34 protein-coding genes and 2 pseudogenes (1 of these 36 cut by a window edge) are annotated in these 43700 nt (G+C 71.0%); 23 read left to right on the top strand and 13 right to left on the bottom strand.

What is annotated here, in order from left to right:
• The 4 genes and pseudogenes from PPSIR1_RS47925 to PPSIR1_RS16560 all read left to right on the top strand — a co-directional run.
• A pseudogene (locus tag PPSIR1_RS47925) lies at nucleotides 1-522 on the top strand (hypothetical protein); the annotation flags it as partial.
• A complete protein-coding gene (locus PPSIR1_RS16570) occupies nucleotides 519-1274 on the top strand; it encodes a hypothetical protein (RefSeq protein WP_006972247.1) in 756 nt (251 codons plus the stop codon). The pseudogene PPSIR1_RS47925 and the gene PPSIR1_RS16570, both read left to right, overlap by 4 nt.
• 240 nt (nucleotides 1275-1514) lie before the next feature.
• Entirely contained in the window at nucleotides 1515-3203 is a 1689-nt protein-coding gene (gene gpmI / locus PPSIR1_RS16565; RefSeq protein ID WP_086001395.1) for a 2,3-bisphosphoglycerate-independent phosphoglycerate mutase, read from the top strand.
• Between the two features lie 79 nt (nucleotides 3204-3282).
• Nucleotides 3283-4020, top strand: coding sequence for a hypothetical protein (locus tag PPSIR1_RS16560; protein ID WP_006972245.1), 738 nt, complete (start codon nucleotides 3283-3285; stop codon nucleotides 4018-4020).
• 55 nt (nucleotides 4021-4075) lie between these two features.
• On the opposite strand, the gene PPSIR1_RS16555 is transcribed toward PPSIR1_RS16560, so the two are convergent.
• Nucleotides 4076-5773: a FecR domain-containing protein gene (locus PPSIR1_RS16555; RefSeq protein ID WP_006972244.1), complete on the bottom strand. Its 1698-nt coding sequence runs from the start codon at nucleotides 5771-5773 to the stop codon at nucleotides 4076-4078.
• Nucleotides 5760-6422, bottom strand: a complete 663-nt coding sequence (locus tag PPSIR1_RS42940) for an RNA polymerase sigma factor (RefSeq protein ID WP_006972243.1) — start codon at nucleotides 6420-6422, stop codon at nucleotides 5760-5762. Before PPSIR1_RS42940 ends, PPSIR1_RS16555 begins: the two co-directional genes overlap by 14 nt.
• A 240-nt stretch (nucleotides 6423-6662) precedes the next feature.
• Here PPSIR1_RS42940 and PPSIR1_RS16545 point away from each other — a divergent pair, with 240 nt between their 5' ends.
• The 4 genes from PPSIR1_RS16545 (at nucleotide 6663) to PPSIR1_RS16530 (ending at nucleotide 9621) form a co-directional block, all read left to right on the top strand.
• Nucleotides 6663-7325, top strand: a complete 663-nt coding sequence (locus tag PPSIR1_RS16545; RefSeq protein WP_006972242.1) for a hypothetical protein — start codon at nucleotides 6663-6665, stop codon at nucleotides 7323-7325.
• A 26-nt stretch (nucleotides 7326-7351) separates the two neighbouring features.
• The gene (locus tag PPSIR1_RS16540) at nucleotides 7352-8263 is read left to right on the top strand and encodes a hypothetical protein (protein WP_006972241.1); all 912 of its coding nucleotides are present in this window, start codon (nucleotides 7352-7354) and stop codon (nucleotides 8261-8263) included.
• Nucleotides 8264-8350: 87 nt separating this feature from the next.
• On the top strand, nucleotides 8351-8956 hold the full coding sequence (locus PPSIR1_RS16535; protein ID WP_157595630.1) for a hypothetical protein: 606 nt from the start codon (nucleotides 8351-8353) through the stop codon (nucleotides 8954-8956).
• Between the two features lie 47 nt (nucleotides 8957-9003).
• Nucleotides 9004-9621 carry a hypothetical protein gene (locus PPSIR1_RS16530; RefSeq protein WP_157595629.1) on the top strand — a complete coding sequence of 206 codons (618 nt, stop codon included), beginning with the start codon at nucleotides 9004-9006 and terminating at the stop codon, nucleotides 9619-9621.
• An 18-nt stretch (nucleotides 9622-9639) separates the two neighbouring features.
• Here PPSIR1_RS16530 and glpK read toward each other — a convergent pair whose 3' ends face one another.
• Nucleotides 9640-11151, bottom strand: a complete 1512-nt coding sequence (glpK, locus tag PPSIR1_RS16525; protein ID WP_006972238.1) for a glycerol kinase GlpK — start codon at nucleotides 11149-11151, stop codon at nucleotides 9640-9642.
• Nucleotides 11152-11309: 158 nt separating this feature from the next.
• Between glpK and PPSIR1_RS16520 the strand changes: the two genes are divergently transcribed.
• From PPSIR1_RS16520 to PPSIR1_RS42935, 5 genes are all read left to right on the top strand, one after another.
• A complete protein-coding gene (locus tag PPSIR1_RS16520; RefSeq protein WP_006972237.1) occupies nucleotides 11310-13538 on the top strand; it encodes a sensor histidine kinase in 2229 nt (742 codons plus the stop codon).
• Nucleotides 13535-15076 carry a sigma-54-dependent transcriptional regulator gene (locus PPSIR1_RS16515; protein WP_006972236.1) on the top strand — a complete coding sequence of 514 codons (1542 nt, stop codon included), beginning with the start codon at nucleotides 13535-13537 and terminating at the stop codon, nucleotides 15074-15076. The genes PPSIR1_RS16520 and PPSIR1_RS16515 overlap by 4 nt, the downstream gene beginning before the upstream one ends.
• A 440-nt stretch (nucleotides 15077-15516) precedes the next feature.
• Entirely contained in the window at nucleotides 15517-16977 is a 1461-nt protein-coding gene (locus PPSIR1_RS16510) for a hypothetical protein (RefSeq protein WP_157595628.1), read from the top strand.
• 161 nt (nucleotides 16978-17138) lie between these two features.
• Nucleotides 17139-17498: a BlaI/MecI/CopY family transcriptional regulator gene (locus PPSIR1_RS16505; protein WP_006972234.1), complete on the top strand. Its 360-nt coding sequence runs from the start codon at nucleotides 17139-17141 to the stop codon at nucleotides 17496-17498.
• Nucleotides 17495-19054, top strand: coding sequence for a M56 family metallopeptidase (locus PPSIR1_RS42935; protein WP_006972233.1), 1560 nt, complete (start codon nucleotides 17495-17497; stop codon nucleotides 19052-19054). Before PPSIR1_RS16505 ends, PPSIR1_RS42935 begins: the two co-directional genes overlap by 4 nt.
• 83 nt (nucleotides 19055-19137) lie before the next feature.
• On the opposite strand, the gene PPSIR1_RS16495 is transcribed toward PPSIR1_RS42935, so the two are convergent.
• Complete coding sequence (locus PPSIR1_RS16495; protein WP_045116138.1) at nucleotides 19138-21675, bottom strand: AAA family ATPase; 2538 nt, start codon at nucleotides 21673-21675, stop codon at nucleotides 19138-19140.
• A complete protein-coding gene (gene clpS / locus PPSIR1_RS16490; RefSeq protein WP_006972230.1) occupies nucleotides 21662-22003 on the bottom strand; it encodes an ATP-dependent Clp protease adapter ClpS in 342 nt (113 codons plus the stop codon). The genes PPSIR1_RS16495 and clpS overlap by 14 nt, the downstream gene beginning before the upstream one ends.
• 154 nt (nucleotides 22004-22157) lie before the next feature.
• Between clpS and PPSIR1_RS16485 the strand changes: the two genes are divergently transcribed.
• The 3 genes and pseudogenes from PPSIR1_RS16485 to PPSIR1_RS50180 all read left to right on the top strand — a co-directional run bounded on the left by PPSIR1_RS16485 (nucleotide 22158) and on the right by PPSIR1_RS50180 (nucleotide 26636).
• On the top strand, nucleotides 22158-23495 hold the full coding sequence (locus PPSIR1_RS16485) for a GNAT family N-acetyltransferase (RefSeq protein ID WP_086001392.1): 1338 nt from the start codon (nucleotides 22158-22160) through the stop codon (nucleotides 23493-23495).
• A 310-nt stretch (nucleotides 23496-23805) separates the two neighbouring features.
• Nucleotides 23806-24198 (top strand): annotated as a pseudogene (locus PPSIR1_RS51250) (protein kinase domain-containing protein); the annotation flags it as partial.
• A 110-nt stretch (nucleotides 24199-24308) separates the two neighbouring features.
• Nucleotides 24309-26636 carry a tetratricopeptide repeat-containing protein kinase family protein gene (locus PPSIR1_RS50180; protein WP_006972227.1) on the top strand — a complete coding sequence of 776 codons (2328 nt, stop codon included), beginning with the start codon at nucleotides 24309-24311 and terminating at the stop codon, nucleotides 26634-26636.
• Between the two features lies 1 nt (nucleotide 26637).
• Here PPSIR1_RS50180 and PPSIR1_RS16470 read toward each other — a convergent pair whose 3' ends face one another.
• Both PPSIR1_RS16470 and PPSIR1_RS16465 read right to left on the bottom strand, forming a co-directional pair.
• Entirely contained in the window at nucleotides 26638-27135 is a 498-nt protein-coding gene (locus PPSIR1_RS16470) for a YybH family protein (protein ID WP_006972226.1), read from the bottom strand.
• A gap of 9 nt (nucleotides 27136-27144) precedes the next feature.
• Nucleotides 27145-28392 carry a C45 family peptidase gene (locus tag PPSIR1_RS16465; protein ID WP_006972225.1) on the bottom strand — a complete coding sequence of 416 codons (1248 nt, stop codon included), beginning with the start codon at nucleotides 28390-28392 and terminating at the stop codon, nucleotides 27145-27147.
• Between the two features lie 152 nt (nucleotides 28393-28544).
• Between PPSIR1_RS16465 and PPSIR1_RS16460 the strand changes: the two genes are divergently transcribed.
• Nucleotides 28545-29879, top strand: coding sequence for a TolB-like translocation protein (locus PPSIR1_RS16460; RefSeq protein ID WP_006972224.1), 1335 nt, complete (start codon nucleotides 28545-28547; stop codon nucleotides 29877-29879).
• Between the two features lie 6 nt (nucleotides 29880-29885).
• Here the strand turns inward: PPSIR1_RS16460 and PPSIR1_RS16455 are convergent, their stop codons facing one another.
• A complete protein-coding gene (locus PPSIR1_RS16455; protein WP_006972223.1) occupies nucleotides 29886-31625 on the bottom strand; it encodes a GDSL-type esterase/lipase family protein in 1740 nt (579 codons plus the stop codon).
• A complete protein-coding gene (locus PPSIR1_RS42930) occupies nucleotides 31622-33433 on the bottom strand; it encodes an MBOAT family O-acyltransferase (protein ID WP_006972222.1) in 1812 nt (603 codons plus the stop codon). The genes PPSIR1_RS16455 and PPSIR1_RS42930 overlap by 4 nt, the downstream gene beginning before the upstream one ends.
• Nucleotides 33434-33652: 219 nt before the next feature.
• Between PPSIR1_RS42930 and PPSIR1_RS42925 the strand changes: the two genes are divergently transcribed.
• The gene (locus tag PPSIR1_RS42925) at nucleotides 33653-34285 is read left to right on the top strand and encodes a TetR/AcrR family transcriptional regulator (RefSeq protein WP_006972221.1); all 633 of its coding nucleotides are present in this window, start codon (nucleotides 33653-33655) and stop codon (nucleotides 34283-34285) included.
• Between the two features lie 233 nt (nucleotides 34286-34518).
• Here the strand turns inward: PPSIR1_RS42925 and PPSIR1_RS16440 are convergent, their stop codons facing one another.
• The gene (locus PPSIR1_RS16440; RefSeq protein ID WP_006972220.1) at nucleotides 34519-35415 is read right to left on the bottom strand and encodes a dienelactone hydrolase family protein; all 897 of its coding nucleotides are present in this window, start codon (nucleotides 35413-35415) and stop codon (nucleotides 34519-34521) included.
• Between the two features lie 191 nt (nucleotides 35416-35606).
• Between PPSIR1_RS16440 and PPSIR1_RS16435 the strand changes: the two genes are divergently transcribed.
• The 3 genes from PPSIR1_RS16435 (at nucleotide 35607) to PPSIR1_RS16425 (ending at nucleotide 39284) form a co-directional block, all read left to right on the top strand.
• Nucleotides 35607-36230 carry a hypothetical protein gene (locus PPSIR1_RS16435; RefSeq protein ID WP_006972219.1) on the top strand — a complete coding sequence of 208 codons (624 nt, stop codon included), beginning with the start codon at nucleotides 35607-35609 and terminating at the stop codon, nucleotides 36228-36230.
• Between the two features lie 88 nt (nucleotides 36231-36318).
• The gene (locus PPSIR1_RS16430) at nucleotides 36319-37230 is read left to right on the top strand and encodes a hypothetical protein (RefSeq protein ID WP_006972218.1); all 912 of its coding nucleotides are present in this window, start codon (nucleotides 36319-36321) and stop codon (nucleotides 37228-37230) included.
• Between the two features lie 212 nt (nucleotides 37231-37442).
• Nucleotides 37443-39284 (top strand): ABC transporter ATP-binding protein, encoded by a 1842-nt coding sequence (locus tag PPSIR1_RS16425; protein ID WP_006972217.1) that lies wholly within the window; start codon nucleotides 37443-37445, stop codon nucleotides 39282-39284.
• Between the two features lie 15 nt (nucleotides 39285-39299).
• On the opposite strand, the gene PPSIR1_RS16420 is transcribed toward PPSIR1_RS16425, so the two are convergent.
• The 3 genes from PPSIR1_RS16420 to PPSIR1_RS16410 are packed head-to-tail and all read right to left on the bottom strand — an operon-like array spanning nucleotide 39300 to nucleotide 41587.
• On the bottom strand, nucleotides 39300-39863 hold the full coding sequence (locus PPSIR1_RS16420) for a TlpA family protein disulfide reductase (protein WP_086001390.1): 564 nt from the start codon (nucleotides 39861-39863) through the stop codon (nucleotides 39300-39302).
• Nucleotides 39856-40368: a hypothetical protein gene (locus PPSIR1_RS16415; RefSeq protein ID WP_006972215.1), complete on the bottom strand. Its 513-nt coding sequence runs from the start codon at nucleotides 40366-40368 to the stop codon at nucleotides 39856-39858. Before PPSIR1_RS16415 ends, PPSIR1_RS16420 begins: the two co-directional genes overlap by 8 nt.
• A 7-nt stretch (nucleotides 40369-40375) precedes the next feature.
• Complete coding sequence (locus PPSIR1_RS16410; RefSeq protein WP_006972214.1) at nucleotides 40376-41587, bottom strand: hypothetical protein; 1212 nt, start codon at nucleotides 41585-41587, stop codon at nucleotides 40376-40378.
• A 135-nt stretch (nucleotides 41588-41722) separates the two neighbouring features.
• Here PPSIR1_RS16410 and PPSIR1_RS16405 point away from each other — a divergent pair, with 135 nt between their 5' ends.
• Both PPSIR1_RS16405 and PPSIR1_RS16400 read left to right on the top strand, forming a co-directional pair.
• Complete coding sequence (locus PPSIR1_RS16405) at nucleotides 41723-43357, top strand: acyl-CoA carboxylase subunit beta (RefSeq protein ID WP_006972213.1); 1635 nt, start codon at nucleotides 41723-41725, stop codon at nucleotides 43355-43357.
• Between the two features lie 167 nt (nucleotides 43358-43524).
• Nucleotides 43525-43700, top strand: partial view of a hypothetical protein gene (locus PPSIR1_RS16400; RefSeq protein ID WP_045116135.1) — the 5' portion only. Its footprint extends 76 nt past the window's final position; 176 of the gene's 252 nt are visible here — the first part of the coding sequence; its start codon is at nucleotides 43525-43527; the stop codon falls past the right edge of the window.

The following is a 43700-nucleotide window of genomic DNA, read 5'->3' as shown; positions in this document are numbered from 1 at the left end:
CCGCCCAAGCCCGACGCGCGCCCGGGGGCGGTCCATGCCGCGGCCCCGGCACGGCTCGAAGGGGCGGACCGTCCCGCGCCCGCCGCAGCGCCGACGCCAGCCCCCGAGGCGGTCTCGCCCGCGCCGGCCGCAGCCGCGCCTGCGCCGACCTCAGCCGCGCCCTCGAAGCCTGCGTCGCGTCCGGCGGCCTCGGCTTCGCCCGAGCCTTCCCCCGCCTCGACCCTCGCCGCCGAGCTGGCGCTGATCCACGCGGCCCGCGACGCGACCCCCGAGCGGGCCCTCGAGCACCTCGACGCCCACGCCGAGCGCTTCCCCAAGGGCGAGCTGCTCGCCGAGCGCGAGGCCCTGCGCGCCCGCGCGTCGTGGAAGCTCGGTCGGGCCGAGGACGCCGAGGCGGCCGTCGAGCGCTTGCTCGCGGCCCGCCCCGATCCGCACGTGCTCGAGCGGGTCCGGGCTGCCTGCGCAACAATTCTCGACCCTTCAACCACGGGTCTCGGCGGACCCGGTGATGGCTCGCCATGAACACCATGAACGCCTACTCGTCTTTTCTAGTCCCCTCGCTATCAACCTTCCCAACCTCCGCGTGCGCCCTTTGCCTGGCAGCGCTCGCCTGCGCGACGGCTTGTGACCTCGGCGACGAGAACCTCGGCGAAAGCGGGGGGAGCGACGGCGACGCCCTCGTGTGCGAAATGCCCGATGATCCGCCGGCGCTCGAGCAGACCACCGTCCGGATCACCAACGCCACCGCGGGCCCGATTTGGCTCCCCGGAGCGATCTGCCCGGGCGTGACCCGACTGCGCTTGACCGTCGACGGCATCGACTATGTCGACGAGGCCGGAGATTACCAGCTGTGCAGCCTCAAGTACGACGCTGAAGACGACGATTACTGGTGCGTGTCGGGGTGCGAGGGCGACGACATGGTCCGCGGGACGGTGCGCATCGGCGCGGGCGAGAGCTTCGAGATGCCCTGGGCCAACTACGGCTTCACGCGGGTGCCCATCGAAGCGCCGTGCCAGTCGCCCGACGGCTTTTGTACCGAGAACTCGGGCTGCTACGTGGGCCGCGAGATCCCCCTGGGCAGCCAGGTCAGCATCCGCGTCGACGCCAGCGGCGAGTGCTTCGGCGGGACGCAGTGCGACTGCGCGGACCCCAACGACGAGACCTGCGGCGTGCCCACGGCGAGCCCGGGTTTTGGGCCCACGGACCTCTCGGGCACGGCCGACTTCGAGCTCACGCCAGGCTTTGGGACCGTCGAGGTCGTCATCTCGAGCTGAGGGAGCCCGCCGACGGGGTGGTCGAGGCCGCGATCACCGAGTGAGCGGGCTGGGGCAGGGCTCGTCGCCTCGAAGATGTTTTTTTCATCCATCGCGACGAGCTCGGATCCGGCGAGCTGAGCTCGCGCTGAAACTCGGGGGCCACGAGTAACGAGCGTTCGCGTCACGCTTCGAATTGACCAGGTCGCAGGACGAAAGGCGCCGACGCTGTGTCGGCGCCTTCGTGTACCCTGCGTGGCGATGAGCGACTCGCCCGCGACCTCCATCGCCCCGCTGCGTCCCCACGCCGAGCGCAAGGCTCCGGACGGCCCGGTGGTCTGCGTCGTCATGGACGGCGTGGGCATCGGCAAGCCCGACGCCGTCGACGGCGACGCGGTCGCCCTCGCGCGCACGCCGACCCTGGACTGGCTCCGCGGCTTGCCCTCGGGGACGAGCCTGCGCGCCCACGGCACGGCGGTCGGCATGCCCTCGGACAAGGACATGGGCAACAGCGAGGTCGGCCACAACGCCCTGGGCGCGGGCCGGGTGTTCGATCAGGGCGCGGCCCTGGTCGAGCGCGCCGTGAACTCGGGCTCGCTCTATGCGGGCGAGGTGTGGCGCTGGCTCCTCGACGGCGTGCGCGAGTCGGGGGAGGCGCTGCACTTCATGGGCCTGCTGTCCGACGGCAACATCCACTCGCACATCGACCACCTCCTGGCCATGCTCCGCCAGGCCGCGAGCGAGGGCGTGAAGCAGGCCCGGGTCCACGTGCTGACCGACGGCCGCGACGTGCCCGGGCGCTCGACCCTCGAGTACATCGATCGCCTCGAGGCGACCTTGGCCGAGCTCAACGCCGAAGCTGGCGTGGACTACCGCATCGCCAGCGGCGGCGGGCGCATGCTCATCACCATGGACCGCTACGAGGCCGAGTGGGCCATGGTCGAGCGGGGCTGGAAGACCCACGTGCGCGGCGAGGCGCGCAAGTTTGCGAGCGCCCGCCAGGCCGTGGAGACCCTCTACGCCGAGGACGAAAACGTCGACGACCAGTACCTGCCGGCCTTCGTGGTCGCCGACGAGGGCGGCGTGGGCGATCCGGTCGGGCCGATCCGCGACGGGGCCTCGGTGGTCTTCTTCAACTTCCGCGGCGACCGGGCCCTCGAGATCACCCGCGCCTTCGAGGAGGGCGAGGGCTTCGCGGGCTTCGAGCGCGGCCCCGTGCCCAAGGTCCGCTACGCCGGGATGATGCAGTACGACGGCGACCTGGCCCTGCCGACGCGCTTTTTGGTCGACCCGCCGGCCATCGCCTCGAGCATGGGCGAGCTGCTCGCGGCCGCGGGCAAGCGCCAGCTGGCCATCGCCGAGACCCACAAGTACGGCCACGTGACCTACTTTTGGAACGGCAACCGCAGCGAGCCCTTCGCCCCGGAGCTCGAGCGCTACGTCGAGATCCCCTCGCAGCTCGTGGGCCTCGACGAGCGCCCGTGGATGCGCGCCGCCGAGGTCACCGACCGGCTGATCACCGAGGTCGACGCGGCCGCCCGGGCCGGCGCGCCCCTCGACTTCGTGCGCATCAACTACGCCAACGGCGACATGATCGGCCACACCGGGGCCCTCGGACCGACGATCATGGCCGTCGAGGCCGTCGATCTGTGCCTGGGCCGGCTGGTCGCGGCGACGCGCCGGGTCGGCGGGGTGCTGGTCGTGACGGCGGACCACGGCAACGCCGATCAGATGTTCGACGGCGCCGGCGATGCCCGGCGGGTCCGCACCTCGCACACCCTCAACCCCGTGCCACTGGCCATCTTCGACCCCCGGGAGAGCACCGGAGGTCCCGTGCTGACCGGCCCCGGCAGCGCGGAGGCCGGCCTCGCCAACGTCGCCTCGACCTGCCTCGAGCTCCTCGGCTTCGCCGCCCCCGAGGGTTACGCGCCCAGCCTGCTGCGACGCTGAGCGCCGCTCAGGCGGCGGACCGATCCAGGGGTTTCCCGATCTGGCCCGGCTTTGCTAAGGTTCGCGCGCCTTGCGAGCCATGTTCGATCTCAAGCTGACCCGCGTCCTCGTCCCTGCTCTGTTCGCCGCCACGGCCCTGACCGCGACCGCCTGTGACAAGGGCGGAGGCGGCGGAGGTTCGAAGAAGGGCAAGTCCGAGCGCCTTCGCTGGGTGCAAAAGCCGACCACCGGCACCACCGAGAACGAGGGCAAGACCATCAAGATCCCGGGCCTGGGCGTCGACTTCTACACGCCCGACGTGCTCTACGTGTACAAGAACTGCGAGGAGCCCTCGCACACCCCCGACGGCGCGGACAAGAGCTGGATCCCGGTCATCACCTGCACCAGCCCCTTCGGCAGCGATGACGAGGAGGAGGACTGGGACTCGGACGAGGAGGAGGAGAGCGACAACGCTGGCGCGGAGCTCACCATCTACGTGACCGAGAAGGAAGGCATGCTCATCAACGAGCGCGCCAAGACCATGTACGAGACCGAGTACAAGCAGGCCGGCTTCGAGGTCGAGACCGTCGAGTACTTCGACGAGTACCTCGCCAAGCCCGGCCGCCGCGGCATCGAGATCCTCGCCCACACCCTCAACTCGGACACCGGCTACCCCGAGCGCGAGATCCACCGCTTCATGTTCCCCCGCGAGGACGTGCTGTTCATCGTCCACGTCGACTACCCCTACGGCAACGACCGCAGCGGCATCAACAGCGACTGGGAGCGGATCATCTGGAACTTCCAGTTCGTCGAGGACGGCCCGCTGTTCGGCGAGTAGACCAGCCAGCTCTTGCTGAAGCACAGGGCGCCCGCGTGGGCGCCCTTTTTCGTGCTCACAAGGCTGACTTGAGCTCGGGGAAGCGCTGGAGGATGCGGCCGACGTATTGGCCGTCCGGATACAGGCTCAGGTAGTGCCGCGAGCGGCTGATCGCGCGGTCGATGTAGCCTGCGTCGATCGCCGCGAGCACCAGCTGGTAGCGGGCGAGCTCGGCCTTGGGGTGGCTGGGCGCGCGGCGGAGGAACTCTTCGATGTTGCGCGTGGCCGACTGGTAGTCGTGGGCGAAGTCCATGCGCAGGGTCCCGAGCAAGAGCAGGCCCTCGACGGCCTCGGGCTCCCGGCCGTAGTCCTTCATGAAGTCGCTGAGGCAGCGGGCGGCGCGGAAGCGGGTCTCGCCGTCGGCGTAGAGATCGCGGCAGCGCTCGAGCTCGAGGTCGATCGACAAGCTGCGCTCGGCCTCGGCCTCGGCGAGCTCGTCGAGGACCCACTGGTCGGGGCCGCGGCGCTCTCGGGGCTCGGCGTTGCGGGCGTTGCGGGCCTTGTCCGGGCGCCGGCGGGTCGCGTTGGCGACGACCAGGGCGTCCGCGTCGACGTCGTCGCTGAACACCCGGTCGAGGGTGCGCTGGCCGGGGTCGTCGCTGAGGCCGGGGACGGTCCAGCTCTGGGGGATCTGGCCCGGGTCCATGCTGGCCTCGTCGATGATCAGGTCGCCGTCCTCGGCGATCGCGACCACGAGCTGGCTGCGCTCGGACAGGGGCAGGGCGGCGGCGACCTCTCGGCGGCCGACGTCGCGGTAGGTCGAGTGCTCCACGTCGAAGTCGAAGCCGGCCTCGACCTCGCCGAGGGAGCGGCCGTCGATGGGGTCGAGGACCTCGACCTTGCCGCGCAGCACGGCCACGGAGGTGTTGCCGAAGTCGTCGACGTGGACCGTGAACACCGTGCCGACCACGCGCACGAGCGCGGTGGGGGTGCGGACTTGCAAGATCGGATCGTCGGGCTGGCGGTCGTAGCGGATCGCCAGGGTGCCCGAGACGAGGCCGACCTCGACGAGGCTGGGCGAGGCGGCGTGCCAGCGCGCGGTCGTCTGGGGCTGGAAGTTGGCGAGCAAGCGGCCGAGCAGGGCGACCTGCAGCGAGGACTCGCCGGTGTTGATCTGCGTGCCCACGGTCAGGCTGTCGCCGGTGACGGCGTTGCCCTCGTCGTCGAAGAACTGGGCGTCGCCGCCGACGATGCGCCCGAAGCTCTGGGCCTGGTGGCCGATGCCGCTGCGCCGCGCGGGGATCTGGACGGCGTCGTCGAAGCGCGAGGCGAGCTCGTTGCTGAGCTCGACCTGGTGCGCGATGGGATCGCCGAACAGGTGATCGCCGACGCTCGGGATGGCCAGGGCGGCGACCAGCACCGTCGCGGCGACGCCCAGCATCCCGACGCTGGCCGAGTCGACGAAGCGCTGCACGCCGCGGCTCTGCTCGCCCTTGGCGGCGCGGGTGCGCTCGAGGATGCCGCGGAATTCTTTCTCCCGGGCGAAGCCCTCGACCTTGGGCACGCGCTGGGGTCGGCGATAGACCGCCTCGAGGCGGTGGTGGTAGCCCTGGCAGTCGCTACAAAACGCGAGGTGGCCGGCGTAGAGGCGCTCGAGCTCGGGGTGGGCCCGACCCGCGATCACCCGCTCGCTGTCGTCGCGGAACTCGTGGCAGCCGTAGTGGACCGGCCGCTCGAGCCCGGCTTCGACGGCCTCGATGTCATCCCAACCCATGGGGAGCCTCGCAGACGATCTTCCGCAATTTCTTGCGGGCGCGGGTCAAGCGGTCGCCGATGGTCGACACCGGGCGGCCGAGGATGGTCGAGATCTCCTGCAGGGTCAGGCCTTCGTAGTGGTAGAGCACGAAGGTCTGGCGCAGGTCGGGAGACAGCTGCTCGAGCAGTCGCTGGGCCTCGTCGCGGGCCTCGACCTTGCTCGGCTGCACGCGGTCCGCCTCGCGGCCGATGTTGAACGCGCGGACGGCCTGGCGCATGCGCTCGCGACGAAAGCGCTGGCGCAGCAGGTTGTGGGTGGTGTTGGCCGTGATGCGGTACAGCCAGGTCGAGATCGCGGCCTTGCCCTCGAAGCGATCGATGGCCGCGAAGGCCCGGGAGAAGACGATCTGCACGAGGTCGTCGAGCTCGCTGTCGGGGCCGAGGAGGCGAAAGAGGTGGCCACGGACCTGTCGCTCGTGGCGCTCGTAGATGACCCGGAGCGCGCGCTCGTCTCCGGCCTGGGCGCGGGCGACGAGCTGGGCCTGATCGTTCGTTCCCTGGTGGGTCTGGCTACGCGCGCCCACGCGCGCGCGGCCGACCTCTCGGCCGGGGAGCTCCAGAGGGAGCAGGCCAGAGTCGCTCGTCAGCAGATCAGCAGTGTCCAGCATGGGCGCGCGCGCAGACTCGTCGGGCGAGTCTGTGGGGATGATCGGTGTGACACCGCTCGTCATGACTTTTACGGCTGCGCGCGCGTGCGCCCTGAATCGTCAATGCCCCGGCGGACCCGAGACATCACTTTATTCTAGAAAATCCCAGGCACGCCGGCAATTCCTTCCAAAACGCTCGGCGGGGATCGGAGGAAACTGTGAAAGTTGATCTGGTTCCGGCTGTCCGCGAGAGTACGCGCCATGTCTCTGGCCATCGCGCCGCGTGCCCCGGGCGTCGACCCGGAGGGCTTTTGGGGAGCACCCTGGCCGCAGGCGCGGGTCGAGGAGGCCGGGCGCAAGTACGCGGCGCTGGCCGAGCTGGCGACCATGGACGAGGGGCCCGAGCGCAAGGCGGGGCTGGCCGCGATCGCGCGGCGCTGGCCTGGGGCCCTGCGCGAGGCGGAGCTCATCGGCCCCGAGCGGGTCGATCGGCGCGCGCGCGAGGTCGCCGAGGGCTCGGCGGCGGTCGGCGACGGGGGAGCGCGAACCCGGCGGTGGTGGCTCGAGCGCCCGGGCGTGGCTGCGCGCGAGGTCGCGGCGGTGCTGTGCTGGTCGGAGCTGCACGCGTCGCTCGGGGACCAGCTGCGCTTTCGGCAGGGGAGCCCAAAGGACTGGCCGGGCGGCTTGGTCGGCTTCGTGGCGTGGCTCGACGCTTGCCCCGATCCGAGCGCTCGCGCGCGATGGTTGCCCGAGCTCGACAACGACGCGGTGGCCGGGCTCTTGGGTCCGCGGCTGCGCGCGCGGGCGGCCTACCTGTGCCTCGCCGCCCGTGCGGGCCTGCCCCTGGCCGAGCTCAACGCCACGCTCTTCGCTCGCGCCGGGCACTGGGACGAGCGCCCAGGCGACCCCGACTGGGCCCGCTGAGGTGGATGGGTGGTAGGCTCGAAGCGATGGAGCTGACCATCCTTCGCTCGATCGCTGGGGGCTCCCTGGCCTTCGTCGTCGCCATCGGGGCCTGGACGGGTTCGCGCCTGACCCGGGACACGGCGATGGAGGTCGAGACGCTGCTGGCCACGGAGGTCGACGCCAAGACGGCGCAAAAGCAGGCGATGGCCAGCAAGGCTCAGTACAAAGAGAGCCCGGCCTACTACAAGACCCGCGTCGACGCGGCCGTCGAGGCCTTCGGCATCGAGCCGCCGAACATGGACCGGCTGCGCGCGCCCAACCCCTTCCACCACCCGATCAACATGAGCGACCCCAAGCGCATCGAGCCGGGGCAGGCGCGGCGCGAGGGGCCGCTGTCGATCGCGGTCCGGGCCGAGCAGCGGACCATCGAGCGGGGGGGCATGCGGACCAAGAACATGCACACCTACGCGCGGGTGCTCAACACCGCCAAGGTGCCCGTGGCCTACCGCCTGCTCATGCGCAAGGCCGAGGCCGGCGAGTGCCAGCTGCGCAACGTCAACCGCTACGACGCGGTGGTCCTCGACCCGGGCGAGCGCATCGACATCTCGATCTGCTCGGGCAAGCAGGCCGTCGAGGTCCTCGACCTGCGCATGCTCGAGATCACCGGCATCGGCGCGATCTGGGTCGACAAGATCCCGGCCCAGGCCCTCGCCCTCGACCCGACCTCGGTCAAGGCCCACGACCCCGGCGAGGACGTCCAGCCGTGCACCTCGCTGCCTGCGGCCGAGCTGGCCAAGTCCATCGAGCGCGGCGAGTTCGCGTGGGAGGACCTGGTCGACTACTACAGCCGCCACGACTGCGAGGAGTACCGCTTTTGGTCAGGCTACCGCCGGCTGGAGGCGCCGGCGGAGGGCCTGCCCCTGTTGGACCCCACGGGCGACCCGGACGCGGGCTGAGGCGCCCGTAAGCATTTACACGCGCGGCGTCGAAACTTTGGGGCGAGGCGGACGTCGCAGTTGCCGATGCGCTGTCCGCCTCGGCTCGTGAGTCTCGCTTGCGCCGCGCTGCTGCTCGGAGGTTGCGTCGTGTGCCCCATCGTCACCAAGCGGGGCCGTCGCCGGGCGGAGTTCCAGGACTCGCGCTTCACCCACGACGCCCGGCTGTCGTTGACCTTCGACCTCGAGGTGTTGCGGGCGAGGGAGCGCCTCGTGGCCCAGACCAAGGTCGAGTGCGTCTACGAGATCACCCAGCGGGTCGAGTGCCGAGCTCCGAGCTGGTATTGCAGCGTCGAGATCTTCGCCGAGGGCGACGAGGCGCGCAGCGAGCCCATCGCGACCCAGCACTTTCACCGCAGCACCGGCCTGGGCCTGGCGCGGGTCAAGCCCCTGGAGGGCTGCGACGACGTCTGGAGTCACTGCGCCGTCCGGCTCCGACGGGCCGAGGCCCGGGCGATCGCGCTGGAGCAGTGCCCGGCCGCCCGGGAGTCCGAGACCCTCGAGTTCATCCCGGCCTTTGTCGACCACGAGACCACGCGCTTCGAGTGGCGCTTTGGGCCCTCGAGCCGGGGCTTCGATCCGCCCTTCGTCGTGGCGATCGACGCGGGCACGGGGGAGGTGCTCGAGTGCAAGGCGCCGGGGGAGGAGGGCTGAGCGTGGGCGTGGGGCGGGGAGGGCGTGGCTGGTCCGCGAGCATCGAGGTGGCCCGACGCGTGCTCGGGTGCCTCGCCTTGGCTTCGCTGCTCTCGGGCTGCGTCGCCGGCTCGGTGGTTCAAAAGCAGGACGAAGACCTGGTCGAGCTCCGCGAGGCGAGCCACCTGCGCACCGCCGAGATCTCGATGAAGTTTGGCCTGCGCATTCAACAGCTCGAGGAGGGCCTCGAGGCCGAGCTGACCGTAGAGTGCGCGCGCCTGGACGACCCTGCCCGGACCGAGTGCATGGACTACCCGTGGCACTGCCGCGTGGCCGTGTACGCCGTGGGCGATGAGGCCCACGCCGAGCCCCTCGCGGCGCAGCACCTCCATCGCCTCACCGGTGGCCTGCTCGCGTGGTCGACCCCGCTCGAGGGGTGCACGCGCCGAGGGAGCCGGTGCGTGGCGCGGCTGTCTCGGGCCGAGGCCGAGGCCATCGCTCGGGCCGAGTGCCCGGCGGCGCAGGGGCTGGCGCTCGTGCCCATCGAGGGGGTGCTCTCGAACCAAACCCAGCGCTTCGAGTGGAGCTTTGGGCTCGCGGAGCCCGGTCGTGCGCCGCAGGTCCTCGCGGTCGTCGACGCGGGCACGGGCGAGGTGCTGCGCTGCGGGAGCTCGGCCGATGGGTGAGCCGAGCGTGCGCGAGCCCTAAGCGACGGCGACGGCGGCCTTCCAGGCCTCGCGCAGGGCCGCGAGCTTGTCCGCGTCGCCGGCGGGCACGAACTGCCGGTCCTGCTTCCACGCCGAGGCGACGTCGTCGGTGCTCGACCACAGCCCCGCGCCGAGGCCGGCGAGGAAGGTCGCGCCGAGGGCCGTGGACTCGAGGATGGTCGGGCGGGCCAGGGGCACGCCGAGCAGGTCGCACTGCATCTGCATGAGCAGGTCGTTGGCCGCGGCGCCCCCGTCGACGCGCAGGCTGTCGAGGGGCGCGCCCAGATCGGCGGCCATGGCCTCGAGCAGGTCGGTGACCTCGAGGGCGATGCCTTCGAGGGCGGCCCGGGCGATGTGGGCTCGGGTCGTGCCCCGGGTCAGGCCGCGGATCAGCCCGCGCGCGTCGGGGCGCCAGTGGGGCGCGCCCAGGCCCGCGTGGGCCGGGACGAGCACGACCCCGCCGGAGTCCGGGACGCCGTGGGCCATGTCCTCGATCTCGCTGGCCTTGGCGAAGAACTGCAGGCCGTCGCGGAGCCACTGGACCACGGCCCCGGCCATGAACGCGCTGCCCTCGAGGCAGTAGGTCAGCTCGTCGCCGATCTGCCAGCCCACGGTGGTCAGCAGCCCGTGCTCCGAGCCGACGATCGCCGAGCCGGTGTTGAGCATCACGAAGGCCCCGGTGCCGTAGGTGCACTTGGCCTGGCCGCGGCCAAAGCAGGCCTGGCCGAACAGCGCGGACTGCTGGACGCCGGCGATGCCGTGGATGGGGATGCCGTCGGGCAGGCCGGGGACGTCCTTGGTGGTGCCGAAGTGGGCGGTGCAGGCCCGGACCTCGGGGAGCACCGCCGCGGGCACCCGGAGCAGCTCGCACAGCTCGGCGTCCCACTCGCGGCTGCCCTCGCCCTCGCCAACCCCGGCCTTGCCGGTCAGCGGCCACAGCATCGTCCGCGAGGCGTTGCTGGGCTCGGTCGCGTGCACGGCCCCGCCGGTCATGCGCCACACCAGGTAGGTGTCGATGGTGCCCGCCGCGAGCGCGCCGGCCTCGGCCCGGGCCCGGGCGCCGTCGACGTTGTCGAGGGTCCAGGCCAGCTTGGTCGCCGAGAAGTAGGGGTCGAGGACCAGGCCCGTGCGCGCCTTGATCATCGCCCCGTGGCCGGCCTCGCGCAGCTGGGCGCAGACGTCCGCGGTGCGCCGATCTTGCCAGACCAGGGCGCGGTGGATGGCCTTGCCCGAGCCGCGCTCCCAGATCACCGAGGTCTCGCGCTGGTTGGTGATGCCGACGGCGGCGATGCGCGAGGCCTCGACGTTCGCGCGCCCGAGGGCCTCGACGATCGCGTCGCCCACGGACACCCAGATGTCCTCGGGCTCGTGCTCGACCCAGCCGGGCTTGGGGAAGTGCTGGGTGAACTCCCGGTAGCCGCGGGCCAGGACCGCCAGGGAGCGGTCGAGGATGAGCGCGGTGGTGCCCGTGGTGCCTTGGTCGATGGCGAGGATCAGATCGGCGGACATGGCGGGCGATGATAGCAGTCTCGGCCCGCGCTATGCTCCAGGGCCTCCGCCATGACGCGCCGCCAATTCAGCCTGCGATCTTCGACCGCGCTCGCGTGTCTGGTCCCGCCGATCGCTGTGCTCCGGCACCCCCCTCGCCCGCCCATCGAGCCCCCATCGTGAACGCCCTCTCGGGAAGCCTGCCCTCGCTGCTCGCGGCCGTCCTCGCCTTTGCGATCGGCTCGTCCGTGGCCCTGCGCGACCGCTCCCGCGACGACTTCGTGCTGTTCGCGGTGTTCTGCTTCAACCTCGGCCTGTTCCACCTGGCGAGCTTCTTCCACGGCTTCTCGGGCATCGCGCTGTTCGGCTGGGGCGCGCAGTCGATCTCCCTGGTCCTGCCGTGGACGGCCGACCGCTGCTTCTCGACGATCATCCCCGGCGACGAGCGCCCGCGGGTGCGCAGCCGGCTGCAGACGGCGATGCTGGTGTTCTTGCTCGGCGCCCACGCGACGGCGCTGTTCGTGCTGCTCAGCCGCTCCCCGGGCGAGGGCCTCGAGCTGGTCACCCGCGAGACCTTCTGGGACTTCTCGGCCTGGGGCCCCTGGGACCTGGTCAGCCTCGGCCTGACGATCTACGTGATCTTCGGCCTGGTGCTGGTCTCGGCCCGGGTGTGGCGGGCGGCCAACGCCGCCGAGGGCACGGCCGCCGGCCCGCGCCTGCGCTACCTGTTCTTCGCCAGCATCATCGCGGTGACCTTCGGCTCCCCGGCGATCACCGCCGTCGGCCCGGTGGTCACGGCGGTCTACCTCTACTTCGTGGCCCAGACCCTCCAGCGCGAGCGCCTGCTCGAGCTGCCCGAGCTCGCGGCGCGGATCTTGACCCTGAGCCTGCTGATCGGCGCGGTCACCGGGCTCATGGCCCTGCTGTTGCTGTGGGTCCCGCGCGACGACCAGGGCGGGGCCTTGCTGTTCATCTTCAACAGCGCGGTCACGGCCTTCGTGGTCATCGTGCTCCTCGACCCGGTCCGCCAGGAGCTCGAGTCCCGGGTCGAGGGCTGGCTGTTTTGGGACCGCGCCGAGCTGCGCGCGCTGCTGGTCCAGCTGCGCTTTCGCCTGTTCAACGTCATCGACCCCGACGACATGGTCCAGGTCGTGCTCGACGCGCTGCTGGCCTCGCACCGCGTGACCAAGGCCAGCGTGTTCCTGCTCGACAGCCGGGGCACCTCGCTGAACCTGACCCGCGAGCTCGGCGAGGCGCCCCTGGACCTGACCCGCCTCGACCTGGCCAAGCGCCGGCCGCTGCTCGAGCGCCTGCGCACCCAGGGGCCGCAGCTGCGCGACGTGCTCGAGCGCGAGCGCGTGCGGACCCCCCGGGAGGAGCAGGCCGAGCTGCAAGAGTGCCTCGACACCCTGGTCGAGCTCGGGGCGGCGCTGGCCGTGCCGATCTTGACGCCCAGCGAGCACGACGGCGGGGACAAGCGCGGGGAGCTCATCGGCGCGCTGTTCCTGAACGACGAGCGCCTCATCGAGCCGTTCTCGTCGGAGGAGGTCCAGCTCTTCGAGGCCCTCGCGGCCCAGGCGGCGATCACCTTGCAAAACTCGGCGGTCTACGAGCAGCGCCGGGAGCGGGAGCGGCTCGCGGCCCTGGGCGAGATGGCGGCGGGCCTGGCCCACGAGATCCGCAACCCCCTCGGGGCGATCAAGGGCGCGGTCCAGGTGGTCGAGCCGGGCATGGCCAACGCCGACGACCTGACCAAGGAGTTCCTCGGGGTCATCGTCGAGGAGGTGGATCGCCTCAACCGGGTGGTCCATCAATTTTTGAATTACTCGCGGCCCTTCTCCGGGGACATGGAGCGCGTCGACCTCCCGGAGGTCATCCAGGCGACCCTGCGCCTGGTGCCGGCGGAGTCCCTCGACCGGGTGGCCGTGAACTTCGGGGTGTTCGTCGAGGAGCGCGAGACCCTGCGGGCCGGGGACGCCATGGCCCAGGCCTCGAGCGCCCGCCTGCGCCTCGAGCCCCACGCCCCTGGGGTCCGCGGAGACGCCACGGCCCTGCGTCAGGTGCTCCACAACCTCGTTCTGAACGCCCTCGACGCCACCGCCGAGCAGCAGCCGCCGGGCCAGGTGTGGATCGAGCTCGAGCACCGCGTGCGCGGTCTGCCCGGTGCCGACGCCGTGGCGGTGACCGTGCGCGACGACGGCCCAGGCCTGTCCACGGCCACGATGTCGAACCTCTTCGTGCCCTTCCACACGACCAAGACAGGCGGTACGGGGCTGGGCTTGCCCATTAGCCAGCGCATCGTCGAAAATCACAACGGAGTGATCGCGGTCAGCAACAACCCCGATGGCGGGGCCTCGTTCACGGTGTTGCTGCCCGTCGACCTCGGAATCACGAGCACGAGCCAGTGACGGAGCCCAAGCCACGAGTCCTCGTCGTCGACGACGAACCCAACCTTCGCAAAGTCCTCGGAGCGCTGCTGATGCAGCTCGGCTATGAGGTCCTGACCGAGCCCGACGGGGCCTCGGCCCTCGCCCGGGTCAAGAGCGCGCCGCGGGGTACCTTCGACGTCGTCATCTCCGACCTGCGCATGCCGAACATGGACGGCATGGCGCTGCTCGAGGCGCTGACCGCCGAGGACTCCAGCTTGCCGGTGATCATCCTGACCGCCCACGGCACCGTCGACACCGCGGTCCAGGCCGTCAAGAAGGGCGCCTTCGACTTCCTCGAGAAGCCCTTCGAGCGCGATCAGATCGACCACCTCGTCAGCAAGGCGGTCAAGACCCGCCGGCTCGCGGGGCCGAGCGCCGAGCCCAGCTACGAGCTCGTCCCTGCAGCCGCGACGCCCGAGGCCAGCTCGGGCGAGGCGGCCCAACCCGAGGCGGGGGGCCAGTTCGGCATGGTCGGCCGCAGCCCGGCCATGGTCACGGTCAAGAGCATGATCGGGACCGTCGCCGCGAGCCCCTCGACGGTGCTGATCACCGGCGAGAGCGGCACGGGCAAGGAGCTCGTCGCCCGGGCGCTGCACATGGGCTCGGAGCGCAAGGACAAGCCCTTCATCCGGGTCAACTGCGCGGCCATCCCCGCGGGCCTGGTCGAGAGCGAGCTCTTTGGCCACGAGCGCGGCGCGTTCACGGGCGCCGTGTCCAGCCGCCAGGGTCGCTTCGAGCTCGCCGACGGCGGCACCTTGTTCCTCGACGAGGTCTCGGAGATCCCCCTCGAGATCCAGGTCAAGCTGCTGCGCGCCATCCAGGAGTCGGAGTTCGAGCGCGTCGGCGGGGTCAAGACCCTGCGCGTGGACGTGCGGCTGATCGCCGCGACCAACCGCAACCTCGAGGACGAGATCAAGGACAAGCGCTTCCGCGAGGACCTCTACTACCGCCTCAACGTCGTGCCGATCCACCTGCCGCCCCTGCGCGAGCGCCCCGAGGACGTCGAGCCCCTGCTGCAGCACTTCCTCGAGCGCTCCAACGAGCGCCTGGGCAAGGCCGTGACCGGCTTCACCCCCGAGGCCCTCGAGGCCCTCAAGGCCTACTCGTGGCCGGGCAACATCCGCGAGCTCGAGAACCTCGTCGAGCGCATGGTGCTGTTCGCCAGCGGCGACCGGGTCAGCGTCGACGAGCTGCCGGACTCGTTCACCGCCGACGGCGAGGACGAGGACGGCGACGACGCGGGCGCCGAGGGCGAGGTCGGGCTGCCCCGGGCGATCCGTCTGCCCCTCGACAGCCTGGGTCTGGATCTCAAGGAGGCGGTCAAGGCCGGCTCACGGCGCATCGAAGAGGCGCTGATCCGCGAGGCGCTGGCGCAGACCGACGCCAACGTGACCCGCTCCGCTCGCAAGCTCGGGATCTCCCGGCGCTCGCTCCAGTCGAAGATGAAGGAGCTCGGGCTGCGCGAGGAGATCGCCAAGCAAGGCGGCGTGTCGCCCACGCCTCCGACGGAGGAGTGAGCCCGGAGCCCGTCGGCGGGCCGCCCTGGCTCGGGGACCGGGAGATCTCTTCGGCCAACCCTCGCGATCCCGGGATCTTTGCTCCCGGAGCCGGCTCTCGCCGGCACTGTACACTCACACAGACGCGCGCTTGCGCGGCCTCCCGATCAGGGTCTCGCAGGGTGCTCTGTCCGGGACTCGATGTCGGCCCTCAGGCCCTCCGAGGGCGTCTGAGGCGCCTGTTGGGCCGGTCGCGGCCCGTGCTCACCCAGACGCGGCGAGGGCAGGACGGCCGACCCCGCGTGCACCCCGGGTTCGACAGAACTGCGTCCAGGTGCGCGAAGCGAGCCGAGATTCTTGACGTTCGGCTCGCTGCGCTGGTAGCGTGCGAGTGCTCTCGACCCCTGTCGGGGGCGTCTTCTCGCCCTTCCCGGATCCCCATGCGGAAGCTTCTCGGTTTCTTGCCTGCCTTCGCTGCCTTTGGCCTGGTGATGGGCCTGAGTCAGGTCGCCAATGCCGCCGAGGTCACGCGCGTAGCCTCGTCCTTTGACCAGGACTTCAACGGCAACACCTTCGACCTCCACTTCGGCGTCTCCTACGACTTCGACTTCAAGAAGGCCGCCATCATGCGGGAGTGGGGTGCTGGCGGACAAAACCGCCTCGCCCGCGACCTCATCTACAGGCAGTTTCGCCACACGGTCACGCCGATGCTCGAGATCGGGCTGTGGCATGACCTCTCGGTCTACGTGTCCCTGCCCGTCGTCGTTTCGGACAACCGAAACTACGAGTTCGACCAGGAGGAAGGCAGCGACTGCATCTTCCCCGAGGGTACGAACAGCAACTACACGCCGGGCACCGCGACCTGCGTCAACAAGTACAACTCGACGAGCATCCGCGACGGCATCATCCCGCGCGACGGCTTCGACGCCTTCGAGACTGGCAACCCCTACGGCCAGTTCACCGACGTCTCCCCGGATCGGATCTTCCGCGCGCCCACCCGCCGCGGCCTCGACCAGATCCACGTCGGCATGAAGATCGGCATCCTCAACCAGGAGCGGAAGTCGCACCTTCCCAACTGGTTGCTCGGCCTCGAGGGCCGCTTCGCCATCGGCAAGCCGATGACGATGAGCCGCGACATCCAGACCTCGGACCCCGCCGGCAACCACCGCGTGGGCCGGGGCATGCACGAGCTCGGCGTGTGGACGGCCCTGAGCCGCCGCTACCGCTTCCTCGATCCCTTCTTCGGGGCCCACTGGCGCTACGCCTTCCGGGCCGGCGACACCAACTTCGAGAACTACGGCGGCGCCCAAGGCAAGAGCGAGCCGCAGTCCGAGACCGGGGCCTACTTCGGCGCCGAGATCGTCCCCTGGGAGAACAAGGCCCAGAAGAAGAAGGTCTCGATCATCCTCCAGGGCTCCGCCGTGCTGCACTACAACGGCCGCGGCTACTCCGAGGTGTGGGAGCTCCTCGCCGACAGCCCCGCCCTCGTCGGCGACGTCAGCCCCGGCCAGGGCGCCGACTGTGCCCGCGGCGTGGCCATGGCCTACGCCTCGGCCAACCCCATGGACCCCTCCGGCTACCTCGACGCGGCCAACGACGCCAGCGGTGGCTGCGTGGCCTTCTCGGGCATCACGACCCTGCAGGACTACGGCACCTTCGGGCTCAACGCCTCGCTGAACTTCCACATGGGCCCCTACGCCCGGCTGAACTTCGGCGCCGACCTGAGCACGGACACCCGCCACTACCTGACCGCGGCCAGCCGCGGCGATGGGGACCGCGCGGGCGACCCGGAGATCGTCGACCCCGACACCGTCGACGTGAACCCCGTGCGCCGCGACGTGGTCGACAACGTGGGCCGCCGCTACGCCGTGGACGACGTGTTCAACGTCCAGGGCTACATGAACTTCGTGCTCACCTTCTGAGCGAGGCAGTTCAGCCACGACGCGCCGTCAAGGGTCTCCCTGGCGGCGTTTTGCGTGGTTCGGCGTTTAACTACGAAGATTTTCGTTGATTAATACGAAAAAGTTCGTAGGCTCACCGAGCCGTGGCCAAGCGACGCTCGAACACACCGACCCCAGCCGAGATGGAGATCCTCGAGGTCCTGTGGGCGCGCGGCCCCTCGACGGTCCGCGAGGTCCACGGCGCCCTCGAGGCCCGGGGCAAGAGCGCGGGCTATACGACCGCCCTCAAGCTCCTGCAGATCATGGCCAACAAGGGCACGGTGACCCGGGACGCGTCCGCGCGCAGCCACGTGTTCGCGCCGGCGAAGCCCCGCGAGGCGGTCCAGGGCTCGATGGTCGGGGAGCTCATCGACCGGGCCTTCTCGGGTTCGGCCTCGCAGCTGGTGATGCGGGCCTTGTCGACGCGGCGGGCTTCGGCGGAGGAGCTGGCCGAGATTCGCGGGCTGCTCGACGCCCTCGAAGATGACGGGGGTCCGGCGTGAGCGCGGCGATCCACGTGCTGGGCTGGACGCTGGTCCACCTGACCTGGGAGATCGTGGCGGTCGCTGGCGTGGTCCGCCTGGCGCTGATTTGGTCTCGTCGGCCCGAGCTGCGCTTTGCGTGGGCGGCGGTGGGCCTGCTGGCGCTGCCGCTGCTGGCGGTGGCGACGGGGCTGGGGGTCGCGTCGACGCTCTCGACGGCTCCGGCGAGCGCGGGCCCGATCGCGGCGACGCCCCTGGTCCTCGCGCTGCTGGGCGTCGAGGCGGCCCTGCCGGCGCTGGTGGCCGGCTGGAGCGTGGGCGCGGGCATCCACAGCGCGCGCCTGATCGCGGGCTGGCTGGGCGTGCGGCGGCTCCGGACTCAGGCGCAGAGCCTGGCGCCGGAGCTCGAGGCCCTCGGGCAGCGCGTGGCGAGCTCCATGGGCGTGCGCCGAGCGGTGCGTTTCGTGGCCTCGGCGCGGGCGACGGTGCCGATGACCGTGGGCTGGCTGCGCCCGGTGGTGTTGCTGCCCGCGAGCGTGGTGACGGGCCTGAGCGCCGACGAGCTCGAGGCCGCCCTGGCCCACGAGCTGGCCCACGTTCGCCGCCACGACTACCTGCTCAACCTCGGCTTCGCGCTGACCCGGGCCCTGTTCTTCCATCACCCCTGCGTGTGGTGGCTGGCGGGGGTGGTCGAGCGCGAGCGCGAGCTGGCCTGCGACGACCTGGCCGTGGCCCGGACCGCGCTGACGCCCCGGCGCTACGCCCAGGCCCTGCTGCGCCTCGAAGAATTCGCCCAGGCCCAAGTCGGCGCGGCTGCGCCGGGGTCGGGCCTCGCCCTCGCGGCGAGCGGAGCCGGCGGCCTGTCGCTGCGCGAGCGTATCGAACGACTCATTCACGACCACGACGGAGAACAACGCATGAACGAAGCAACGACGCCCACGCACACCCCTCGCCACTGGTTCCCGCCGCTGCTGGTCGCGGGCCTCGTCGCCCTGGCGATGCTCAGCCCGGCCTGCGCCGACGAGCTCGACGAGGGCGACGCGACGGCGCCCGAGGACGCGGCCGCGGTCGACGAGCTCGGCGCCCGCGCCCTCGAGGTCGCCTGGCTGCCCGAGCGGGTCCGCCTGCTGACCCCGCAGATCGAGGCCGCGGCCGCGCGCCACGGCGTCGACCCGGCCCTGCTGGCGATCGTGACCCTCGTCGAGTCCGGCGGCGATCCCCAGGCCGTGAGCTCCACCGGCGCGCGCGGCTTGATGCAGCTGATGCCGGCGACGGCCGAGCGCATCGTCGAGCTCCGGGCCCTCGAGGGCGAGCTCGACGGGCAGGCCCTCGACGAGCGCCTGATGGACCCGGAGTTCAACCTGGACCTGGGCGCGTGGTGGCTGGCCCGCCAGCTCGAGCGCTGGGGCGAGGTGGAGCTGGCGGCCGCGGCCTACAATGGCGGCGAGGGGGCGGTGACGGCCTGGCTCGCGGGCGAGGGGGAGCTGAGCGCCGAGACCCAGCGCTACAAGGAGATCGTCAGCACGCTGTGGAGCGAGCGCGGCGAGCCCAGCTCGTCGCTGCTCAAAGCAGACTGACAGCGCGGGCACAAACGAAGAGAGGGATCCCCGGGGGGATCCCTCTCACGCGTTGGTTGGGTCGAGCTCAGGCTCTCAGGCTCTCAGGCTTCGACGAGCTCGCGGGCCTCGTTTTTGGCCTTGGGCGCCTCGGCCTCGCCCTCGTCCTCGTCGCGGGCGGTGAAGCGGAACACCAGCTCGTCTTCGGCGCGGTCGCAGTCGACCTCGACGGAGCCGCCGCCCTCGAGGCGACCAAAGAGCAGCTCGTCCACGAGCGCGCCCTTGATGGCCTCGTCGATGACCCGCGCCATGGGCCGGGCGCCGAACTTCTTGTCGTAGCCCTTGCGCGAGACCCAGTCCCGCGCCGCGGGGGTCCAGGTCAGCCGCACGTCCCGCTCGCTCAGCTGGATCTCGAGCTCGCGCAGCATCTTGTCGGCGACCTTCTCGATGACCGGCTGGGGCAGCTGGCCGAAGGTGACGATCTTGTCGAGGCGGTTGCGGAACTCGGGGCTGAAGGTGCGCTCGAGGGCCTTGTTGGCCGCCGAGTCGACGTTGCCGTCGTCCGAGCCGAAGCCGACCTTGCGCTGGGTCATCTCGAAGGCGCCCGCGTTGCTGGTCATGATCAGGATGACGTTGCGGAAGTCGGTCTTCTTGCCCGTGGTGTCCGTCAGCGTCGCGCTGTCCATGACCTGCAAGAGCACGGAGAAGATGTCCGGGTGGGCCTTCTCGATCTCGTCGAGGAGCACGATGGAGTGCGGGTTCTTGGCGACCGAGTCGGTCAGCTGACCGCCCTGGTCGAAGCCGACGTAGCCTGGAGGGGCGCCGATCAGCCGGCTGACGCTGTGCTTCTCCATGTACTCGGACATGTCGAAGCGCAGGAAGGGCATGCCCAGCAAGCGGGCGAGCTGGCGGGCGAGCTCGGTCTTGCCGACGCCCGTGGGGCCCGTGAACAGGAAGCAGCCGATGGGCTTGTCCGGGCGGGCCAGGCCGGCGCGGGCGCGCTTGATGGCCTTGGTGGCCGTGGCCACGGCCTCGTCCTGACCAAACAGGACCTGGCGCAGGCCCTCGCCGAGGCCCTTGAGCACGGCGCGGTCGTCGGTCGACACGCTCTTGGGCGGGATCCGAGCCATGCGGGCGATGACGGTCTCGACCTGCGGGACGTCGATGATGATCGCCTCGCCGGCCTCGGCGGCCTCGCCGGCTCCGGGCGCGGCCTCGCGGGGCGCGGCCTCGCCGGTGTGGATCACCGGGCCGGGGTCGCGGCGCTCGAGGGCCGTGGTCTCGCCGACGGCGAGGGTCATCTCGTCCGCGGCTTCTTCGGCCTTGGGCTCCTTGGAGTCGGCGCCCTCGGGCGCGTCCTCGTCCCCGGCCGGCAACGCGCCGGCGGGCTTGGCCTTGCCGTAGTCGCCCAGGCGCGCGGCGGCCCCGGTCTCGTCCATGACGTCGATGGCCGAGTCGGGCAGGCGACGGTCGCGGAGGTACTTGTGGGCCAGGCGCACCGACTCCTCGATGGCGTCGGGGGTGTAGCTGACGTTGTGGTGGGCCTCGTAGGCGGGCTTGAGCCCCTGGAGGATCAAGATGGCTTCGTCGGTGGTCGGCTCGACGATCTCGATCTTCTGGAAGCGCCGGGCCAGGGCCGGGTCGCGGTCGAAGTTCTTGTACTCCTTGTAGGTCGTCGCCCCGATGCAGCGCACGCGCCCGGCGTTGAGGGCCGGCTTGAGCATGTTGCTCGCGTCCATGGACCCGCCCGAGGTCGCGCCCGCGCCGATCACCGTGTGGATCTCGTCGATGAACAAGATCGCGCCGGGCTGCTCCTCGATGGCCGCGACCACGGCCTTGAGGCGCTCTTCGAACTGGCCGCGGAACTTGGTGCCCGCGAGCAGGGAGCCCATGTCGAGGGCGTAGATGTGGGCGTCGGCGATGGGCTCGGGGACCTTTTGGTCGTGGACGGCGAGGGCCAGGCCCTCGACCACGGCGGTCTTGCCCACGCCGGGCTCACCGACGAGCACCGGGTTGTTCTTGCGTCGGCGGCACAGCACCTGGATCAGCCGGGTGAGCTCTTGCTCGCGGCCGACGAGGGGGTCGATGTCGCCGCTCGCGGCCCGGGCCGCCAGATCGACGGCGTAGGCCGTCAGCGGATCGTCGGCGACCGAATCCTCGTCCTCTCCGTCGGCGCCGGGGCCCGTGGGCCGCGAGCGCGGGGCGGAGCGGCTGTTGCCCTTGCCGATGCCGTGGGAGATGAACAGCGTCACGTCCCGGCGGCGCACGCCCTTTTGCTCGAGCAGGTACACGGCCATGGACTCGGGCTCGGCGAACAGGGCCACGAGCAAGTTGGCGCCGGTGACCTCGGCCTTGCCCGCGCCCTGGACGTGGAGCACGGCGCGCTGGAGCACCCGGCCCACGCCCACGGTCTGCTGGACCTCGCCCTCCTCGTCGAGCTTGGGCACGTTGCTCTCGATGAAGTCCTCGAGCTCCTGGCGCAGGGGCTCGATCTCCGCGTCGCAGCCGTCGAGGACCTCGCGCGCGGCGGGGTCGTCGATGAGCGCGAGCAGGAGGTGCTCGAGGGTGATGTATTCGTGTCGGCGTCGCCGCGTGTCTTTGATCGCGGCGTCTAGGGTCGCGCGTAGCTCAGGACTCAGCATCGTCGTCCTCCGGCTCCATGGATGCCATCAGTGGGCACTCGTTCTGACGGGCGAGCATGTGGGTCTGTGCGACCTTCGTCTCGGCGATCTCGTGGGTGAACACCCCCGCGACGCCGACGCCCTTGTTGTGCACGTGCAGCATGATCTCGGTCGCCCGGCCTTCCGAGTGGCGAAAGACCGTCTGCAGCAGGCGCACGACGAAGTCCATGGGGGTGTAGTCGTCGTTGTGCAGGAGCACGCGGTACATGCGTGGTCGTTTGGACTTGCGCTCGTCTCGGGTCTTGAGCGCGACGCCACGCTGGGGATCGTCTTTCCGCTTGTCGGACATGGTGGGCAGGGGCCGGCTGCGGGGGGATAGCCGGACTTTTGGGCAAGTGACATTGTAGCGCGAGGTCGGCAGATCCGGGGCCGATCCGGGGGCCGTCGCGCCTTTGCATGGGCGCGCGTGCGCTCGAACATTTGCGTTCGGCCGGCTGGGGGTAATGCTCGCCCCAGTGGACCTGGAACTCACCGAGCTCACCTCCCTCGAGGGCGTCGATAGCGCGAGTTGGAACGGCCTGGACCACGATCCCTCGCCCTTTTTGGAGTGGGGTTTTCTTCTTGCACTGGAGCGCTCGGGATCGACAACGGCCCAATCGGGGTGGGACCCCCTCTATGTCCTGGTCTACGGGCCCGCGCCGGGGGGCACCGAGCCCGCCGAGCGTGCGAGCAACGCATCCCCCGAACAGGGGGGCGACGCGAAGGGAGAGGCTGGAGGGGAAGCAACCAGGGACTCGCGCGGGGGGGGCCGTACCTTGCTCGGCGCGGTCGCGAGCTACGTCAAGACCCACAGCTACGGCGAGTACATCTTCGACTTTCAGTGGGCTCGGGCGGCCATGCACGCCGGCCTCGAGTACTACCCCAAGCTGGTCATCGCGGCCCCGGCCACGCCGGCCACGGGCAAGCGCCTGCTCTTGCACCCCGACCTCGACCCGGCCGCGCGCGAGGCCGTGGCGCTGCGCCTGATCGAGGGCGTGCGCGAGGTCGCCGAGGAGCGGCGCTGCTCTTCGATTCACTGGTTGTTTTGCACGGGCGAGGAGCAGGCGCTGCTGCAGCGCGAGGGCTTCGCGGCGCGCATGAGCTTCCAGTATCACTGGCAAAACCAGGGCTACGCCAGCTTCGACGACTTCCTGGGCACGCTGACCTCGCGCAAGCGCAAGCAGATCCGCAAGGAGCGTCGGCGGGCCCAGGCGGCCGTCGACGACATCACCTTCGTGCCGGGCACGGAGCTCAGCCGCGAGGGGCTCGCGGCCCTCGATCGCTTCTACCGGCGGACGACCAACCTCTACGGGGGGCGCCAGTATCTGCGGCCGGGCTTCTTCCACGCGCTGGTCGAGCTCGCGCCGGAGCGGGTGCGCTTTCTACAGGCGCGCCGCAAGGATCGGGCGGTCGCGGGGGCGCTGTTCTTCGAGACCGAGTCGGGGCTCTACGGGCGCTACTGGGGCTGCGATCAGGACATTGAATTCCTGCACTTCGAGGCGGCCTACTACGCGGGCATCGAGCGCTGCATCGAGCTCGGCTTGCCCTTGTTCGAGGCTGGGGCGCAGGGGGAGCACAAGCTGCTGCGGGGGTTCTTGCCGCGGATGTGCCACTCGGCGCACTGGTTTCGGCATCCGGGGTTGAACCGGGGGGTGCGGGAGTTCCTGCAAGAGGAGGCGCACGCGGTGCGGCACCACGTCGATCGGCTGGCGGAGTTTGGGCCTTACAAGCAGGACGAGGGCGGGATGGAGCTGCGCGCGGCGGGGTCGTCCGAGGGGGAGGCTGGGGATCTTTCTGGGTAGCGCGGGGGTTGTGTTGGGTTTTTCGGGGAGGGTCGTCTCCGATGGAGAGCGGGCACGGGTCGAGGGGGTCGGATCCCCCGCTGTCGCCTGACGGCAGGGGGTGTTCTGGTTTTGGGTGTTGAGGGTTGATGGAGGGCGTGGGTTTGTCGAGCTGGGGGTCGCCGGGCTTCACCGGTGACACGCATGAAGGTTTCGCAGCTCCTGGTGCCTTCTACAGGACGCGGGCGCTGTGTCAGTCACGCCTGGTGTCGGGGGTGCTCGAGCATCGAGACGAGCGAGGGGGCGCTGGGCTACCCTCGTGGTGTGGACGATGGTGGGTTCTACTGAGGAGTCGGCGGGGGAGTCGGGCGCTGTCGAAGGGGCTTCCTCGGCCGACACGGTGATGACGGCGCAGACCGTCGGTTGCGCGGCGCTGTCTGGGGGCCGCCTGGCGATGGGCACGAGCGTGGGCCGCTACACCGTGCTGGAGCCCGTGGGCTCGGGCACCATGGGTCACGTCTACGCGGCCTACGATCCTGATCTCGACCGCCGCGTGGCCCTCAAGCTGCTGCGCAGCGAGCTCGCCGGCGACTCCCGAGCGCTGATCCACGAGGCCCAGGCCATGGCCAAGCTCACCCACTCCAACGTGGTCGCGGTCCACGACGTGGGCCTGGTCGAGGGCAGCGAGCCGCCCCAGCTCTTCGTCGCCATGCAGTTCGTGCCCGGGGGGACCTTGCGGGAGTGGTCGGCGTCGAAAAAGCGCTCCCCCGAGGAGGTCATCGCGATCTTCTTGCAGGCAGGACGGGGCTCGCGGCGGCCCATCGCGCGGGCCTGGTGCACCGGGACTTCAAGCCCGACAACGTGCTCGTGGGCACCGACGGTCGGGTCCGGGTCTCCGACTTTGGACTCGCGCGTTCGTCCGCGGAGCTCGAGCGCTACCGCCAGGTCCTCGCCGAGCGCAGCGCGGGCGCCGACACCCTCGGCGACGTCCCGGTGGCGCGGGCGGGGGGCGAGAGCGGCTCGTTGCTGCGCCGCCTCGGCAGCCGGGGGTCACGGGCGAGCCAGGGCGCGGGCGGCTGCCTGGCTCCGCGCTCGAGGTGGCGGGGCTCGCCAGCCTACATGTCCCCAGAGCAATTTCGGGGCGAGCCCGCCGACAGGTTCAGCGACCAGTTCTCCTTCTTCGTCACCTTGTTCGAGGCGCTCCACGGCCGGCGACCCTTTCGGGGACGCACCCCCGAGGCGATCGGCGAGGCGGTGTGCGCGGGGCGGATCACCCCTGGGGAGTCCGAGCTCCCGCGGCGCCTCCAGGACGCGCTGGCCCGCGGCCTGTCCGTCGAGCCCAGCGCTCGCTTCCCGTCCATGGAGGCCGTGCTCGAGGCCCTCGACGATCGCCGCGGGGGGTCGTGGCAGCGCGCGCTCCCGTGGCTGGGGGCGGGGGCGGTCGCGGTGGTCGTCGGCATGTGGCAGCTCGACGCGGCCGAGACCCGCCGGAGCGAGCGCGAGGCGGCGCTGCGCTGCGCCGAGGCGGGGCGAGAGGTCGACGCGCTGTGGGGTCCGGTGCAGCGCGCGGAGCTCGGCGAGACCTTGATCGCGAGCGGCGTCCCTGGGGCCGACGACGTGCTCGTGCGCGTCGAGCAGCGGCTGGACGGCTACGCCGAAGATTGGGCCCAGGCCCGGCGGCACAGCTGCGAGGCGTACGTGCCCCAACGCGGCGGTGCTCTCGATGCACCCGATGAGCTCGAGGAGCTGCACCTGCGCCGCGAGGCCTGCCTCGCCGACGCGCTGCGAGCCTTCGGGGCCCAGGTCGAGGTCAGCGCCGAGCTCGAGGCGCAGGCGCTCGAGAGCGTGGTCCAGGCCGTCGCCAACTTGCCGAGCGTGGAGGCCTGCGGCGACCTCGGTGCCCTCAGCGCTCGCTCGCCGCCGCCCGAGCCAGACATGGTCGCGGGGGTCGAGGACTACGAGGTCCGCCTCGCCCGGGTCCGCGCGTTCGTGAATACGAGCGCCTTTGACCAGGCGGGGGTCGCCCTCGAGCCCTTGCTCGACCCCGTCCGCGAGCTCGGCTACGCGCCGATGACCCTCGAGGCGGAGCTCCTCGACGGGCAGATCCGGCGCATGCAGTCCGACGCCGAGGGCTCGCAGGCGGCCCTCGAGCGCGCCTGGCTCCTCGCCCTCGAGCACAACGAGCGCCGCCAGGGCGCCCGGGTGGCGGCGCAGCTCGTGTGGCTGTGGGTCTACAACCTCGGCGACGTGGACGCGGGCGCGCGCTGGGCCGCGGCGGCCCGGGCCTTGTCTGCGCCCCTGGGTCGGGACGGCGTCGAGACCGAGGTCCTCAACGCCGCGACGGTCGTCGCCTACCGCCAGGGCGACTACGACGAGGCCATCGAGCTCAGCCGCGAGCTCCTCGCCCTGCACACCGAGCTCCGCGGCCCGGACTCCGAGCTCGTCGGCACCACCTTGGCCAACCTCGGCGCGACCTTGATCGCGGCGCATCGCCACGAGGAGGCGCTGCCCCACCTCGAGCGCAGCATCGCCTTGCTCGAGCAGGGTCTGGGTCCCCTGCATCAGGACACGCTCTCGGCCCACCTCAACTACGGCCTGGCGCTGATGTACGTCGAGGGCCGCTCGGCGGACGCTCGACGCGAGCTCGAGGGCGCGATGGCGGGGCTCGAGACGCGCGGGGATCGGGCCGACGAGAGCGTCGTCGCGCTGGTCCACAACGGCCTCGGAGAGCTCGACGCGCGCGCCGAGCAGTGGGAGTCCGCGCGCGCCCACTTCCACGCCATGCACCAGATCTTCGCCAGGCTCTACGGCGACGACAACCCCTACACGGCCCTCGCGGCGGTCAGCCAGGCCTCCGCCTGGGTCCGCCTGGGCCGCGTCGACGAGGCCCTGCTCGCCCTCGAGGGGGCGCTCGGGGTGCTCGAGTCGCAGACGGTGCCGGGGGAGGAGCTGGCCGCGGTCAAGGCCGAGCTGGCCATCGCGCTGTGGACCAAGGCGGCCGCGGACGACGGGCGCTCGCCCGACGAGCGCGAGGCCCAGCGCGCGCGCGCGCGAGGGCTCATGGGCGAGGCCCTCGAGATCTACGCGGGCTTCATGGACGTCCCGCCGACGACGGCGGCCTGGCTCGCGGCGCACCCGAAGTTCGAGGCCAACTCGAACTAGCTCACTCGGCGGCCGCGCTGGTGTGGTCGTGGACGATGCGCCACGCGCCCTCGCGTCGCTCGAGGATGACCGAGAACACCCCGTGGCCGGCCTCGTCCGTGTCCGTCAGCCGCCACTCCCCGAGGACCACGGCCCCGTCCGAGCACGCGCCGATCAGGCGGACGTCGAGGAGCTCGAAGGCCAGCGTGCCCATCCCCTCTCGGCTCCCGCCGTAGCGCCCGCGGTAGCTGGTCTCGGTCTCCGTAAAGCCGCGGCGGATCTTGGCCCCGGAGGTGAACAGCAAGGCCTCCGAGGGCTCGTAGTCCGCCAAGAAGGCGTCGAGGTCTCCGCGGTTCCAGCCCTCGCGCTGGCGGGCGAACAGCGCCCGGACCTCGGCCTCGAGGGCGGCGGCGTCCTTGGAGTCGGCGGCGCAGGTGCGTCCGGCGTCTTGGCTGCACGCGCCGAGCACCCCCACGAGCAGGGCGGCGCCAGCCAAGATCATCCCCGAGCGCTTCGTCATGCCGAGCTCCTAGCGATCCAAGATCTTTGCGAGCAGCCGCGGCCGCTCGCGATCGAGGCGCTCGGCCTCCTCGAGCCAGACCAGCAGGGCCCGGCGGTGCTCGGCCCACAGCTGCAGGCCCTCGTCCTCCTGGGCCCGCATGAAGGCGCGGCGCTCGAGGACCGCCCGGTCGGGGCCCCCGAGCGTCGAGCGCCTCCGCCAGCCTCGCAGGACCGCCATGTGGAAGCGCTGGTGGAGGCGCCACAGGGTCTCGCTGTGGTCGGACCAGTCCTGCGACTCGAAGGCGACGGGCTTGAACACGGACAGGCAGGGCGCGGGCGTGCCGGTCATCCACACCCGCGAGGGGCGGCGCGGGCCGAGGTTGAGGTCGAGGTCGATGTCCTCGTCCTCGCCGAAGGTCCGCTGGTCCGGGCTCGGCAGCGCGGCGATCAGGCTCATCGTCGTCTGCTGGCGCCAGGCGAAGGGCACGCCCGGGGCGTTGGGCAGCAGCGAGGGGTGCGAGCAGGTCATGGGCGGGCGGAAGCGGGCGTCGGGCTCCCCCCCGGCGTGGTCGCGGAGCACCCGGGCCAGATCGGCCGCGTCGGCGCGCTCGCCCGCGCCGAGCAGGCGGTGCAGGGTGTTGGCGCGGCGCAGCTGGGAGCCCTCGACGAGCACCTGGCGCGGGGCGGCGAAGCAGCGGGCGAAGCCGAAGTCCAGCCCCGAGCGCGTCCAGCCCTCGCGCCGGGCGTCCTGGAGGGCCCGGGGGTGGATGCGGTCGAAGTCGTTTTGGATGGTCAGCGCGCCGGAGATCACCCGCCGGCCGCGGATGCGCACGGCGGCCCACAGCTCGCCGGCGAGCTCGAGCAGCCACGCGCTCTCGCCGTCGGCGATCAGGATGCACGCGCCCTCGGACAGGCTGCTGCGCTCTTGGCTGGAGTAGCGCTCGACGATGAGCTCGAGGGCCTCCTCGGCCTGGGTGCTGCGGGCCAGGACGTCGCGCAGCAAGGTCCGCCGGCCGCGGTCGTCGGCGCCGCTGACCAAGCTGGTGTAGCGGGTCGGCGCGCGCTGGTAGACGAGGGCCAGGCCGGCCTCGTTGACCCCGACGCTGTCGTAGGCGTGGACCGAGTTCGAGGCCGGGCGCTCGTGGATGACGGCCGACTCGGTGCCGGAGCTCGGCTCGAGCACCTCGATGACCCGGGGGAGGTCGGGGTCGCCGTCGACGTTGCAGCCGATCCACACCGGTCGGTGAGGGCGGATCAACACGAAGGCATCGCTCACCTGGTCATGGTCGCGCGACTCGCTGTCCTTGCCAACTCTCGGCGGCCCGAGGTGTGCGCTACTTGGCGTCGCCAAGACCCCACCAAACCAGGTTTGCGCGGTTGCCGAGTCTTTGCTGGACAACCCTGGCGGCCCTGGGGCATGCCGGTTGGGTGACACTCGAGGATCGCCCCTGGGCCCTGTTCGCGCTCTCTTGCCTCCTGGCTGGGTGTCCGGCGAGCTCGGGGCCGGCCCCCGATGGGGGGAGCGCGCCGGCGAAGCGGGGAGCCGCGGCGGGTGACGGGGAGGTCTCCAAGGCGCCGACCGAGGCTCCGCCGACGGCAGACCCCGCCGAGGGCGCGGCGGAGACGGGCGCGGCGGTTGAGACCGAGGGGAGCGGCGAGGAGACGGGCGGCTCCGAAGGCGGGGAGACAGACACGGGGGAGACCGGGGAGACCGGCACGGGGGAGACCGGGGAGACAGACACGGGCGAGACCGGAGGCGAGGACGCTGCCGCCGAGACCTCCGCGGCCACGCTCATCGTCGGCGGCAGCAAAGGCCTGGTCGAGTACGACCTCGACGGCAAGCAGCTGCGCACCCTGACGCCCATGGCCGCCGCCTGGCCGCGGATCCTGCCCGACGGCGAGATCCTCTTCCTCCACCCCAAGGCCCCCAACTACGAGCTCATGCGCGTGGCCAAGGCCGGCGGGGCCGTGACGGCCGTGGCGACCTTGCCCCGGAACTTCAACGCGAAGACCTGCAAGGTCGAGTTCTCCGAGGACTACCTCGACGTGCAGAGCGACTGGGGCTTCTCCGTCGACGTCGCCAACAAGCGCGCCTGCTTCAACCTCGCCGATCGCAACGAGAACATGGCCGAGCTGGAGATCGAGGTCCGCGTGGACCTCGACACGGGCAAGGTCCACAGCCGCCTCGAGGAGATGATGGACGGGGACTGCCCGCCGGACGCGGCCTTCGAGTGCGGGGGCAGCAGCGGCGGCGGGGGGAGCATGAACGCGTCGGAGCAGCCGACGGGTGAGGCCTTCGCGTGGCGCTGGGACCCCGACGCGTGGCTGATCTTCCCCAAGGGCACGGCCAACGCGCGGACCAACCCCAAGGCCGTGTCCGTGTGCTCGAACAGCGTCGACTTCAGCGACCCCGAGTCCATGGCCGCGCTGTGCGCGAGCGAGGAGGGCCGCTCACCCTCGGGGCGCTTCGTGCTGCTCAGCGGGATGCTGTCCATGGGCGACTACATCCACCGCGAGCTCTACTTCATCGACCTGAGCACCGGCGAGCTGCTCGGCATGCTCGGGGACGATCGGAAGTTCGAGGTGGTGACGCCGGACAACGTGATGACCGAGGTGTTCGGCAGCCTGGACGCCGTCGGCGAGAGCCTGATCCGCTGGGTCGGCGACGCCAAGCACGAGCGCCTGTGGGTCGACGGCTGGCTCATCGATCCGGCCGGGCGCAAGACGACCCGCGTGGGCGGCTTCTTGGCCAGTCAGCTCTAACTCACGCTAATCCATGGGCGGCATCGGCTCGCCGGCGACGCGCTCGCGGAAGGCGACGTAGTCGACCATCAGCGCCTGGACCACGAGGGAGGCGATCAGCTTGTGCCCGCGCGCGGTCGGGTGGGCCAGGTCGCCGCTGATCAGGCTGCGCTGCTTCCAGCGCGCGACCGAGCCGGGCCCGCCCATGGCCGCGAGGGTGTCGAAGAAGGCGCAGCCGTGGTCGCGGGCGACCTGGCGCTGGGCCTCGGTCATGCGCGGGCCCACGGGGCGGCTGACGATGCGGGCGTCGACGCGCTCGCCGTGGTCGACGGGGCCGATGATCAGGCACGCGGCCTCGGGCCGGGCGGCCTTGAAGCGCTCGATGACCTGGCCGTACTCCTCGACGTAGGGGTCCATGGTGTAGCGCAGGTCGCCCTTGTCGCGGGTCATGTCGTTGCCGCCGAAGGTGAACACCATCAGGTCGAGCTCGCGGTGCTGGAGCTGGACGCGCAGGTGCTCGGCCTCGGGCTCGAGCAGGCGCTTGGTGAACGCGCCGATCAGCGCCATGCCGTCCCAGACCACGCCCGGGCCCTCGCGCTCGAGGGTCACGCCGTAGGCCTGCACGGCCCCGCCCCCGGCGGCCCGGACCTCGAAGCGGTGCGGCCCGTCGGGGAGCTCGACGCGGGCCCAGGCGTCGACGATGCCCTCGGGCGCGCCTGCGCCGGTGCCCGTCTCGCCCTCGCCCGCGCCGCCGTCGAGGGCCGTGGACACCAGGCGGTCTTCGCCGCCGCGCTCGGGCCCGCCGTCGATGCGCACGCGGATGTTCCCGCCCTCGGGCTGGGCGCGGTACCACAGCTCGAACACGGACACGCTCGTGCCCACGGAGCCCTTGGCGGCGGTCTCGAACACGCTCGTGGGCCCCCCGCTCGAGCGCGCCGTCGCGCCGCCGTAGCCGTAGCTGCCGTCCTCCATGCACCGGCTGCGGACCATGCACGACTGCCAGCGGGTGTTGCCCTCCTCGGCGAAGACGATGCCCTGGTGGCGGTAGCTGGCGTCGTAGGGGCGGATCGCGTGGAAGCCGTGGCCGGCGTCGCCAAAGCGGGCCTGGAGGCGGCGGCGGATCGCCGAGGGGATACCGTCGGTGCCGAGGATGGAGTCGCCCCAGTGGCCCGCGCGGGTGACCGCCCCGGCGTAGCCCAGGTCCGTGCGCGCGAGCGCGGCGAAGAAGGGCTCGAGGGCCTCGGGGTTGGCGAGGCGGTGTTTGACCTCGTCGGCGGCAGGATCGAGCTCGTGGGCGACGTAGCTCGGGTAGCGCGCGACGCTGTCCGCTCCGTCGTCGGTGTCGGCGCTCGGCGGGGGCCGAAGGGGCTTGCGATCGGGCACCGGCGCGTCGCCGTCGACCTCCTCGGCCTCGGCGAGCTTGGCCAGCTCGTCGAGCGCGTCGGCCTTCTCGGCCTCGGCCTCGGCCGCGGCCTCCTGGCCCATGAACTCCCGACCGATGAGGTTCCAAAAGGGCACGTAGTCCTCGTCCGCGCGCCACGGCTGGGCCCAGCTCTGGTCGAAGGCATAGCTCGCGCCGATCAGCAGGCCGAGGGTGGCCGTCGCGCTGAGCAGCTTGCGCAGGGGCAGCCACTGCGAGTCGGTCTTGCCCGTTTTGGTGGTCGCGTCCTCGCTGCCGTCCTCGTCATCGAGCACGACGCGCTCGACCACCTCCTCGGCGTCGAGGAGGCCGTCGGCTTCGGCGGCGCTGTGGTCGGTCTCGGTCAAAAGTCGAAGTAGATGTTGGCCCGGGGGCCGTCGAGGAGGTGGAGGAGGAGCAGGGCCAAGGCGGCGTAGATCAGCCCGAGGGCGGGGCCGGGGAGGCGGGTGAACCACTTCTTGATGTGCACGTCGACCCACTCCCGCGGGGTGAAGTGGTAGGCGGTGCCGAACACCAGCAAGAGCAGCAGGCCGTACTCGGCGAGCCACACCCCGGGGGCCCACAGCGGCGTGAGCTGCGGGAGGGCCTCGGCCTGGGCGCCGAGCCAGTCGTGCAGGCCCTGGACCCGGAACAGCCCGGCCCGGACCCCGCGGGGCTCGAAGGCCAGCAGCTTGGCGATCATCAGCTTGGCCGTGTCGAGGTCTTCGGCGCGGAAGAACACCCGGGTCAGCGTGGAGAAGTGGAAGGTCAGGAACACGTGCACGGGCACGAGCCACCGGAGCCGGCGCTTGCGGGCCTCGTCGTCGTCGCGGCGGGCCAGGGGCAGGGCGACGATCAGCGCGAACGCGCCGGCGCAGATCCCCGCGAACACCCCCGCCCGATCCAGGGGCAGGTCGAGGACGCCCATGCCGAAGCCGTACATCGCCAGGGCGAACAGGGGCAGCGCGACGCCCCACAACATCATCGAGGCCCCGGGGCTGCGCTCGCGCAGGCGGTTCCAGCGGTTGAACAGCATCGCCCCGCCCTGGAGGTTGCTGTAGATGACGAAGTTCCAGCTCGCCCCGTGCCACATGCCGACCAGGAACATGGTCAGCCACAGGTTGAAGTAGGTGCGCGCGTTGCTGCCCCGGCTGCCGCCGAGGGGGAAGAACAGGTAGTCGCGCAGCCAGGTCGACAGCGTCATGTGCCAGCGCCGCCAGAACTCGCCGACGTTCTGGGCCTGGTAGGGGCGGTCGAAGTTCTCGGGGATCGAAAAGCCCAGCAGCTTGGCCACGCCGATGGCGATGTCCGAGTAGCCCGCGAAGTCCGCGTAGATCTGCAGGGTGAACGCGTAGAGCGCGAGCAGGCACTCGAGGGAGGTGAAGTCCCCCGGGGTCGCGAACACGATGTCCGTGAAGTAGACGGCGATGAAGTCGCCGAGCACGACCTTCTTGAGCAGGCCCTTGAAGATCCGGAACAGCGCGGCCTCGACCTGCGTGGCCGTGATCTTGGGCCGCCGGTGCAGCTGCGGCAGGAACTCGCTCGCGCGCACGATCGGCCCGGCGACGAGCTGGGGAAAGAACACCACGAACAGCGCGAAGCGGCCAAAGCGGGGCTCCGGGGTCAGCCGCCGCCGCCACACGTCGATGGTGTAGCTGAGGCTCTGGAAGGTGTAGAAGCTGATGCCGATGGGCAGCAGGGGGGCCAGCTGCGGCGCGACGGCCTCGCCGAACTCGCCGGGCAGCAGGAGCTGGAGGATGTCGACCGTCGCTTCGAGCAGGAAGTCGACGTACTTGAAGTAGGCGAGCAGGCCGAGGTTGCCGGCGAGGCTCAGGGTCAGCCAGGTGTTGCGCGCGCGCCGGGCCGAGGCCAGGGCGGGGTCGTCGGGGCGCTCGGAGGCCGGCAAGTCGAGCTGGCTCGGGTCGCGCAGGGCCTTGGCCCGCGCGTGGATGCGCATCGAGGCCACGTAGTCGAGGACCGTCGAGAACACCAGCAAGCCGGCGAAGGTCCACGGCGGCGAGAGCCTGCCCGCCGGCGGCTTCGCCCCGGCCATGTAGAAGAAGTAGGAGGCCCCGAGCAACAACACCACCCGCGCCGCCGGCCGGTCGCGCAGCGCCCAATAGGCGAGCAGGACCGGGACGATGAAGAGCAGGAAGTCGAAGCTGGCGAACAGCATCGTGGGGCGTCAGGGCGGGGAGGTCTCGGCGAAGAGTCTGGGGAAGCTACAACGACGATCCGGGCGAAGCGATGGCTGGGGCGTTGCGCGGGCGTGCGGGCGCCCCGGATGGGCCCTGGGCAGCCCGACGCGCGCGCCAGGCCGGACATTCCCGGGCAGGGCGCGGACACTTGGCGCATCAGCCGCGCCTGGCGGTGGGTCAGGTCTTACACTGGCTCCATGGCCAAGACCCAGCCGCGCAAGCGCCCGCGCCAAGCTCGCTCGCGCGTGACCGTCGACGCGATCGTCACGGCCACCACGCAGCTGCTCGTGTCCCGCGGCCTCGACGAGCTGACCACCGCCGCCGTCGCCGAGCGGGCCGGGGTCAGCGTCGGCACCCTCTACCAGTACTTCCCCAACAAGCAGTCCCTCGTCGCCGCCGTCATCCAGGCCGAGCTCGAGCGCGATCGCCAGCGGCTCTTCGCCGTGTTCGAGGGCGGCCTCGAGGCGCCCCTGGTCGAGAGCATCGACAGCCTCGGCCGGGTGCTCATCGAGGTCTACGGCCCCAAGCCCTTGCTCTACCGCCACATGGTCGCGGTCCTCGACGAGCTCGAGCTCGCCGAGGCGGTGCAGGCCGTCGTCGACGAGTGCATCACAGGCTTCGCCGATGTCCTGCGCGCCCGCGCCCACGAGCACCGCCGCCCCGACTTCGAGCGCGCCGCGTGGATCTGCGTGCAGCTCGGGGTCCAGCTCCTGCGCGCCGCGGCCCGCGAGCGCCCGGAGTGGATCGCCGACCAGAGCCTGTTCGAGGAGCTCAGGGCGATGATGCGCGGCTACTTGGGGCTGGCGCAGAGCGAGCGCGAAGCGGGCTAGCGATCTTCGCCCCACTCACTTCGTACGCGCAGCGAACCGTGTACACATGCGAGCGACGACCACGGCGTGGGTCTGTACGCGCCCTGCGTCGGCGTCTGCCATCCCTTCGGCGACAGCGTCGAGGAAACGCAGGTGCTCGGTATCTTTGTTCCTCGGCTCGGCAGAGCGATGGTCTGGTGCCTTGGGTTTTGCTCCGGACATCGAGAGCATTTTAGCCATCGGCGGGCTGAGAGCTACTCGCCCTCGCGCAGCTCCCGGGCCAGGAAGGCCCGCACGCGGGACCACGCGTCGGCGGCCGAGTCGTGGTCGTAGCGCGCGTTCGAGGGGTTGGCGAAGGCATGCTCGGCGTCGTAGCGGTGCAGCTCGATGGACTTGCCGGCGGACTCGAGGGCGGCGGCGAAGCCGTCGACGACCTCCGGGGGGATCGAGCGGTCCTCGTTGGCGAACACGCCGAGCAGGGGCGCCTGGATCTGGCCGAGCTCGGCGGGGTCTTCGGTGGTCCGGCCGTAGTAGATCACCGCGGCGTCGAGATCCGAGGTGGCGATGGCGTGGCGCAGGGACCAGCCGCCGCCGAAGCACCAGCCGATCACGCCGCGGCGCGTCGCCTGGATCCGCGGGTCGCTGGCCAAGAACGCGTGGGCGGCCTGCAAGGTCGCCGCGGCCGCCTCGGGGTCGACGCGCTTCATGATCGCCATGGCCTCGTCGGGGGTGGTCGCAACCTCGCCGCCGTAGAGATCCACGGCGAGGGCGGCGTAGCCGTCGGCGGCCAGGCGGTCCGTCCAGTGGCGAATGTGATCGTTGAGACCCCACCACTCGTGGATCACCACGAGCGCGGGGACCGGCCCGCTCGCGCCCTCGGGCAGGGACAGGTAGGCGCGCGTGCCCGCGAGCTCGACGGTCTCGCCGCGCAGGGCCGGGGCCTCGGCCTCGCTGAGCTGGTGCATGGACGCGAAGGTGTCCTCGTCGACGAGGCCCGTGAGCCTCGAGCCCTCGGGCGCGCTGCGTGGCGTGGACGATTCGGCCGGGGCGACGGCGTCGCTTGGTGTTTCGGTCGAGGCGTCCTTGTCACAGGAGGACAGGGTCAAGGTCGCGGGCAGGAGCAGGAGGGACAGAGCCCGGGCGCATCGCATGGCGCGGCCACGCTACCCCAGGGCGAGACCGAGCCAAGGACAGACCCGACGCCCGAGCCCAAAAGTTGAGGCCGCTCGCCGCGGGCTCGGGAGGAAACCACAATAACGATGTTTAATGTGTGGTTGACGACCATCATGCCCTGGGCCAAAGGCGAATGGTCGACCCCCTCGAGCGGACCCATGCTGAGTCTGTGACCGCCACGGCTCAGACTCCGCTCTACCCCGCCGATCTTCCGCTCGTCGACGCGCGCAAGCGCTACTTCGAGGCCAACGGCTTCGACGACGAGGGGGGCAGCGAGGACGGCGGAGGCTACGACGACGAGACCGTCCGGCTGATCTTCCTGGGTCGGACACTGACCGTGCCCAACCCCAAGTCGCGCCGCGACGCCCTCGTCTACCACGACCTCCACCACGTGCTCACGGGCTACGGCACGGACCTGCCCGGCGAGGTCGAGGTCGGCGCGTGGGAGCTGGCGACGGGCTGCGGTCGCTACAAGGCGGCGTGGGTGCTCAACGCGACGATCTTTGCCGTGGGGCTGTGGCGCTGGCCCAGGCGAGCGCGAGCGGCGTTCATTTGGGGGCGGAGCACCGCCAACCTCTATGGCCGCGCCATCGCGCCCTTGCTCGAGCGGCGCCTCGCCGAGCTGCGCGAGGAGCTGGCGATCGAGGTCGACGCGGGCGCGCGCGCCCGCGTGGTCGAGGGCGCGGGGCTCGGTCCGCGCTTGGCCTTTTGGCTGGCTGCGGTCCTCGTCCAGCTGCCCGTGCTCGCGATGCTGAGCATGGTTGGCGTCGCGCTCGCCCGCGCGCTGACCTAGGAGCCGATCGGGAAAGGGGGGCGCTCTTGCACCACCGGTCGCGCAAGGTTGTTGTTTGCTCGCCCTCACCGGTGGTATGGGATTGCTCATGAAGCGCAGCGCCCTTGGTTTCCTTTCTTTTTCCCTGGTAGCCGTATTCGCCGTCGGTTGTGGCGATGACGGCGGTGGCGGCAGCGAAGCCGCCGACGACACCGCGGGCACCGACGACGAGGTCGGCACCGACGACACCGACGACACCGAGACCGGCTCGGGCTCGGCCGAGGACACCACCGAGACCACCGAGGAGGGCCCGCCGCCGGACGAGGACATGGACGAGGTCCCCGACGCCGACGACAACTGCCCCTCGGTCGCCAACCCCAACCAGCTCGACTTCGACGGCAACGGTGTCGGCAACGCCTGCGAGGTCATGACCTTCGCCATGGGCGGCGGCACCCTGGCGTCCACGGCCACCGCCGACGCCGGCCTGCTCGGCAGCTGCGAGATCCCGATCGACTTCATGGTCACCGGCGGCGAGGTCCAGGTCGAGATGGACGACAACGCCTCCGTGGTCCGCGTCGAGCTCGTGTCCATCGACATCGCCGACGTCCTCGATCAGGTCTGCAACCTCGGCATCGTCAACCCCGTCGTGTCCCTGACCATGATCAACATGGCCAACGACGGCGACGCCTTCCCGGTCAACTTCGGCACCAACCAGGGCGACCACGACGCTGGCGTGGCCACGGGCACCACCAACATCCCGCACCCCGTGCTGACCACCGCGATCATCGACGCCAAGGTCAACCCCGACGACCGGCCGATGCCCAGCGACCTCGACCTGCCCGGCGCCGTGCCCTTCTTCGACGTCGACATCCAGGGCGCCGGCGCGACCATGGACCTGACCTGGAGCGACACCAACTTCACCATCGCCACCGACGTGTTCGAGGTCGAGGCGATCGGTCAGATGATCGAGATCGACTTCGAGCTCAAGGGCCTGTCCGGCACCGTCTCGATGACGCCCTGACCCCGCCCGCTTGGGCGATCGCCCAGGCGATCCCCACCCAGCCCCGCTAGGGGCCTTCAGGCTCGCTCCGCCCCGCGGAAGCGGGCCTGAGCACGTCTGAGGCCAGCCCGCACCGGGCTCGTCCACGGCCCGCGTGACGCTCGCACCCGGCGCGGGGTTGGCCGGGTGCCCGGGGAGTTGCGATCGGTGATCCCTTGGGTAGGCTCGCGCGGATGGCCGGACCGGACGACACCAAGGTCGAAGAGCACGCCAAGATCGATCGCAAGTCGGCTTGGAAGCAGCTGTGGCGGCTGTTCAAGTACACCGGTCCCTACGCCGGGCGCCTGAGCATCGCCCTGGGCGCGCTGCTGTTCACGGTCAGCGTCGGCCTGGCCGTGCCCTGGTTCTTCGGCGACCTGCTGGCCACGGCCGTCGACGCGAGCATGGCCGACGCGGCCAAGCTCAACGAGAGCACCCTGGTCCTGGTCAGCCTGTTCGCGTTCCAGGGCGTGTTCGTGTTCATCCGTCACTACCTCATGAGCTGGGTGGGCGAGCGGGTCGTCGCCGACCTGCGCATGGAGATCCACGCGCACCTGCTGCGCATGACTCAGCGCTACTTTCACGCCAACCGCACCGGCGAGCTGCTCTCGCGCCAGTCCGACGACGCGACCCGGCTGCAGTCGATCATCGGCCAGGATCTGAGCCTGGCGCTGCGCAACATCCTCTCGCTGATCGGCGGGATCGGCTTTTTGTTCTACGTCAGCCCGGGCCTGACCGGCCGGGTGCTGCTGGTCGTCCCGCCCCTGGTCATCATCGCCAACTTGTGGGGCCGGATCATTCGTCGCCTCGCTCGCCAGGCCCAGGACCAGCTGGCCAAGGCCTCTGGCCGCCTCCAGGAGGGCCTGTCGGCCGTCGACACCGTCCAGTCCTTCACCCGCGAGGAGTTCGAGGGCGCGCGCTACGGCGAGGCCATCGACAAGGCCTTCAAGCTCTTCGTCAAGCAGATCCGGGCGCGCAGCTGGTTCATGTCCGTGTCGAGCTTCCTGGCCTTTTGCGCCGTCGCGGGGATCTTTTGGCTCGGCGGGCACATGGTCCTCGACGGCACCATGGACAAGGACGACCTGTTCCGCTTCGTGCTCTACACCCTGCAGGTGGCCGGCTCCGTGGGCGGCCTCGCGGGCGTGATCGGCAGCTTCAATCAGGGGCTCGGCTCGGCGGCGCGGCTGTTCGAGATCCTCGACTCCGAGCCCGAGATCGCCGACTCGCCGGGGGCCCAGGCGCTGAGCCAGCCCAAGGGACGGCTCAGCTTCGATGGCGTGACCTTCGGCTATGACGACCGCGACACCGAGGTGATCAAGGACCTCGACCTGGTCATCGAGCCCGGCGAGGTCTGTGCCCTGGTCGGCTCGAGCGGCTCGGGCAAGACCACCCTCAGCCGCCTGGTGCTGCGCATGTGGGACCCCCAGGCGGGGGCGGTCCGCTACGACGGCCAGGACCTGCGCGAGCTGACCTTGAGCTCGCTGCGCGGCTCGATCGCCGAGGTCTCCCAGGACCCCGTGCTGTTCTCGGGCTCGATCCGCGAGAACATCCGCTACGGCCGCCTGGACGCCAGCGACGCGGAGCTCGAGTCCGCGGCCCGGGACGCCAACGCCCACGACTTCATCCTCGAGTTCCCCGAGGGCTACGACACCATCGTCGGCGAGCGCGGGGTCAAGCTCAGCGGCGGTCAGCGCCAGCGCGTGGCCATCGCCCGGGCGATCCTCCGCGACCCGACGGTGCTGATCCTCGACGAGGCCACCTCGGCGCTGGACAGCGAGAGCGAGCACATGGTCCAGGCGGCGCTCGAGCGGCTGCAGCAGGGGCGGACGACCCTGGTGATCGCCCACCGGCTGAGCACGATCCGCGACGCGGATCGGATCGTCGTGCTCGACCATGGCCAGGTCGTCGAGCAGGGCAAGCACCCCGAGCTCATGGCCAAGGGGGGCGCCTACGCGAAGTTGGTCGCCCGCCAGGCCAGCCTCGAGCCGGGGGGCGATGGCGATGGCGAGGGCGAGAGCCAGGCCGAAGCGGACTGAACTGGCTCTTGGTGCTCAGCCACCCCGGAGCAGCTCGTCGACCTCGTAGGCGAGCTGCTTTTCCGTGACCCGGCCCAGGTGCACGTAGCGGATCCGGCCGTTGGGATCGACGAGCACCAGGTGCGGGATCGCCTCGACCCCGAAGGCGCGGGCGAGCTGCCCGTCGTCGTAGATGTGGGGGAACTGCATGCCGCGGGCGCTGGAGAAGGCGCCGACCTGGGCCGCGCGTCGGTCCATGGGCAGGTCGTCGCGGTTGACCCCGACGATGCGCAGCTCGTCGTCGTCGTAGCGCGCGTCGAGGGCGACCAGGGCCGGCATCTCGGCCTCGCAGGCGTGGCACCAGGTCGCCCAAAACGCCAGCATGGTCACGCCCTCACCCGCGCCGAGGTCCGCGCTGCTCAGCTGCGTGCTGTCGCTGAGCTCGACGCGAAACTCCGGCAGGGGATCGTCGACGCTCACGGGGCCGTAGCTGTCCCAGCGGACCGTGGCCTCGAGGGCATCCTGGGCGCCGGCGAGGGCGATGAGCCCGAGCAGGACGGTCCCGACGACGAGCTCGGGGAGCTTGCGCATTTCAGTCATCGGCTGGGCTCTCGGAGGAGGTTGATTTTGACTTCTTGGACTCGGCCTCGAACTTGGGCAGCCGCGCGCGACCCCAAAAGGCGAGGGCGACCGCCCACGCGCTCCCCATCATTTCGGGGAGGTAGTGCGGACCGGGCAGCTGGACGCCCTGCTGACGCAGGAGGTTGGCGAGGGTCGCCAGAGCTACGAGGGGCACCAGCGTCATGTTTCCGTAGGCGCGGTGGCGCGCACCGAGCAGCGCCTCGGCCAGGAAGCCGACGAGGATCGGCGCGAGCACGGCCATGGCGACGCCGTTGAACAGGATCGCCAGGCTGTCGAAGGCCTGGTACTTGGCGAGGGCCTCGCTGATGGCCTGGACCTGGCTGCCGGCGACGTAGAGCCCCGTCAGCGCCCAGGCGTCCCACTTGCCAACCCGGGGGTCGGCAGAGTGCGCAGCGTGAAAGGCCTCGAAGGTGGCTCGGGGTCGGACGAGGACCCCGCCCCAGCGCTGGACGGCGGCGAACACGGTTTGACTAACGCCGCGCCTGGACCTTGCGTTTCGCTGCCGTGGCCAGCGCCGACGGAATGCCCTTCGAGCGGGCGACCTTTTGCACGTCGTTGCGGTTGAGGTGCGCCAGCAGGGTCATCGACTTGGCCAGGGGCGTCTTGGGGTTCATCACCAGGTTGAGCTTGACGGCGTAGAGCTTGATCCACTCCCGGCGGTTGGCGATGTAGTTGATCACGTCGTTGCAAAGCGCGCGGTTGGTCGAGTAGCCGACGGCCTCGTTGTCCTTGATCTTGGGCGACTTGATCACCGCCATGGCGACGATCTTGTTGGAGTCGCGGATCAGGATCGAGCGGTCGTAGCTGTCGCCCGTGGTCGCCGCGCGGATCTTCTCCATGGGCCGCATCTGGAGGAGCTGGCCGAGGCGCCGGGCCTTGGACTGGGGCTCCTCGGCCTCGGCCTCGGCCTCGGCGGCCGGCTCGTCGGCGGCGACCTCTTCCTCCTTGGGCAGCTCGCCCTCGAACACCTCGCCGTCGTCGAACTCGGGCAGGTCGAGCTCGTCGTCGACATCGGCGGCGCCGAACAGGTTCAGGGCCGCGGCCTCGGCCTCCTTGGCGACCTCGGTGTTGGTCGCGCTGCGGTACAGCGCGTCGCGGGTCTCGTCGGGCGGCCCGGCGTCGGCCAGCGCCGCGCGGATCTCCTCCATGGCCGGGAGCTTGAGGTCCACCCCCTGGCGCTCGGCCAGCTCGATCATCCGGTGGACCACGCTCATGCGGCAGTGGCGGTTTTGGTACAGGCTGCTGACGATCGCCGGGCGGGCGAGCCAGCGGGTCTGGTTGTCCGCGATCATGTCGCAGATCGGCTCGGGGCACAGCCGGCCGACGCCGATGAGGGTCTCGTCGTCGACCTGGGCGTGGCGCACGACCTTGGCGAGCACGGCCTCGTTGCGGGCGAACTTGCGGCCGAGCAGATCGAGCACGCCTGCGGGCAGCCTGGCGTCCCCGAGGGCGCCGTCGAGGATCGGCGCGGGCAAGCCCGCGACGGTCTTGCCCGCCTTCTCGCCCAGGTCGTCCCCAGCGACCCACAGCTGGTAGAGGGCGACGAGCATGTCCCGGGGCGGCAGGGGAGCCAGGCCCGAGGAGACCATCTTGCGCATCTTGTCGGGCGCGTCGGGGCCGACGAATTTACCCGCGATGGGTCCGAGCGCGGCGGCGTCGAGGGGAGCGTGCGCGAAGGCCATGGACCGCCAGTTTGCCAGACCAGGGCGGAAAATTGCGGCTTTTTGGGGTCTGCGTGAGGTTGTGGCGGGGCGATCGGGGAGCCCGGGGAGGGCGCGCGCTTTTCGATCGCCCCGAGCCTGTCTAAAGTCCCGGCGATGGCCGACGACACCACGCTCTCGCCCCCCGCCCGCGCCCTCGAGATCCGCGACACCGTCGCCGAGTTGGGTGGAGGCCCGCTCGCCGCTCGAGCCCACGAGCGCGGCGGCGAGGCCGATGACACCCTGACCAAGCTCGAGGCCAAGTCGCAAAAGGCCCACGAGCGCCTCGAGTCCGTCGGCCGTCAGGGCGCCCGCGCGCGCATCGAGCTGCTCCTCGACCCGGGCAGCTTCGTCGAGCTCGACCGCTTCGTCACCACCCAGTGCGCCGACTTCGGCATGCAGGACAAGCAGTCCTACGGCGACGGCGTGATCACGGGCTACGGGACCATCGACGGCCGCCGGGTGTTCGTGTTTGCCCAGCGCCCGGACGTGTTCGGCGGCAGCCTCGGCTGGGCTCACGCCGAGAAGATCTGCAAGGTCATGGACAAGGCCATGGAGGTCGGCGCCCCGGTCATCGGCCTCAACGACAGCGGCGGCGCGCGCATCCAAGAGGGCGTCGCGGCCCTCGGCGGCTACGCGGAGATCTTCAAGCGCAACGTGCTCAGCTCCGGCGTCGTGCCCCAGCTCTCGGTCATCCTCGGCCCCTGCGCCGGCGGGGCGGTCTACTCCCCCGCGCTCACCGACTTCGTGCTCATGGTCGAGAAGTCGAGCTACATGTTCATCACCGGCCCCGACGTGATCAAGACGGTCACCCACGAGGAGGTCACCAAGGAGGCCCTCGGCGGCGCCCAGACCCACAACGAGAAGTCTGGCGTCGGCCACTTCGCCTGCGCCGACGAGGCCGCGGCCCTGGCCTTGACCCGCGAGATCCTGGGCTTCTTGCCGAGCAACAACATGGAGCCCGCGCCCGTGCGCGAGACCTCCGACGCCGCCGACCGGGCCTGCCCCGAGCTCGCCGAGCTCGTGCCCGAGAACCCCAACAAGCCCTACGACATCCGCAAGATCATCACCGCGATCGCGGACGACGGCCTGTTCCTCGAGGTCCACGAGCACTACGCCAAGAACATCGTGTGCGGCTACGTGCGCATCGACGGGCACAGCGTCGGCGTCGTCGCCAACCAGCCCCTGGTGCTCGCCGGCTGCCTCGACATCGACGCGTCCATCAAGGCGGCCCGCTTCGTGCGGACCTGCGACGCCTTCAACATCCCCCTGCTCACCCTCGTCGACGTCCCCGGCTTCCTGCCCGGCACCGACCAGGAGTACGGCGGCATCATCCGCCACGGCGCCAAGCTGCTCTACGCCTTCACCGAGGCCACGGTCCCCAAGGTCACCCTGGTCACGCGCAAGGCCTACGGCGGGGCCTACGACGTCATGGCCTCCAAGCACATCCGCGGCGACATCAACCTCGCCTACCCGACCGCCGAGATCGCGGTCATGGGCGCCGAGGGTGCGGTCAACATCATCTTCCGTCGCCAGCTCGCCGCGGCCGAGGACCCCGAGGCGGAGCGCGCCAAGCTCATCGAGGACTACCGGCGCCTGTTCGCCAGCCCCTACAAGGCGGCCGAGCGCGGCTTCCTGGACCGGGTGATCGACCCGGTCGAGACCCGCAAGGTGCTCGCCGACAGCTTTGATCTGCTGCGAAACAAGCGGCAGGACAACCCCGCAAAAAAGCACGGCAACATCCCGCTTTGAGAACCCCCCGCAGGCGTTGGCAACTGGGGCCGCGGCGGACCTGCCGTTGGCAGGTCCTCTCCTCGCTGCGCTCGTCGGGCGGGGTCGGGCGGTGGGTGCAGGGCTTCGTGGGTCGCCCCCCAGAGGGGGGCGTATTTGGCGGGGGCAGGGTCTGTTAGCGTGGGGCGATGCTCCGCACGCTCAGCGCTTCCGTGTTGCTCGCCCTCGCCACCGCTTGCACGACCGCTTCGCCGCCGCCGGCGTCGACGGGCGGCAGCAGCCCGGACTTGGCCGACGACGAGGCGGAGTCCATGTGCCCGGCGCCCACCGACGGCTGCATGAACGAGGAGAACCACAAGGAGTG

It is taken from the genome of Plesiocystis pacifica SIR-1 (assembly GCF_000170895.1).
GTDB lineage: Bacteria > Myxococcota_A > Polyangia > Nannocystales > Nannocystaceae > Plesiocystis > Plesiocystis pacifica.
This window is presented reverse-complemented; position numbering and strand designations above follow the sequence as displayed.

What these genes read in the sequence shown, in the direction of transcription:
- PPSIR1_RS16555 (WP_006972244.1), bottom strand. Translation starts at nt 5,773, where the DNA reads ATGGGTTGGGATGACATCGAGGCCGTCGAAGCCGGGCTCGAGCGGCCG.
- clpS (WP_006972230.1), bottom strand. Translation starts at nt 22,003, where the DNA reads ATGTCCGACAAGCGGAAAGACGATCCCCAGCGTGGCGTCGCGCTCAAG.
- glpK (WP_006972238.1), bottom strand. Translation starts at nt 11,151, where the DNA reads ATGTCCGCCGATCTGATCCTCGCCATCGACCAAGGCACCACGGGCACC.
- PPSIR1_RS42925 (WP_006972221.1), top strand. Translation starts at nt 33,653, where the DNA reads ATGGCCAAGACCCAGCCGCGCAAGCGCCCGCGCCAAGCTCGCTCGCGC.
- PPSIR1_RS16495 (WP_045116138.1), bottom strand. Translation starts at nt 21,675, where the DNA reads ATGCTGAGTCCTGAGCTACGCGCGACCCTAGACGCCGCGATCAAAGAC.
- gpmI (WP_086001395.1), top strand. Translation starts at nt 1,515, where the DNA reads ATGAGCGACTCGCCCGCGACCTCCATCGCCCCGCTGCGTCCCCACGCC.
- PPSIR1_RS42930 (WP_006972222.1), bottom strand. Translation starts at nt 33,433, where the DNA reads ATGCTGTTCGCCAGCTTCGACTTCCTGCTCTTCATCGTCCCGGTCCTG.
- PPSIR1_RS16570 (WP_006972247.1), top strand. Translation starts at nt 519, where the DNA reads ATGAACACCATGAACGCCTACTCGTCTTTTCTAGTCCCCTCGCTATCA.
- PPSIR1_RS16560 (WP_006972245.1), top strand. Translation starts at nt 3,283, where the DNA reads ATGTTCGATCTCAAGCTGACCCGCGTCCTCGTCCCTGCTCTGTTCGCC.
- PPSIR1_RS16430 (WP_006972218.1), top strand. Translation starts at nt 36,319, where the DNA reads ATGAAGCGCAGCGCCCTTGGTTTCCTTTCTTTTTCCCTGGTAGCCGTA.
- PPSIR1_RS16545 (WP_006972242.1), top strand. Translation starts at nt 6,663, where the DNA reads ATGTCTCTGGCCATCGCGCCGCGTGCCCCGGGCGTCGACCCGGAGGGC.
- PPSIR1_RS16540 (WP_006972241.1), top strand. Translation starts at nt 7,352, where the DNA reads ATGGAGCTGACCATCCTTCGCTCGATCGCTGGGGGCTCCCTGGCCTTC.
- PPSIR1_RS16405 (WP_006972213.1), top strand. Translation starts at nt 41,723, where the DNA reads ATGGCCGACGACACCACGCTCTCGCCCCCCGCCCGCGCCCTCGAGATC.
- PPSIR1_RS16420 (WP_086001390.1), bottom strand. Translation starts at nt 39,863, where the DNA reads ATGACTGAAATGCGCAAGCTCCCCGAGCTCGTCGTCGGGACCGTCCTG.
- PPSIR1_RS16505 (WP_006972234.1), top strand. Translation starts at nt 17,139, where the DNA reads ATGGAGATCCTCGAGGTCCTGTGGGCGCGCGGCCCCTCGACGGTCCGC.
- PPSIR1_RS16440 (WP_006972220.1), bottom strand. Translation starts at nt 35,415, where the DNA reads ATGCGATGCGCCCGGGCTCTGTCCCTCCTGCTCCTGCCCGCGACCTTG.
- PPSIR1_RS16485 (WP_086001392.1), top strand. Translation starts at nt 22,158, where the DNA reads ATGCTCGCCCCAGTGGACCTGGAACTCACCGAGCTCACCTCCCTCGAG.
- PPSIR1_RS16425 (WP_006972217.1), top strand. Translation starts at nt 37,443, where the DNA reads ATGGCCGGACCGGACGACACCAAGGTCGAAGAGCACGCCAAGATCGAT.
- PPSIR1_RS42940 (WP_006972243.1), bottom strand. Translation starts at nt 6,422, where the DNA reads ATGCTGGACACTGCTGATCTGCTGACGAGCGACTCTGGCCTGCTCCCT.
- PPSIR1_RS16410 (WP_006972214.1), bottom strand. Translation starts at nt 41,587, where the DNA reads ATGGCCTTCGCGCACGCTCCCCTCGACGCCGCCGCGCTCGGACCCATC.
- PPSIR1_RS16470 (WP_006972226.1), bottom strand. Translation starts at nt 27,135, where the DNA reads ATGACGAAGCGCTCGGGGATGATCTTGGCTGGCGCCGCCCTGCTCGTG.